Origin of the sequence: Superficieibacter electus (assembly GCF_002915575.1) — a bacterium.
Classification (GTDB): Bacteria; Pseudomonadota; Gammaproteobacteria; order Enterobacterales; family Enterobacteriaceae; genus Superficieibacter; species Superficieibacter electus.
In genome coordinates this window covers 1-57,127 of record NZ_PQGD01000004.1, presented here as the reverse complement: position 1 = coordinate 57,127, position 57,127 = coordinate 1, and the positions used below count along the sequence as shown (strand labels likewise).

Below are 57,127 nucleotides of genomic sequence, written 5' to 3'. Positions count from 1 at the left end.
ACATGTTTGATGAACTGCTCAAATACAATATTGAACCGGTGATCACCCTCTCCCACTTTGAGATGCCCTTGCACCTGGTGCAACAGTACGGTGGCTGGACCAGCCGTCGCGTGGTGGATTTCTTTGTTCGCTTCGCGGAAGTGGTTTTCGAGCGCTACAAAAATAAGGTCAAATACTGGATGACCTTTAATGAAATTAATAACCAGCGCAACTGGCGTGTGCCGCTATTTGGCTACTGCTGCTCTGGCGTGGTATTTACCGACCACGACAATCCGCAAGAGACGATGTACCAGGTATTACATCACCAGTTTGTTGCCAGCGCTCTGGCAGTAAAAGCTGCACGGCGTATTAATCCAGAAATGCAGGTGGGCTGTATGCTGGCGATGTCCCCTGTTTATCCGTTTTCCTGTAAGCCGGAAGATGTAATGTCTGCGCAGGAAGTTATGCGTGAACGCTATCTGTTCACCGACGTTCAAATGCGCGGCTATTATCCCTCATATGTGCTCAAGGAATGGGAACATCACGGATTTACGATCAATATGGAAGCGGGCGACGAGCAACTTCTGCGCGAAGGAACCTGCGCTTATCTTGGCTTCAGTTATTACATGTCCAACGCAGTGAAAGCCGAAGAGGGAAAAATTGCTAACCCACATGTTAAGGCTTCCGATTGGGGCTGGCAGATTGACCCGGTTGGTTTGCGCTACGCTTTATGTGAGCTTTATGAGCGCTATCAGAAGCCGTTATTCATCGTTGAGAATGGTTTTGGCGCGTACGACAAGGTTGAAGATGATGGCAGTATCAACGATGACTATCGCATCGACTACTTGCGTGCGCATATAAAAGAAATGATTAAAGCCGTTACCGTGGATGGCGTGGATCTGATGGGTTATACGCCATGGGGCTGTATCGACTGTGTATCTTTCACGACGGGGCAGTACAGCAAGCGCTACGGCTTTATTTATGTGAATAAACATGACGACGGCACCGGCGACATGTCCCGTTCACGCAAGAAAAGCTTTGCGTGGTATCAGGGTGTGATCGCCAGTAACGGCGAGAGTCTCTGAGTCGCAATTGCCCTCACCCTAACCCTCTCCCTCAGGGAGAGGGAACGTGCGGTGGAAGACACGATGCTGAGAGGGAACGTTCGGTCGATAACTCAGGGCGTTTCGACATTCACTGCACAAGATGACAACGCCGCTCGGCTCCCTCTTCACGCAAGAAAAGCTTTGCGTGGTATCAGGGTGTGATCGCCAGTAACGGCGAGAGTCTCTAAGTCGCAATTGCCCTCACCCTAACCCTCTCCCTCAGGGAGAGGGAACGTGCGGTGGACGATACGATGCTGAGAGGGAACGTGCGGTGGACGATACGATGCTGGGAGGGAACGTGCGGTGGACGACACGATGCTGAGAGGGAACGTTCGGTGGATAACTCAGGGCGTTTCGACATTCACTGCACAAGATGACAACGCCGATCGGCTCCCTCTCCCTCAGGGAGAGGGCTGGGGTGAGGGGCAAGAGCGGCAACACGGGTCTCGTAACGCTATAGTCACTTACTTCCCGCCCGCCAGTTCGATGAAACTTCCCGTCACGTAGGAGGCTTTCTCACTCAGTAGCCAGGCGATCGCCTGCGCCACCTCCTCCGGCTGGCCGCCACGTTGCATTGGCAAAAGCGATTTTACCCGATCCACGCGCCCTGGCTCACCGCCTGAAGCGTGCATCTGCGTATAAATAAATCCTGGCCGCACGCCATTTACACGTATTCCCTGCGCGGCAACTTCCAGCGCCAGCCCTGCGGTAAGCGTATCCACCGCGCCTTTTGAGGCGGCGTAATCCACATATTCGCCAGGTGCACCGAGTCGCGCAGCCGCGGAAGAGACATTAACGATGGCTCCCCCTTGCCCACCGTGCCGGTGCGACATGCGTTTCACCGCTTCACGGCAGCAAAGAAAGTACCCGGTGACATTGGTGGTCAATACGTGGTTAATCCGTTCCGCGGTTAAATTCTCAATCGTGCTTTGTTCAAATAAAATTCCCGCATTGTTCACCAGCGCGGTAAGCGGTTCGCCCGTACGATCGATAGCATCAAACATCGCTATCACCTGCGACTCATCACTGATATCAGCACGTAACGAGAACGCACGACCGCCGCTTTCAGAAATGGTATCAATAACCTCGGTTGCCGCCTGAATATTGTGGTGAAAATTAACCGCCACCGTATAGCCTTCATCCGCGAGTTGTAAGGCGCTTGCCCGTCCAATGCCCCGGCTGGCTCCGGTTATCAGTGCTATGGCCATTTCCCCTCCTGCTGATAAAAAAAACCGGGTAGCGCGAACGCTGACCCGGCTTATCATACTGTAGCCTTTATTATTGATATTCGCTCAACGGTACGCAGGAGCAGAATAAATTACGATCGCCATAAACATCATCAAGGCGTTTAACCGTCGGCCAATATTTATTCACCGATCCAGCCGGGAAAACGGCCTCTTCACGACTATAGCAATGCTGCCACTCCGCGACCAGCTCCCGCTGCGTATGAGGGGCGTTAACCAGCGGATTATCGTCCAGCGTCCATTCGCCATTCTGCACGCGAGCGATTTCGGCACGGATCGCCAGCATCGCGTCAATAAAGCGATCCAGCTCCATCTGGCTTTCTGATTCCGTTGGTTCCACCATCAGCGTTCCCGCCACCGGGAAGGACATCGTTGGCGCATGGAAACCATAGTCAATCAGGCGCTTGGCAATATCCAGCTCGCTAATGCCGGTAGCTTCTTTAAGCGGGCGAATATCAAGAATGCACTCATGCGCCACGCGGCCGTCACGGCCAGTGTACAGCACCGGGAAAGCCTCTTTCAGACGGCTGGCGATATAGTTGGCATTGAGGATTGCTACCTGGCTTGCCTGCTTTAACCCTTCTGCGCCCATCATGCGGATGTACATCCAGCTGATCGGCAAAATGGATGCGCTGCCAAACGGTGCGGCGGAAACCGCGCCCTGACGGGTCAGCATACCTTCAATTTGTACCACGCTATGTCCCGGCACGAACGGTGCCAGATGCGCTTTGACGCCAATCGGTCCCATCCCCGGGCCGCCACCGCCGTGCGGGATGCAGAACGTTTTATGCAGGTTGAGGTGGGAAACATCGGCACCAATAAAGCCCGGCGAGGTAATGCCGACCTGGGCGTTCATGTTCGCGCCATCGAGGTATACCTGACCGCCAAAGTGATGCACGATTTCGCAGACTTCGCGGATGGTTTCTTCATACACGCCATGAGTGGACGGGTAGGTCACCATGATGCAGGAAAGATTTTCGCTCGACTGTTCGGCTTTGGCACGCAGATCGCTAAGGTCAATGTTACCGTTTTTATCGCAGGCAACCACCACCACACGCATCCCCGCCATCTGGGCTGACGCCGGGTTAGTCCCGTGGGCAGAGCTGGGGATCAGGCAGATATCACGATGGCCTTCGTTACGGCTTTCATGATAATGGCGGATCGCCAGCAGGCCCGCGTATTCACCCTGTGCGCCGGAGTTCGGCTGCATACATAGCGCATCATAGCCCGTCAGTTTTACCAGCCAGTCGGAAAGCTGATTGATCATCTGATGATAGCCTTCGGCCTGATCTGCCGGGCAGAATGGATGCAGTTCAGCAAATTCCGGCCAGGTGATGGGGATCATCTCTGCGGCAGCGTTCAACTTCATGGTACAGGAGCCGAGCGGGATCATCGCCTGGTTCAGCGCCAGATCTTTACGCTCCAGGGAGTGCATGTAGCGCATCATCTCGGTTTCGCTGTGGTAGCGATTGAACACCGGATGGGTCAGGATCGCGTCATCACGCAGCATGGCGTCAGGAATGGCGCGGCTGTCGTGGGCGACGTCTTTGTCGAGCGCATGAATGTCCAGCCCGTGATCGTCGCCAAGGAGTACGGTAAACAGCGCCAGCACGTTGTCGCGGGTGGTCGTTTCATCGAGCGTAATGCCTACCGCGTTGTGAATATCGCTGCGCAGGTTAATCTCCGCCGCTTCAGCACGCGCCAGCACGGCGGCTTTATCGGCCACTTCTACGCAAAGCGTATCGAAATAATGAGCGTGACGGAGTTTCAATCCTTTCTGCTGCAGGCCGGTCGCCAGAATATCAGTAAGACGATGGATGCGATTGGCAATGCGTTTCAGCCCTGCCGGTCCGTGGTACACGGCATACAGGCTAGCAATGTTGGCCAGCAGCACCTGTGAAGTACAGATATTGGAGTTAGCTTTCTCGCGGCGGATGTGCTGCTCACGGGTCTGCATTGCCATACGCAGCGCCGTGTTGCCTGCGGCATCTTTCGACACGCCAATAATACGCCCCGGCATGGAACGTTTAAATTCGTCTTTTGCGGCAAAGAAAGCGGCATGCGGACCGCCGTAACCCATCGGTACGCCGAAACGTTGGGCAGAGCCAAAGACGATATCCGCCCCCTGCTTGCCAGGTGCGGTCAGTAGCACCAGCGCCATAAAATCAGCGGCGACGCTGACGACGATTTTACGCGACTTCAGCTCGCTGATGAGGACGCTGTAGTCGTGGATTTCACCGGTCGTGCCGACCTGCTGCAACAGCACGCCGAAGACATCCTGGTGATCCAGCACTTTATCTGCATCATCAACGATGATGTCAAAACCGAAGGTTTCCGCGCGGGTGCGCACCACGTCGAGAGTCTGTGGATGGACATCAACGGCCACGAAGAAACGGTTAGCATTTTTCAGCTTGCTGATGCGTTTTGCCATCGCCATCGCTTCGGCGGCGGCGGTCGCTTCATCCAGCAGTGAGGCGGAGGCCATATCCAGCCCGGTCAGGTCGAGCGTGACCTGCTGGAAGTTAAGCAGTGCTTCCAGACGCCCCTGGGACACTTCCGGCTGATACGGCGTATAGGCCGTGTACCAGCCCGGGTTTTCCAGCATATTACGCAGGATCACGGGCGGCAACTGGACGTTGGTGTATCCCATGCCGATGAACGAGGTAAAGCGCTTATTGCGGCGGGCAATGGTCTTCAGTTCCGCCAGCGCGGCGTATTCCGTGGCGGCGTCACCTGTCTGCGGTGGCGTGGCAAGCTGGATGTCTTTTGGCACAATCTGGCCGATCAGCGCATCCAGTGACGTGGCACCAACGGCGTTGAGCATTGCCTGCTGCTGCCCGGCATCGGGTCCGATATGGCGTTCAATGAAAGCGCCGCTGTTTTCAAGCTGACTTAACGTCTGGGTCATGAGCGAGGGTTCCTGAAACATTCGGTGAATCGTGATCTTCGTAGGCCGGATGCCCGGTGGCGCTGCGCTTACCGGGCCTACAAATGGGTATTTATTCCGGCGTCATCATTGTGCCAACCGGATGCCCGGCGGCACTGCGCTTACCGGGCCTACAAATTAGTGTTTATTCCGGCGTCATCGTTGTGCCAACCGGATGCCCGGTGGCGCTGCGCTTACCGGGCCTACAAATGGGTGTTTATTCCGGCGTCATCATTGTGCCAACCGGATGCCCGGTGGCGCTGCGCTTACCGGGCCTACAAATGGGTGTTTATTCCGGCGTCATCATTGTGCCAACCGGATGCCCGGTGGCGCTGCGCTTACCGGGCCTACAAATGGGTGTTTATTCCGGCGTCATCATTGTGCCAACCGGATGCCCGGTGGCACTGTTGAGGCCGGACAGGCGCAGCCATCCGGCATGGGATTTACTCGTCTTCCAGCAGCGCGTCGTAGGCGGTGGCGTCCAGCAGGGCGTCAATTTCAGACTCATCGCTGGCTTTGATTTTGAAAATCCAACCGCCTGCATACGGCTCGCTGTTGACCAGTTCCGGTGAGTCACCCAGCGCGTCGTTGACCGCCACGATTTCGCCGCTAATTGGCGCATAAATGTCGGAGGCCGCTTTTACGGACTCCGCCACCGCGCAGTCATCGCCCGCACTAACGGTCGCGCCAACATCTGGCAGGTCAACAAACACCATATCGCCCAGCAGTTCCTGTGCGTGTTCAGTAATGCCGACGGTATAAGTACCGTCCGCCTCTTTACGCAGCCATTCGTGTTCTTTACTGTATTTCAGTTCCGCAGGTACATTGCTCATCGCTCATTCTCCAAAAGGTACATTACGCAACGGTTTTACCATTGCGAACAAAAACAGGTTTTGTCACTTTCACCGGCATTTCACGGTTGCGAATTTGCACAATCGCCGTGTCGCCAATGCCGGCTGGTACACGCGCCAGCGCAATGCTGTAGCCCAGCGTCGGCGAGAACGTACCGCTGGTAATAATGCCCTCCTGCGGGTTGCCTGCCGCGTCGGTGAAACGGACCGGCAGTTCGTTACGCAGCACGCCTTTTTCGGTCATCACCAGTCCAACCAGCTGTTCTGTGCCCTTCGAACGCTGGGACTCAAGTGCTTCACGGCCAATAAAATCGCGATCGGCAGGCTCCCATGCAATGGTCCAGCCCATATTTGCCGCCAGCGGAGAGACGCCTTCATCCATCTCTTGCCCGTACAGGTTCATACCCGCTTCAAGACGCAGCGTATCGCGCGCACCCAGCCCGCAGGGTTTTACCCCCGCCGCAACCAGCGCCCGCCAGAAATCCGCCGCCTGCTCATTGGGTAACGCAATTTCGTAGCCCGCTTCACCGGTATAGCCGGTAGTGGCGATAAACAAATCACCTGCCTGAACGCCAAAAAACGGCTTCATGCCCGTCACCGCCTGACGCTGCTGTTCAGTAAACAGCGCAGTCGCCTTCGCCTGTGCATTCGGCCCCTGCACGGCAATCAGCGAGAGGTCATCACGCACGGTGATATCGATGGCGTAAGATTCAGCATGCTGGGTTATCCAGGCGAGGTCTTTTTCACGGGTGGCGGAGTTGACGACCAGACGGAAGAAATCTTCGCTAAAGAAGTAGACGATAAGATCGTCAATCACTCCACCAGACGCGTTAAGCATGCCGGAGTAGAGCGCCTTGCCTGGCGTCTTCAGTTTTGCCACGTCGTTAGCCAACAGGTAGCGCAAAAATTCCCGGGTGCGGCTGCCACGCAGATCGACAATAGTCATATGCGAGACGTCAAACATACCGGCATCAGTCCGGACCGCGTGGTGCTCATCAATTTGAGAACCGTAATGCAGCGGCATCATCCAGCCGTGAAAATCCACCATTCGCGCGCCGCACTGCGTGTGTTGTTCATACAACGGAGTCTGTTGAGCCATCTTTTCCTCGTTGATTAAGCCGGGCAAATCTGCGTTTTTCACCCGTAAAACGGTGGCTACGCAAACGTTCTCTTGGTCCTGAACTTACCACCGAAACCAACGCTAAACCATAAGTTAAAGAAGGTCATCACATTAGCTTATGACCAAAACAGCATAAAAGTGCCGCAGAGTTTTTAACTACAAAGAGAGAGATATGCGAAATCAACACACAACTCCACCGTTTTAATTCCCTATAAGACGGTATAAAAAAGCGTATAGACGCAAAAAAATTCGTCACGCGAAAATGATGAGATTACAAAAAGTAATGCGAAAAGAAGCGTAAAATTAGAATTTCTCAAACGAGGAAAAGCATCCCGGCACCAAGGCCGGGAGAGAAACTGTGACGCAGTTAACGTAACCAGTCAGGGAGGTCATTAAGGCCCATCGCCTGGCGGATCAACTGAGGTTTAACGCCGGGCAACGTATCCGCCATTTTCAGCCCAATGTCGCGCAACAGCTTTTTCGCCGGATTATGACCGGCAAACAGTTCGCGGAACCCCTGCATGCCCGCCAGCATCAGTGCCGCACTGTGTTTACGGCTGCGCTCAAAGCGGCGCAGATACATATGCTGTCCGATATCTTTCCCCTGCTGATGCAACCGGCGTAGTTCGCTAATCAGCTCAGCCGCATCCATAAAGCCGAGATTGACGCCCTGCCCTGCCAGCGGATGAATGGTGTGCGCAGCATCGCCGACCAGCGCCAGACGGTGCGCGGCAAACTGGCGCGCATAACGGCCGGTTAATGGAAACACCTGGCGCTCGCTCTCCAGGTTGCACAGCCCCAGACGGTGATCGAAAGCTACCGTTAATGCCTGATTAAATGCGCTATTGTCAGCCTGTTGCATCCGCGCGGCCTCCTCCGGCGCCAGCGACCAGACGATAGAGCACAAGTGCGGATCGCTAAGCGGCAAAAACGCCAGAATACCTTCGCCGTGGAACACCTGCCGCGCCACGCCCTGATGCGGCTCGGCAGTACGAATGGTTGCCACCAGCGCATGATGGTTATAATCCCAGAAGGTCAGCGGAATATCGGCTTTGTCACGCAGCCACGAGTTAGCGCCATCCGCGCCCACCACCAGCCGGGCGGTCAGCATGGTGCCATCTTTCAGATTCAGAAAGACCTCATTTTCTCCCCATGCAACCTGCTGGAGTTCAGCCGGAGCCATTAGAGTAACATCCTGACACTGCTGTGCTTTTTGCCAAAGCGCGTAGTGGATCACGTCATTTTCAATAATGTGCCCAAGATGGGTATGGCCCATGCTTTGATCGTCAAAGGTGATATGACCAAAGCTGTCCTTCTCCCACACTTCCATGCCGTGATAGCGGCTGGCGCGTAGTTCGATGATGGAAGACCATACGCCCAGATGCGTGAGCAGTTTTTCACTGGCGGCGTTAATGGCCGATACGCGTAGCGCATAGGGTGCACTGGCCTGCGGCTGTTGTACTGTTTTTTGCTCCAGTACCGCCACACGCAAGCCACTCCCCTGAAGCCCGCAGGCAATCGCCAGGCCCACCATTCCCCCGCCTACAATCGCGACGTCAACACTTTGCACTGTTCTACTCCTGAAGCCTGATTGGGCAGGCGTGATGGTTTGAATAAGATAGCTTAGCGCGTTACCCAGCCGAGGGTCCGCCTTGCCAGCACGTCACGGGCCGGAGCGCACCATTCCATTGCCATTAACCCCGCATTACGACCCACAATCAGTGGCAACCAGCGGTTAGCAAATAAATGTACCAGCCCATCAGTCACGCCGATGGTGGCGGCTTTGTCCACGCGGCGGCGGTCGCGATAGCGGCACAGCGTGGCATAGCTGCCTGGGTCATCGGCCAGCGCCAGCGCTTCCGCCAGACTCATCACATCGCGCAGGCCAAGGTTAAAGCCCTGTCCGGCAATCGGATGCAGCGTCTGGGCTGCATTACCTACCAGCGCCAGCCGGTGGGCGATGCACGACGACGCCGTGGAGAGCGCAAGCGGATAGGCCGCCCGCTGTCCGGCGTGCGTGATGCGTCCCAGTCGCCAGCCAAATGCGCGCTGTAACGCATCGCAAAATTGATTATTGGACCACGACATCACCTCGTCCCGGCGCTCAAGAGGATGGCACCAGACCAGCGAGCTGCGCCCGGTGGACATTGGCAGCATGGCGAGAGGACCATCCGGGGTAAAACGTTCAAAAGCACGCCCCTGGTGAGCGATGCTGGTAGTGACATTGGCGATTACCGCCAGTTGCTGATACGGCTGCTGCTGCCACTGAATGCCGCATTGCGCCGCAAGCGCCGAACGTGAACCATCGGCAGCGACCAGCAGGCGACCTTTCAGCGTTTCACCGTTATCCAGGGTAACGCTAACGTCACCCTGATGGCGCGCCACACTGGCCACACTGGCGGGACAATGCAGCGTCACGCCGGGTGCTTTACGCAGTAGCGCAAACAGATGCAGGCCAACGTCATGCAGTTCTACTACCTGGCCAAGCGCCGGAATGGCGTAATCCTTTGCCGCCAGTGTGACCGCCCCGGCATGACCACGATCGCTGACGTGGACGGTGTTGATCGCCGTTGCGCTGCCGGAGATAGCCTGCCAGACGCCAATCCGCGCCAGTTGCTCACAGGTGCCGGCAGCCAGCGCGATGGCTCGCGCGTCAAACCCTGGATGTGCCGCTGAGTCAGGGGCAACGGCTTCAATCAGATGAACCGCCAGCGCGCCCCGGGTCAGTTGTGATATCGCCAGCGCCAGCGTTGCGCCGGTCATACCTCCACCTACAATAATCACGCTCATTGTTTGCGCGCCGCCGCCATCAGTGCTTCGATATCATCGGCTTTTTTTACCACCCGGTCGGTGAGATTTTCATTGCCAGATTCCGTAATCACGATGTCATCTTCAATACGAATGCCAATACCACGGTACTGCGCCGGCACATCGGCATCCGGCGCGATATATAATCCCGGCTCCACGGTCAGCACCATGCCCGGCTCCAGCACCCGCGAGCGGTCAACGCCATACGCGCCGACATCGTGGACGTCCAGCCCAAGCCAGTGACTCAGGCCGTGCATGAAGAAGGTGCGATGAGCGTTGCTGGCGATGAGTTCTTCAACCTCGCCCTGCAAAATGCCGAGTTTTACCAGTCCGGTTATCATGATGCGCACCACTTCGGTAGTCACATCCTGGATGGTGGTCCCCGGGCGATACAGGCTGAGGGCGGTTTCCAGCGAGTCGAGCACAATGTCGTAAATGTCCCGCTGCGCCGGGGAAAATTGACCGTTGACCGGGAAAGTGCGCGTGATATCACCTGCATAGCCGCGATATTCACAGCCCGCGTCGATCAGTACCAGATCGCCATCGCGCAGCTCACTTTCGTTTTCTGTGTAGTGCAGGATGCAGCCATTCTCTCCGCCGCCAACGATGGTGTTGTAGGAAGGATAGCGCGCGCCGTGGCGGGTAAACTCGTGATGGATTTCGCCTTCCAGCTGGTATTCGAACATTCCCGGCCGGCACTGCTGCATGGCCCGGGTATGCGCCAGGGCGGTGATTTCCCCGGCGCGGCGCAGCACGTCAATTTCTTCTGCCGATTTGAACAGGCGCATCTCATGCACCAGCGGACGCCAGTCGGCAAGGTTGCCGGGCGCGGAGAGGTTCTGTCGGGAGCCTTTGCGCAGTTTTTCCAGCGCATTAAACACGATTTGGTCAGCATACGCATATTCGCCCTGCGCGTGCCAGACGGTGTCCAGTCCGTTAAGCAGTTGATAAAGCTGCGTATTAATTTCGCTGAATGCCAGCGCCCGGTCAACGCCCAGCGTCTGTGGCGCGGCATCCTGGCCAAGGCGACGGCCAAACCAGATCTCCGCCGTCAGATCGCGCAGGCGATTAAACAGCACGCTGTGGTTGTGGGTATCATCACTTTTGATCAGCACCAGCACGGCTTCCGGTTCATTGAAACCGGTGAAGTACCAGAAGTCGCTATTCTGGCGATACGGATATTCCGTATCCGCGCTGCGTGTCGCTTCCGGCGCAGCAAAAATCAACGCCGCGCTACCCGGCTGCATTTGCGCCAGGAGCGCCTGACGACGACGGTGAAACTCCTGCTGAGTCATGATACCTCCTTGAATATTTTCTTAATGTAAGGTCGGTTTACGCACTTCCGGCGCGGTCGGCTGCTGACGCGTGAAGGTATCGTGGCAGAGCAGCGCCGCAACGCGAACGTATTCAATGATCTCTTCGAGCGACATTTCCAGCTCTTCCTGATCCTCTTCCAGATCGTAGCCAAGCTGAGCAATATTGCGCAGATCGTCAATCGCTTCGCCGGTTTCACCGGGCACTTTATCCAGCTTCGGCTGCGTGACGCCCAACCCCAGCAGAAAATGATTTACCCAGCCTGCCAGCGCATCTGCGCGGTCAAAAACGCTGACGTCATCGCCTTCCGGCATGTAAAGCTGGAACAAAAAGCCGTCATCTTCCAGCGAGTCAATGGTCGCGGAATGCATACTGCGTAACGCCTGAGCCAAATCGTGGCTGAAAGCCAACCCTTCGTTAGTGAGATCGTGTACCAGCGGCTGCCACGAGGCATCGGTGGTGCCGCCGCAGAGAATACCGCTGATTAAACCGTGCATTTCAGCGGGGGTTAATCCTGCTCCCTGTTGGTTCAGTAACTGGTCCACATCGTTGTAGCCAGGCATTTCGTTTTTCATAGACATGCGCATTCGTCATCGTTAGGGGAAGATTCATGTTATGCTACCACTTTGGACCCTGGTGATACCAGAAAAGGGCTTGTATCTGCACGCCAGGGTAGCTATAGTGTCGCCCCTTCGCCAGCCCCGGATTCGGGCACGAAGGCCGCGCAGTCAATTCAGCAGGAAGGTGGCATGTCTGCACAACCCGTCGATATCCATATTTTTGGCCGTTCACTGCGAGTGAATTGCCCGCCTGAACAAAGGGAAGCCCTGAATCAGGCTGCGGACGATCTGAATCAGCGGTTGCAAGATCTGAAAGAACGCACTAGAGTCACAAATACTGAGCAGCTGGTTTTCATCGCCGCGTTGAACATCAGCTATGAGTTAACTCAGGAAAAGGCAAAAACCCGCGACTACGCTGCCAGCATGGAGCAACGTATTCGGATGCTGCAACAGACCATTGAACAGGCATTACTTGAGCAAGGTCGCATATCCGAAAGATCGGGGCCAAAGTTTGAATAACACTTTGCGATTAGCTATGGTACAGTTATCGTGAAGACAAAATTTCTCTGAGATGTTCGCAAGCGGGCCAGTCCCCTGAGCCGATATTTCATACCAACAGAATGTGGCGCTCCATGGTTGGTGAGCATGCTCGGTTCGTCCGAGAAGCCTTAAAACTGTGACGACACATTCACCTTGAACCAAGGGTTCAAGGGTTACAGCCTGCGGCGGCATCTCGGAGATTCCCCTTCTTTGTACTGCATTTCTGCTTTCGTAAATAGCTGCGCGGAATAGTAGATCACTGAAAGGGAACTCAGCCCGGATTGTGCGATCTGATCAATCGCCAAACCAACCAAAATCACCAACCGGACTGAGCGATGCCGATCATAGTACCAATACCCCGTGGCGAACGACGCCTGATGCAGAAAGCTATTCATAAAACGCGCGATAAAAATCATGCCCGCAGACTCACGGCCATGCTGATGCTTCATCGGGGTGAACGGGTCAGCGATGTTGCCAGAACTCTCTGTTGTGCCCGTTCATCCGTTGGTCGCTGGATTAACTGGTTTACGCACTCAGGTATTGAAGGCCTGAAATCCTTACCCGCAGGGCGCTCCCGACGCTGGCCTTTTGAACATATCTGCACCCTGTTACGTGAGCTGATAAAGCATTCTCCCGGCGATTTTGGTTATCAACGTTCACGCTGGAGCACCGAATTACTGGCATTAAAAATCAATGAGATAACCGGTTGCCAGTTACATGCAGGAACCGTTCGCCGCTGGTTGCCATCTGCGGGGCTTGTATGGCGCAGGGCCGCGCCAACTCTGCGTATCCGTGACCCACATAAAGATGAAAAGATGGCGGTAATCCACAAAGCGCTGGATGAATGCAGCGCAGAGCATCCGGTATTTTATGAAGATGAAGTGGATATCCACCTTAATCCTAAAATCGGTGCGGACTGGCAGTTGCGCGGACAGCAGAAACGGGTAGTGACGCCGGGGCAGAACGAAAAATACTATCTGGCCGGCGCACTGCACAGTGGCACGGGTAAAGTCAGCTACGTGGGCGGCAACAGCAAAAGTTCAGCGCTGTTTATCGCTCTGCTGAAGCACCTGAAAGCCACTTACCGGCGGACGAAAACAATCACGCTGATCGTTGATAACTACATTATCCATAAAAGCCGCGAAACACAGCGCTGGTTGAAAGCAAATCCCAAGTTCAGGGTAATTTACCAGCCGGTTTACTCGCCGTGGGTGAATCATGTGGAACGGCTATGGCAGGCACTTCATGACACGATAACCCGTAATCATCAGTGCCGCTCAATGTGGCAGTTACTGAAAAAGGTCCGCCATTTTATGGAAACCGCCAGCCCATTCCCCGGAGGAAAACATGGTCAGGCAAAAGTGTAGCGGTATTAGGCGCAGCTATTTACTTCACTAACCCTGCCGCGATCCTTTACGATGCTCTCTCAGAGGGTAAAAAGGATTGTCCGCTATGTTATCTGCACAACTCAACGAATGGCACCAGGCAGGTCAAAATCGTCATATCTGCGAAGCAATTGAAGCACTCCCTGCCGAAGAGCGCAGCGATGAACTCATTTGTTTGCAGGCGCGAGCGCTCAATAACCTTAGCCAGCATCGTGAAGCGCTGGCGACGCTGGAAAGCATCCGCACAACTTACGCAGACAACCCCTGGTTTTGTCTGCGCTATGGCATCGCCCTCTTTGAGCTTAACCGTGAAGATGAATCTATCGCGTGGTTTGTCCGCGCCCAGGAAGGCGGTCTGGAAGAAATAGATGAAACGCCCGGACCGTATGCGCCTAAAACCCTGAGCAAGTGGCTGACGTTTGCCCGGCGTCGCGGTCCACAACGGCTGGAAAAAAACGCGTTTGAAGCACAGCTTCGGGCGCAAACCCGGGTCACCACACCTGCTGATGCCGACTATTCACACTTCGATTTCACCGATTTCTGGGATGATTGCGAGTATTCGCAGCAATCTTATATCGGCGCAACGCCCACGGATGAAGAGATTGCAGAGGTAGAAACAGAGCTGGGCTACCGGCTGCCAGAAGCCTATAAGGCGCTAATTAAGATTCATAATGGTGGCCTGCTCACTCGTAACGGCTTTGAAAACCCGCTTCAGCGAGACTGGGCATCGCCGGGTTTTGCTGTTGAAAGCCTCTACGGCGTTGACAGGACCCGGCATTACTCGCTCTGTGGCGAAATGGGCAGCCAGTTCTGGCTGGATGAGTGGGGCTATCCTGCTATTGGCGTCGCCATTGCCGACGGCATCAGCGGAGGCCATGATATGATTTTTCTTGATTATTCAGACTGCGGGCCGCAGGGAGAGCCTTGCGTGGTGCATATAGCGCAGGAGAGCGGCTATGAGATAACCTGGCTTGCCGGCAACTTCCGTGATTTTATCAATGGCTTATTGCCACCAGAAGAGATGGAAGAGATATGACCCTAATCCAGCCATCCGATACCCCTCTCTCCCGACAGCAGATCCGCCAGCAGGTGCGTCAGCGTCGCCGTACTCTTACGCCTGATGCGCAAACTCAACTGGCGCAGCAAGCCGCTGCCCGCATGATGGCTTATCCGCCCGTGGTATTAGCACATACCATCGCACTCTTTCTCTCTTTTGATGGTGAACTGGATACCCGCCCGCTGATTGAGCAACTCTGGCGCGCGGGCAAGCGGGTTTATCTCCCGGTTTTGCACCCGTTTAGCTCCGGCAATCTGCTGTTTTTGCACTATCATCCACAAAGCGAACTGGTGGTGAATCGTCTGAAAATCCATGAACCGAAGCTGGACGTGCGCGATGTGTTGCCGCTGGCACAGCTTGACGTCCTGGTGACGCCGCTGGTGGCATTTGACGGCCAGGGCCAAAGGCTGGGGATGGGCGGCGGCTTTTACGATCGGACGTTGCAGAACTGGCAGCAGTACCGTATGCAGCCGGTGGGCTACGCGCATGATTGTCAGTACGTGGATGCGCTGCCGGTGGAAGAGTGGGATATTCCGCTGCCTGCGGTGGTGACGCCGTCGACGCTGTGGCAGTGGTAAACCACCCTCACCCCAGCCCTCTCCCTGAGGGAGAGGGAGCAGATCGGCGTGCGTCTTTCCCCCTCAGGACTGAGGGAGAGATCGGCGGGCATCGTCCTCCCTGAGGGAAAGCGGGAGATCGGCGTGCCCTTCTCCCTCTCCCCTGGGGAGAGGGCCGGGGTGAGGGGGAAAACGACTCAGTACAGCAAACGGGCGCGAATGGTTCCCGGAATTGCCTTCATACTTTGCAGCGCGCGCTGCGCCACGTCCTCTTCCGCTTCGATATCAATCACCACATACCCCATCATTGGCGAGGTCTGTAAGAACTGGGCGGCAATGTTGATGCCCTGCGCGGCGAAGATCTGGTTAATGGCGGTCAGCACGCCCGGACGGTTTTCGTGAATGTGCAACAGACGACGACCGCCGTGCAACGGCAGCGATACTTCCGGGAAATTGACGGCGGAAAGCGTCGAACCGTTGTCAGAGTATTTGACCAGCTTGCCCGCCACTTCAAGGCCGATATTTTCCTGCGCTTCCTGGGTGGAACCGCCGATGTGTGGTGTCAGCAGCACGTTGTCAAACTCGCACAGCGGCGAGGTGAACGGATCGGTGTTAGTGGCAGGCTCGGTCGGGAAAACATCAATCGCAGCACCGGCCAGGTGTTTACGCGACAGCGCATCGCACAGCGCCGGGATATCCACGACTGTGCCACGTGCGGCGTTGATCAACAGTGAGCCCGGCTTCATTAAGGCCAGCTCTTCCGGCCCCATCATATTTTTGGTCGAGGCATTTTCCGGCACGTGCAGGCTGACCACATCGCTCATATTGAGCAGGTCAGAAAGATGCTGCACCTGAGTGGCATTGCCCAGCGGCAGTTTATTTTCGATATCGTAGAAGTAAACGTACATCCCCAGCGACTCTGCGAGGATGCCAAGCTGGGTGCCAATGTGGCCGTAACCGATAATCCCCAGTTTTTTACCGCGCGCTTCATACGAGCCTGCGGCCAGTTTGTTCCAGATCCCGCGGTGCGCTTTGGCGTTGGCCTCCGGAATACCACGCAGTAAAAGTAGCAGCTCACCAATCACCAGTTCGGCTACCGAACGGGTATTGGAGAACGGCGCGTTAAATACCGGCACGCCACGTTTTGCCGCCGCATTAAGATCGACCTGATTGGTACCGATGCAGAAACACCCTACCGCCACCAGTTTCTCCGCGGCGGCCAGCACTTCTTCGGTTAAATTTGTACGGGAACGTAAGCCGATGAAATGGGCGTCACGGATCGACTCCTTCAGCTGTTCGGTGCTCAGCGCGCCTTTGTGATATTCAATGTTGGTATACCCTGCCGCACGCAGGCTATCCAGCGCTTTCTGGTGCACACCTTCAACCAGCAGAAACTTAATTTTGTCTTTTTCCAGTGATACCTTTGCCATTTCCCGACCCTGTTTTGTCATAACTGATGTTGAGCTAAATGCAATTTCCTCCTAGCAACATATCAAAAAAAACTATCGCGGCAATATGAACGTTTGCGTCAGCAAACTGAAGGAATGTCACGCAGTGGTAAATGACAGCATAAAATGCTGACCATGAGAGATTATGCGGAGAGAATTGTTAGCACTGGCGTAAAAACGTGACAGATGTCACCAAATTTGCCGATCGGATTTTTTTAAACGGGGGAGCGGTTCCCCCGTCAGATCATTTGACGATGGTTTTAACGCCATCCGCGGTACCAATAAGCGCGACATCCGCGCCACGGTTGGCAAACAGCCCCACCGTCACCACGCCAGGAATACCGTTAATGGCATTTTCGGTGGCGATCGGGTCAAGGATTTCCATACCGTGAACATCGAGGATGACATTGCCGTTGTCGGTTAACACGCCCTGACGATATTCCGGGCGGCCGCCCAGTTTGACCAGCGCACGTGCCACAGCGCTACGCGCCATCGGGATCACTTCCACCGGCAGTGGAAATGCGCCGAGGATAGCGACCTGCTTTGACGCATCCGCAATGCAGATAAACTTATCCGCCACCGAGGCAATAATTTTCTCCCTCGTCAGCGCCGCGCCGCCGCCTTTGATCATCTGCATTTGATCGTTGATCTCATCGGCTCCATCAACATAGATGCCCAGTCGATCGACTTCATTAAGATCGAATACCGTGATGCCAAGGCTTTTCAGTTTAGCGGTTGAGGCATCGGAGCTGGACACCGCGCCGTCAATTTGTCCTTTCATAGTGCCAAGGGCGTCAATAAAATGCGCGGCGGTAGACCCCGTCCCGACCCCAACAATGGTGCCCGGTACGACATACTGAAGGGCGGCCCAGCCTACTGCTTTTTTCAGTTCATCCTGCGTCATAATGTTTTGCCTGTGGAGTGATTATCCTGCGCGCATTATAGAACATAAGGGGCAGGAATGTCCCTGTGACCCTCGTCACAGAAGCATGCACATAATTTCGTCTGTATCTACGTTAAATTTATGTCATAGTGCTGTATAGAAAACCATTAGGGAGCCATTCAATTTCATGAAACGTCCGGACTACAGAACGTTACAGGCACTGGATGCCGTCATTCGTGAACGCGGCTTTGAACGCGCTGCGCAGAAGCTATGCATTACCCAGTCCGCCGTCTCTCAGCGTATAAAACAGCTGGAAAATATGTTTGGGCAGCCGCTGCTGGTGCGCACTGTGCCGCCACGGCCAACTGAACAAGGGCAAAAATTGCTGGCGTTACTGCGTCAGGTTGAAATGCTGGAAGAGGAATGGCTGGGCGATGAGCAGACCGGCTCTACGCCACTCCTGCTGTCGCTGGCGGTCAACGCCGACAGCCTGGCGACCTGGCTGCTGCCCGCACTGGCTCCGGTACTGGTAGACTCCCCTATTCGGCTGAATTTACAGGTGGAAGATGAAACCCGTACTCAAGAACGCTTGCGCCGTGGCGAAGTGGTTGGAGCGGTGAGTATTCAGCCACAGGCGCTGCCAAGCTGCCTGGTAGACCCGCTTGGCGCGCTGGATTACCTGTTCGTGGCTTCTAAAGAATTTGCCGCACGGTATTTTCCTAACGGCGTGACTCGTTCAGCGCTGCTGAAGGCTCCTGCGGTTGCGTTCGATCATCTCGACGATATGCACCAGGCGTTCTTGCAGCAGAATTTCGATTTACCGCCGGGTAGCGTGCCCTGCCATATCGTTAACTCTTCGGAAGCGTTCGTACAGCTGGCGCGTCAGGGGACAACCTGCTGTATGATCCCCCACCTGCAAATTGAGAAAGAGCTGGAAAGCGGCGAACTGATTGACCTGACGCCGGGGCTGTATCAACGGCGAATGCTGTTCTGGCACCGCTTTGCACCGGAAAGCCGAATGATGCGTAAAGTGACCGACGCGCTGCTGGAGCACGGACATCGGGTATTACGTCAGGTATAAAAATGCCCCTCTTGCAGGCAGGAGGGGCACAGTGGATGTTACTGTGTTTTTTCTGGCGTCTCAGCCGTAGCCGTCGTTTGCGTCTGTCCCTGCGCAGGTTCCAGTTCAAAGACCACGTCAACCTGATCGTCAAACTGGATCGTCGCCTGTTCGTAGCTTTCCTGCGCCGTCGCTGACGCGGCATCCGCCTTCATCATCCGTACCATCGGGCTCGGCTGATAGTTGGAAACGTGATAACGCACGCTGTAAACAGGGCCCAGCGTGCCTTTGAAGCCGGACGCCAGTTGTTGAGCCTGACGTACCGCATCATCAATCGCCGCTTTACGGGCCTGATCTTTATAGGCTTCAGGTTTTGCAACCCCCAGCGACACCGAACGGATTTCATTTAATCCGGCTTTCAGTGCGCCATCCAGCAACGCATTCAGTTTATCCAGCTCGCGCAGCGTAACTTCAACTGTTCTTACCGCCTGATACCCTTTCAGGATGCTTTTCCCGTTCTGATAGTCATAATCAGGCTGGGTACGCAAATTAGCTGAACGAATATCCTTTTTCGCCACTCCATTCTGTTCGAGGAAGGTGAGATATTGCGCTACTCGCTCATCAGCTTGTTTCTTCGCCGATGCCGCATCTTTAGCCGCGATATTCACTTCGATCGCCAGGGTCGCGATATCCGGCACGGCATCCACGCTGGCTGTACCAGAAGTAACAATATGCGGGCCGTTTGGCAGTTCATTTGCCGAGACCGACATTGCGCCTAAACTTACCAGTGCCGCCAGGGCCATCACTTTAAACTTCACTGTCGAACCTCCATTTGCGTTAAGCACCCAACAAGAGAGCACATGCCAGCAAGCTTAGCCGGTAGCGACAGAAAGTCCATCAGACAACGCTTAGTTAAAGAGTGCCTGAAAATGCGCAACCCCTTCTTTCGCCAGTTGAAAGGCGATAAACCACATGACGGCACCTACCACGACATTGATGATGCGCTGCGCTTTAGCGGTACGCAGGCGAGGAGCAAGCCATGCCGCCAGCAGGGCCAGACCAAAAAACCAGAGGAACGACGCACTGATGGTTCCTGCCGCAAACCAGCGGCGAGGAATACTTTCCAGCTGTCCACCGAGGCTGCCAAGCACCACAAAGGTGTCGAGGTAAACGTGCGGGTTAAGCCAGGTCACTGCCAGCATGGTGGCGATGATCTTCCACCGCCCCTGTTTCATCACTTCGGCACTGGCAAGTTCAAGGTTGCTGCTCATGGCTGTTTTTAATGCGCCAAATCCGTACCACAGTAAGAACGCCACGCCGCCCCAGGTGACGATCGCCAGTAGCCATGGCGATTGCATTAACAACGCGCTGCCGCCAAATACCCCGGCGCAGATTAACGCCATGTCGCTCAACGCACAGAGGAAGGCGATCATGATGTGATACTGCCGACGAATACCCTGATTCATCACAAAAGCATTCTGTGGACCGAGCGGCAGGATCATTGCTGAACCCAGGATAAGCCCCTGAAAATAATAAGATAACACGCTGATATTCCTGTACTGATGGCTAATGGCGCAGACTATATCGCAGTGTTTTTATTAGAGGAAATTGAAAATTTTAATCGTGCATAAATTTCGCTAATAATTCATGCCAGTTCGGCTTATTTTCAGAATTTATAAAGATATCTTTCCGCGTCTGCGTTGATAGCAGGCGTACACTATCCTCCCCCCCCTCGCTCCCTGCAAAGGATTGAATATGCTTCCCCCTTTTTCTCGCTACGCATTACTTGGGGTGCTCTTTCTCACTCTGCCCGCCATGGCAGCACAAAGAGTACTGCGCTACACCGACCATGAACCCTACGGCGGTATGCGCACCACGCTTATCAACGATGTTTTCTTTCCCGCGATAGAAAAAGAGTCGCAGGGACGCCTGAAAGTAGAAGCACACTGGAATGGTGAAACGGCTATCAGCTATGACGCGCTGGCCACCATTAGCGATGGCAGCAAGGCCGATATGGGCATTGTGGTTCCAGAGTACACAGCGAAACAGCTGCCGCTGCATCAGATTTTCAAAAGCTTTGCCGTCGGTCCGGATCGCGGCGTTCAGCAAGTCGAGTTCTTCCGCCGCGTTTACCGTGAACTCCCTGAATTTTCTGCCGAACTTGAGCGCAATAATCTGGTTAACCTGCAATTTTTCCTTGGTTATCCGGTAGGTTTCTTTACCACTAAGCCGCTGACGTCGTTAACGAATTTGCAGAATACTACCTGGCGGACAGCCAGCTTCTGGCATCAGGCGTATTTAACGAACACCGGCGCTAAAACGGTCTCTCTGCCGTGGAATAACGATATCTCTACCGCATTACAGGACGGTAGACTGGACGGGCTGATGGTCAATCTGGATAGTGGTTACGATATTCATGCCGAACGCGCCGCGCCGAATATTTTGCTCTCCCCTTCCCTGTGGCTGGGCCACGTTTACCTGCTGACGATGAATAAAAAGACGTGGGAAAGTCTGGACGAACAGGATCGTCAGGCCATTCAACGTGCCGCCGCTACCACCCAAAAGGCGCTGGGTGCGACGCTGGATAACAACCTGACGACGATGGTCAAAACCCTGGAACAGGAAGGCGCGCACGTTCGTTATCTGGACAAAGCAGAACTTGCTGCCTGGCAAAAAGCCATTAACTCCCCTCAGGTGCAGGCGCAATGGGTTGAAAAACAGAAAGGCGAAGGCGTGAATAATGCCGGAGAAATGATGCAAAAAGTGGAGGCGTTGTTGGAAGAAACACGCCGTTAAAGCCATTGTTGCCCCCATCGCTGATGACGGGGGCAACACACGCGGCTTAGTGCTTCACTAAGTCGACTTCTTTTTCCTGCTTCACCCGCTTGAGGTTCACATCCATCTGCTGATACGGGAACTCAATGCCCTGCGCATCAAACTCACGTTTAATGCGCTCCAGCACATCCCAGTAAACGCTTTGCAGATCGCTGCTCTGACTCCAGATGCGAATCACAAAGTTCACCTGGGAAGCCGCAAGCTCGTTCATACGTACCGTCATTTCACGATCTTTCAGGATACGCTCATCGGATTCGATAATATCGGTCAGGATCTTTCTCACCTGATCGATATCCGCATCGTAAGAAACGCCAATCACCAGCTCATTACGACGTACTGGTTCGCGAGAGAAGTTAATGATATTGCCAGAGATGATTTTCCCGTTAGGGATCACCACATAGCGCCCATCCGCCGAGCGTAACGTGGTGGAGAAAATCTGCACGTGCAATACCGTACCGGCCACGCCGCCTAAATCCACATATTCACCGGTGCGGAAATGGCGGAAAATAACCAGCAACACGCCTGCGGCGAGGTTAGACAGCGAGCCTTGTAAGGCAAGACCGATGGCCAGACCGGCGGCACCCAGTACTGCGATCACTGAGGCAGTCTGCACCCCCACGCGTCCCAGCGCAGCAATTAACGTAAAACCGATAATGCCATAGCGTACCAGTGCAGAAAGAAAGTCCGCTACGGTGGCGTCGATGTGACGGGCGATCATCAGGCGATCGACGGCTTTTGAGACAATGCGCGCAACGATCACCCCGACGATGATAATCGCAATCGCCGCGACGATGTTCACCACATAAGTAAGCAGCAAAGCCTGGTTGGTTACCAGCCAGGAGCCAGCGTTGTTAATGCTGTCCACGACATTCAAATCTTCCATTCAGCCATCCTTATAGTTACCCAAAAAGAAAAAAGTCAGTCATCCCCAAAGGAGAAAGCAAGTTAATAAAGGGTAAACACAAAGCGGAGAAAATGCCAAACTGATCACAAAAACCCTGTAGTTACTGCGTTGAATATGCAGCGGAAAGCGGTAGCTGAGGCAAAAAAAGACCCGCTTGCGCGGGCCTTTGAACGCCATGAATTGTCAGGCGTGATTACAGTACGTCTACCGCGTTCAGCTCTTTGAACGCTTGTTCCAGACGAGTAATCATGGTTGCCTGAGCGGCACGCAGCCACGCACGCGGATCGTAGTATTTTTTGTTCGGCTGGTCAGCGCCTTTCGGGTTACCCAGCTGGCCCTGCAGGTAGTCTTCGTTAGTTTTGTAGTAGTTCAGAACACCTTCCCAGGTTGCCCATTGGGTGTCGGTATCGATGTTCATTTTCACTACGCCATAGCTGACGGAGTCTTTGATTTCCTGAGCAGTAGAACCGGAACCGCCGTGGAATACGAAGTTCAGGGTGTTGTGCGGCAGGTTGTGTTTCTTGGAAACATATTCCTGAGAGTCGCGCAGGATAGTCGGGGTCAGTTTAACGTTACCCGGCTTGTACACGCCGTGTACGTTACCGAAGGAGGCCGCAATGGTGAAGCGCGGGCTGATTTTGCTCAGCTCGGTGTACGCGTAGTCAACGTCTTCCGGCTGGGTGTACAGTGCAGAAGCGTCCATGTGGCTGTTGTCCACACCGTCTTCTTCACCGCCGGTGCAGCCCAGTTCCAGCTCCAGCGTCATGTCGATTTTAGCCATGCGGGTCAGGTATTTGGAGCACAGCTCGATGTTTTCTTCCAGAGACTCTTCAGACAGGTCGATCATATGGGAAGAGAACAGCGGTTTGCCGGTAGCGGCAAAGTGTTTTTCACCCGCGTCCAGCAGACCGTCGATCCACGGCAGCAGTTTCTTCGCACAGTGGTCAGTGTGCAGGATAACAGGCACACCGTAGTGTTCAGCCATCTGGTGAACGTGATGCGCGCCAGAGATCGCACCGAGGATGGCAGCGCCCTGCGGAACGTCAGTTTTTACGCCTTTACCAGCGATGAATGCCGCACCACCGTTGGAGAACTGAACGATGACCGGTGCTTTAACTTTAGCAGCGGCTTCCAGAACGGCGTTGATGGAGTCTGTACCTACACAGTTAACGGCTGGCAGAGCAAAATGGTTCTCTTTTGCTACCTGGAAGACTTTCTGTACGTCATCACCAGTAATTACGCCTGGTTTTACGAAATCAAAAATTTTAGACATGTTACGTAGTCCTGTATCGTCGGGCCTGGGGAAATATCTGCCGCGCTGCGTTTCAGCGCGGCCAGAAAACAGCGGGCAGGAAACCCTGCCCGTCGTAACGATTACTGCTTCGCACGCTCTTCGAGCATGGCGACTGCTGGCAGCACTTTGCCTTCCACGAATTCGAGGAACGCGCCGCCGCCAGTAGAGATGTAGGAGATTTTGTCAGCAATACCGAACAGATCGATAGCGGCCAGGGTGTCACCGCCACCGGCGATAGAGAATGCGTCGCTGTCGGCAATAGCGTTAGCGATGATTTCAGTGCCTTTACGGAAGTTAGCGAATTCGAATACGCCAACCGGGCCGTTCCACAGGATAGTTTTGGCATTTTTCAGAATTTCAGCCAGTTTCTCTGCGGAAGCGTCGCCAAGGTCAAGGATCTGCTCTTCATCTTTGATATCGTTCACTGATTTCAGCGTAGCGGTCGCAGTTTCAGAGAACTCAGTCGCAACACGAACATCTGTCGGAACCGGAATATCGCACGTACCCAGCAGACGTTTAGCTTCATCAACCAGGTCTGCTTCATACAGGGATTTACCCACGTTGTGACCCTGAGCGGCAACAAAGGTGTTGGCAATACCGCCACCAACAATCAGCTGGTCAGCGATTTTTGACAGGGAATCCAGAACGGTCAGTTTGGTAGAGACTTTAGAACCACCGACGATTGCCACCATCGGACGAGCCGGTTCTTTCAGCGCTTTACCCAGCGCGTCCAGTTCGTCAGCCAGCAGCGGACCTGCACAGGCAACATCAGCAAATTTGCCGATACCGTGCGTGGAAGCCTGCGCGCGGTGAGCGGTACCGAAGGCATCCATAACAAACACGTCGCACAGCGCCGCATATTTTTTGGACAGTGCTTCGTCGTCTTTCTTCTCGCCTTTGTTAAAGCGCACGTTTTCCAGAACAACCAGCTCACCTTCAGCCACTTCAACACCGTCAAGGTAATCTTTTACCAGACGAACCGGGCTGGAGAGTTTGTCTTTCAGATAGTTAACAACCGGAAGCAGAGAGAATTCTTCATTGTACTCGCCTTCGGTAGGACGACCCAGGTGAGAAGTAACCATCACTTTTGCACCCTGTTTCAGGGCCAGTTCGATGGTTGGCAGGGAAGCACGGATACGCGCGTCGCTGGTTACTTTCCCTTCTTTAACTGGTACGTTGAGATCCGCACGGATAAAAACACGTTTACCAGCAAGATCCAGATCGGTCATCTTAATTACAGACATGGTGAATCCTCTCGTTGATTCTTAAAGTTTTGCAGGCGCAACAAGCGCCTTACCTGAAACCAATAGCTGCCATGGCTAACGTCGTGTCGAGCATTCGGTTAGCAAAGCCCCATTCATTATCGCACCAGACGAGCGTCTTGATCAGGTGCGCTCCACTCACGCGCGTTTGTGTGCCGTCAACAATGGCACTGTGCGGATCGTGGTTAAAATCAGTTGAGACCAACGGTAATTCCGTATAGTCAACTATACCATGAAATGCTCCCCGCGCTGCTTTTTGCAGCAACAGGTTGACTTCACTCGCTTTTACCGGCTGCCTGACGGTGACACTAAGGTCGATAGCTGTCACATTGATGGTCGGCACGCGCACGGCAATGGCTTCGAAACAGTCATCAAATTGCGGCAGGATACGTGCAATGCCAGCGGCCAGTTTGGTATCTACCGGAATAATGGACTGACTGGCCGCGCGCGTACGACGCAAGTCTGGATGGTACGCGTCAATCACCTGCTGATCGTGCATCGCAGAGTGGATAGTCGTCACCGTACCCGACTCGATGGCAAAGGCATCATCCAGCAATTTAATGACGGGAATTATACAGTTTGTGGTACAGGAAGCGTTGGAAACGATGCGGTGATCGGCCTGTAGCGTGTCATGGTTCACACCATAGACCACCGTAGCGTCGAGATCGTTACTGCCGGGATGAGAAAAGAGTACTTTCTTTGCGCCAGCGGCAAGATGGGCGTTGCCGTCTTCACGTGTGCCATAAACGCCAGTACAGTCGAGTACGACGTCCACGCCCAGTTCACGCCACGGGAGCGCATCAAGGGTACGTTCATGGAGAAGGCGGATGGCATCATCACCGACGAAAAGTTGCTCACGCTCCTGACGAACATCCCAGGCAAAGCGGCCGTGGCTGGTGTCGTATTTCAATAAATGCGCGATGCCTGCGGCATCCGCCAGCTCATTGATTGCCACCACGGTAATTTCCGCCCGACGCCCGGATTCATACAAAGCACGAACCACATTACGCCCAATGCGACCGAAGCCATTAATCGCTACGCGTACGGTCATAGATCTCCTGCAAAACATCCCGATTCCGTGAGGCTGACAGAGTAATGCAGCAGCCCGCTGAGGGAAACCTTGCCTGTCACAAACTGCGACTGATTGATTAATTGTCGAACGTTTAATCGACTGAAACGGTTCAGCTAGAATAAGTGAATTGTGGAATAAAAGGAATCTATGCCGCTGGCGTTAGCACATTTATCTGATCTGCGTCACATTTCAGCCCGCCCGTTATTTCCTCTGCGGAATTATGCAAAAGCATAGCGGGATTTTTTGTTTGCACACGTCACATTTCCTGATTTAAATCAGTGAATGAGCCTGTTCACACGCATAAGATCCGCCGCACGTCCGGGTCCCGGAGTCATCTCATATTATGGAACATTCACTCTCTCCTGACGGCGCGCGTTTTTACGCCCTCCGCCTTATTCCTGGCCAGGAAGTATTCGCACATCTGCATGCTTTCATTGAGAAAAATCATATTCGCGCAGGCTGGATTGCGGGTTGTACCGGTAGTCTGAGCAATGTGGCGTTACGCTACGCAGGCCGGGAAGGAACAACCCATCTCACCGGTACGTTCGAAGTGATCGCACTTAATGGCACGCTGGAATTGACCGGCGAACATTTGCATCTTGCCATTGCCGATCCTGACGGTGCCATGCTGGGCGGTCATATGATGCCCGGCTGTACCGTGCGCACTACCCTTGAACTGGTGATTGGTGAGCTGACGTCGGTGACGTTTAGCCGCCAGCCCTGCCCGGTTTCCGGCTATGACGAACTGGTCGTCACGCCACGTCACTAAAATACGAACACGAGGTTTTCATGGCGCAGCGCCGTTTTTCCAGTCTCTCTCTGGTATTAATCGTTATCTGTATCGCCATCAATATGATTGGCGGTCAACTGGTCAGTATGTTGAAGCTGCCCATTTTCCTTGATTCTATCGGTACGCTGATCGCTGCCGTATTGCTTGGGCCGTGGGTTGGTATGCTTACCGGGCTGCTGACCAACCTGCTGTGGGGGCTATTGACCGACCCCATCGCCGCCGCGTTTGCACCTGTGGCAATGGTTATCGGCCTGGTCGCTGGTTTGCTGGCGCGGGCGGGCTGGTTCCGGACCCTGCCAAAAGTCATTGTCAGCGGCGTTATCATTACCCTCGCCGTCACGGTGGTGGCGGTGCCGCTACGCACCGGGCTGTTTGGCGGCGTGACCGGCAGCGGCGCGGATCTCTTCGTCGCGTGGATGCATTCGATGGGGCAGAATCTGGTCGAATCCGTGGCGGTCACCGTGCTGGGTGCAAACCTGATAGATAAGATCCTCACCGCAATCATCGTCTGGGTGCTGCTGCGCCAACTTCCGCTACGCACTATGCGTCATTTCCCGGGTACGGCGGCTGTTCGCTAAATGCATCCGTTTACCTCGCTGACCCTGTGGGCACTGGCCGCCTGTACAACGCTGCTGATGCCGGCAGGGATTATGCTCACGGGCTACAGCATGGCGACTTTTCTCGGACTTCTGCTGTTTCGCGCTACCCGGCGTCGTTTTGGCTACGTTGCGTGGCTGATGATCTCATTAGGTGCAGGGTTGTGGCTGGTTCATGGTGGCTGGTTCACCGCCTGGCTTAGTGGTCAGCCACGCGATCCCAGCCGCTGGACGTATGCCATCACGCTGTGGCTACGCATTATGGCGATCGTTTCCACCGCCCAGTACTGGATACACTACGTTCCGGTTCGTCAGTTTATTCGTGCGCTTTTTGCATCGCGCTTACCGCCCGGCCTGGCGTATCTGTTTGCCGGGCCCCTGCTGGTGATTGAGCAGCTAAAGCAACAATTAGCCACTATTCATGAAGCACAACGGGCGCGAGGAGTTCCTCTGGATGGACGCTGGTATCAGCGCCTGCGGGCTATGCCAGCGCTGGTTATTCCTTTGACGCATAGCGCGCTGAATAATTTAGCCGTGCGCGGCACCGCACTGGACATGCGTGCATTTCGCCTGCATTCCCGGCGGACAACACTATGGGCACCTAAAGACAGCCGCCGCCAAAAAGGGTTGCGCTACGCGATGGTCGCGCTGATGGTGGCAGAAGCAGGAGTCAAGTTTTGGACTTTTTTACGCTAGAAAACTTTTATTTTGCCCCTCTGCATGGTCCGTGGACGACGAGCATGCTCAGCAGCACGCGCCTGCTTAACTGGCGTTATGACCAGCCGGGAATGGTGCTGATCACCGGCGGCAACGGCAGCGGTAAAAGTTCGCTGGCTCAGTTGCTGGCAGGATGCTGGTTTCCCGAGTTTATGACGCCTGATTATTACGGAGAAGGCCGCGCCTTTTTACTCGGTATTGAGGTGGGGAAAATGTTGCTGGCTGAGCGTGCACAGCATATTCAGCTCGTCCAGCAATCTCCTTATCTGCAATTTTCTGGATGCACCTTCAGCGTTGAAGAGGAAGTGGCCTTTGGTCCGGAAAATCTTTGCCTCAGCGAAAAAGACATTCTGGCGCGCGTTGATGCGGCGCTCACGCTCACGGACTGCCAGCCACTACGTTACCGGCATCCGGTGGCGCTTTCTGGCGGAGAAGCACAGCGCGTGGTAATTGCCTGCGCGCTGGCCATGCAACCACGCCTTCTGCTGCTGGACGAAGCCTTTAGTCGGCTGACCGCGCAGGCCACGCGAACGCTACTTGCGCGCCTGCAGGCCTGGGCAACAGAACAGCAGGCGCTGGTGATTATTCTGGAGCGCAAAAGCGAACCGTTCAGGGATTATTGCCAGCATGGCTGGCGACTTCATGCCGGAGAACTGCTGTCTGTATGTTAACGCTTACTAACGTGTTTTATCGCTGGCCAGGTGCCAGTGAGGATTGCCTGCGTGGGCTGTCGCTGCAGATCAACCAGGGGGAGTGGCTGGCGCTGACGGGTGATAATGGAGCCGGAAAATCAACGCTGCTGCGGCTGATGGCAGGACTTCTTTCCCCCGGCGCGGGCCACATAACGTTTCAGGGCATCCCGCTGAGCGAAATGAAAAATCAACAGCGCGCCGCCGCGATTGGCGTGCTATTTCAGGAAGCCGAAAACCAGATTTTTCACAGTCAGGTGGCAAAGGAGGTCGCATTTGGCCTGCACCTGCAAAAGCGGCCCGCTCAGGAGCTCGAACAGCGCACTGCCGACGCGCTGGCGCTGTGTGGCTTAGAGGACGTGGCGCTAGCGCACCCGCTGGATTTATATATCGCCCAGCGGCGTATGGTGGCGGTGGCCTCACTGGAGGCGCTGGCCCCGCCACTCATTCTGCTCGACGAGCCGAGCCGCGATTTCGATGAACACTGGCTGGGCATTTTTGAGGGCTGGCTTGCCGCTTGTCGCCAACGGGGAACGACCGTACTGGCCATTAGCCATGATGCAGAATTCACCCACCGCCACTTTCCACGCGTCGTGCGTCTGCAACAAGGCTTACTGGTTAATAGCGATAACCCCCTTCAGGCGTCATCTCCAGCGTAAGATCGGCAGGAAGACTGCCGGTCAGTACGCGCTCAACATTCGGGCCATCGGTACGCAGGTAAAACGCCTGCGCCTCTTGGGCCGATAATCCACCAGCGATTTTACGGTGAATGAGCCGCTGACGAAGCACATCCGGCGGCGCTTTAATAAAAATAGAGAAGTCACAGAACTCACGCAGTGCATGCCAGCGTTCGTCGTCCAGTAGCAGCCAGTTACCCTCAACGATGACGATGGGCGCAGTAACCTGAATCGCCGCTTCCTCGGGATCGTGTTTCTGGCGGTCGTATTGCGGCCAGCATCCCTCACCTTCGCGGATCTGCCGCAGATTCTGCGCCAGTTTTTCCACATCAAAGGTTTCCGGCGCACCTTTGAACGGCCGCAAGCCTGTTTCATCCAGCCAGCGATTGTAGTGATGGAAGCCATCCATCGGCAGCGTCTGAAGCGCCAGGAGCGTCGGGTCCTCGCGGGACAGCGTTTCCCAGAAAGTCGTTAAGGTGGATTTTCCCGTCCCCGGCGGGGCACTGAGAAAAATAATGGTACGGGGATAAGGCGAGGTAGAGCGTATATTTTCCAGGCGGCGCAGCAGCGGTTTATGGACGGTCTCAATATCGCTTTCTGCGTAATCAACTTCAGTTTGCAGCCCGTTCACCCTCAGGGATATTTTCACGGCGTTAATTCCTTTACTATCGTCGTCACCGCCAGCACCAGCGCCGTTTTGAGCATCGCAATGTAACGCGTTTCTGAATAGACGGCGAAATCGGCAAATTTCATCGCTTTTAGCGCGTCATATAACATCGCATTGTCGGTAATACTGTTGATGTTGCTGATAAAATCCCAGGTAAGCTCATCTGCATAGCCTGGCACCTGGTCCTGCGTTGCCAGATAATGGCCGAACTGCGAGAAATGGGTGATATCGGCATACAGCCACTTATCCATTTTTCCGAGGGCAAATATCAGGCGTAGCGCCACATCAATATCATCCAGCGGTCCACTCTGCGCCAGCAGCGGTTTGACGGCATATTCGACGATCTCTTCGTCATTGTTAACGAATAACGACGGCAGAAACTGCCTGATGGCCCGCAGCAAAATAGCATTCGCAGTTTCCATAAAGGAGCGTAAATCGTCCTGATTGTTTAGCTGCTCAAGCACATCATCTTCTGTCAGCGTCGTCATTCGTCTCTCGATAGATCACCTGAAATGTAAGGAGTCTATTATATTACACGTTCGGTCAGCGCCATTGATAAGCAATGTTTGCGTACTCACCTTGCCGTTGTACTGATGAATGCCTTTCAGTAGATCGCCATCCGTAACACCAGTGGCGCAGAAAAGAACATCGTCACTTTTCACCAGTTCCTGCAACGGGTAGATCCGGTTCACTTCAACGCCCATTGCCGCACAGCGGCGACGTTCATCCTCGGCAATTTGACAATGCGCCTGCGCCTCCCCTTTCGCCTGGCGGAAATCGATTAATTCAGCCTGCATATCCCCGTCAAGCGCTTTGACTGCACAGGCGGAAATAACGCCTTCCGGCGCGCCACCGACGGTGTACATGACGTCAAAAGGATTATCATGCTGGCAGGTCATCACGCTGGCGGCGACGTCACCATCCGCCAGAGCAAATACTTTCACCCCTAAGCGGGTTGCAGCCTGAATTGCCGGTTGAAGCCGTGGTTTGTCCAGCGTCACCATGCGCAGCGACTCAAGCGGCTTGTCCAGAGCGGTAGCCACATTACGCAGGTTTTCCTCAAGCGATAATGCCAGGTTGATCGCACCACGCGCACGCTGGTTTACCACCAGTTTTTTCATGTACATATCCGGCGCGTGCAGCAAACTTCCCTGCGGCGCAAATGCCATCACCGCCAGCGCATTACTTTGTCCCATCGCCACCATTCGCGTGCCTTCGATGGGATCGACGGCAATATCAACCGCCGGGCCGCAGCCCGTGCCGACGTCCTCACCTATATAAAGCATCGGCGCGTGGTCGATTTCCCCCTCGCCAATGACAATACGCCCTCGCATGGCGATATCGTTTAATGCCCGCCGCATCGCTGCCACTGCCAGACCATCAATTTTATTCTTGTCGCCACATCCGGTTTGCGGCCAGGCGGCAAGTGCCGCCTGTTCCGTAATACGAAAGAGCGGCCACGCCAGTGACATCATTCCGCCGCCTCCCCAATATCCACACCGAAGTGCGCCAGCAAATATTTCTCCGCCTGCTCGTTCCAGATGCCATGGGTTTGTGCAACCAGTTCCGCCAGCGCGTTAAACAGGGGATCGGTTTTGCCCTTTTCAGCAAAATCCGCAATCGCCGTCAGCGGCATGGTGACCCCGTTGTAGATAAGCTTCTTGCCGCCAGGAATATCCGGCAGATTAAGCACCGTTTCCGGTACCGCATCCAGCCCGCCGATGTGAGTGACCATAAAGGAAGGCTGGAGCTGGCCTGAGGCGCTCAGGGCAATTGCCTCTTTCATATCCTCCGTCGAGCCACCAGACGTGCCCACCACATGGGTACTGTTGTAATGCACGTTGTAGAAGTTAAACGGCACCTTGAAGTTTTTATCCGTCGGGCCGGCAAAGAAATTCAGACAACCATCTTCCGCCAGCAGATCGTCGGCCATCTCCACCACCGCCGGGACTGCCGCATAAACAAAGATATCGTCAAAGCCCGCATCATTGGTCAGCGCACGTAACGCCTGTACTGGATCGTTGATGCCAGAGGTATTGACATACACCAGCTCAATACCCTTACTGGCCGCCAGCGCTACCGGCAGTAATTTTTGTACCTGCGCCAGCCGCTTCTCATCAATGTCCACCACCACCACTTTGGCTGGTTTGATATTACCGTTGATCGCATAGTCAATCGCGCCAATACCCATTGGCCCGGCGCAGGCCAGCAGGGCAATATTCCCCCCAGGCTTCACGCCCATCCGATGCTCATAAACATATTGCGTGGTGTGATAATTGGCGTGATACGCACCAATAATACAGCACAGCGGTTCCGCCAGTGAAGCCGCCGCAAAATAAGAACCGTGATACGGTAATACGCAGCCGAGACTAATCGCGACTTCAGGAATAATCATATAGGTGGCGTTACCGCCAAAATATTCATAACTGTAGCCAGCAGAATAGCCGCTCGGTAATCCCATCGCCGGTTGCAGAACAAAGCGCTGGCCTTTTTTATATTTACCTGTCAAATTCTTACCGACTTCAACAATAATTCCTGCGCATTCATGGCCAGTAATGGCAGGATGATTCTCCAGATCGTCCGGTACTCGTTTATGATCGCTTGCGAGTAATGCCGCTTTCCATGTTGATAAACAAACGCTGTCTGAAATAACGCTGACCAGCAGTTCATTGTCGGTAATTTCCGGTAATTCAAACTCGCGGATACGGACATCCCGCTTGCCATAAATAGCAGCAACTTTGGTTTTCATATTGACCTCTGCGTTTAGTTTTTATGTTCAGCGGTTAACTGATTAAATAAGGTGTCAAGTTGGGGGTCACCAATATAATTATTAATTAACACCAGTGGCTTATTCGTAACGCGTTTCACTCGACCTTCAAGGCTGGCGTGGGTGACCACAATATCCGCTGCATCCGGTGTGTTTTCGATGGAGAAATGTTTAACCTCTATCGTAAGCCCGGCTTTCTCAAGACGTTTACGGAAGGTGGTTGCACCCATCGCGCTGGACCCCATTCCGGCATCGCAGACAAAAGCAATAAACTTCACCCGACTCAGAGAGAATGCGCCTTCCTGCTTCATGGCTTTCACTGCGCTGGCTGACTGAGCGAATTCATCCTCAGACTCCGTTTCCGCGGTTTTTTCCATCTTCAGAATTAATGAGGTTATGATGAATGAAACGAGAGCGCCTGCCGTTACGCCTGCAATAGTGGCCAGGAAAGATCCTTTCGGCGTCAATGCCAGATAAGCGAAGATAGAACCCGGACTTGGACCTGCGACCAGGCCGCCATCCAGTAAATTAAAGATCCACGTGCCCGACATTCCACCGGCAATCATGGCGATAATGGTCAGCGGTTTCATCAGTACATACGGGAAATAAAGTTCGTGAATACCGCCGAGGAAATGAATGATCATCGCCCCTGGCGCGGAACGTTTACTCATCCCTTTACCGAAGAACGTGAACGCCAGCAGTAAGCCCAGCCCCGGACCGGGATTAGAGGCCACCATAAAGAAGATGGATTTACCGTTCACCGACGCCTGCTGCATTCCCAGCGGATAATACACCCCCTGATCGATGGCGTTATTCAAAAAGAGGATTTTCGCCGGTTCATTGATAACCGACAGCAGCGGCAAATAGCCCGCATGCACCAGCGCTTCAATGCACTCTTTGACAAAATTATTCGCCACGATCACCGCCGGGCCGATGATTTCAAATCCCAGCAGGCACAGCATCATACCGGCGATGCCCAACGAGAAGTTATTGATCACCATTTCGAAGCCAGCGGGAATACGTTTCTCCAGCGCTTTATCGATATACTTAATGACCAGACCGCCCAGCGGCCCCATGATCATTGAGCCAAGGAACATCGGAATTTCAGCACCGACGATAACGCCGACAGTGCCAATACCGCCCATTACCGCGCCGCGCTTACCACCAATCAGACTGCCGCCAGTGGAGCCAATCATAACCGGCAGCAGATAGGTGATCATCGGACCGACGATTTTGGCAAAATGCTCATTGGGCATCCAGCCGGTCGGAATAAATAATGCAGTGATAAACCCCCAGGCAATAAAGGCCCCAATATTCGGGATGACCATTGCGGTCAAAAAGCCCCCAAAAGCCTGGACCTTTGCACGAGCAGACTTATTTTCCATGATAATATCCTGTAAAGGAGAATAGAATTACGCGAGAGCGATAATATCCTTGAGCTGTATTGCATTATTTGCGCTTAACAAAGACTCCAGTATTTCATTCTCACACAGTAATTCACTGAGCGCCTGAATAGCGCCAATATGAGAATCGGCATGAGCTGCAGCCAGGCCAATCAACAATTTGACCGGTTCATCCGTGTTATCAAAATGTACTGGTTGCTGAAGCAGAATTAATGACAGTCCCGTTTGGTAAGCCCCACATTCTGGCCTGGCATGCGGCATGGCCACGCCCGGAGCCAGAATATAATAAGGCCCATTACTGAGCGTTGAATCTTTTATTGCCTGAATATATTCAGGGTTAATATATTTATGTTTAAGTAGTGCATCCATTGAAAAATCGATGGCTTCCTGCCAGTCTTTTGCTGCTTCTTTTACCTCAACAGCCCCATCGGGGAAATAATCCCTTAGCCGCATAATGCGCCCCTTAATTTATTAAATACCGGTTTACGGTAAAAATAAAATACTCGTTGAAAGCAGTGAAATCAATGAGGCCACTTAGCCGGAAACATAAAAAACCCTGGTAATTAAGATAAATAAATTCAATTGGTTATAAAATTTCAACCGAATAAATGTGATTTATATTGCAAATACACAACAAATCTAAAAATAACATTTGCAATGCAGATCACATTTATAGTCTTGCCTTAGCTTATTTTAGTGATCGTACGCATAAAAAAACGGGCCGCTTACGCGACCCGTTACTGATGGCATTAAGATTAAAGCAGAGCTTTTGCTTTCGCCAGCACGTTATCAACGGTGAAGCCAAACTCTTCAAACAGCAGCTCAGCCGGCGCAGACTCACCAAAGGTGGTCATACCGACGATAGCGCCGTTCAGGCCGACGTATTTGTACCAGTAGTCTGCGATACCCGCTTCCACGGCAACGCGTGCGGAGACCGCTTTCGGCAGTACAGATTCACGGTAAGCGGCATCCTGCTTGTCGAAAGCATCGGTAGACGGCATGGAAACCACGCGCGCCTTCACGCCTTGGGCAGTCAGTTTTTCCCATGCGGCAACCGCCAGTTCAACTTCAGAACCCGTCGCGATGAAGATCAGTTCCGGCTGGCCCGCGCAGTCTTTCAGCACGTAACCACCGCGCGCGATGTTCGCCAGTTGCTCTTCGGTACGTTCCTGCTGCGCCAGGTTCTGGCGGGAGAGGATCAGCGCGGTCGGGCCGTCCTGACGCTCAACGCCATATTTCCATGCCACCGCAGACTCTACCTGATCACACGGACGCCAGGTGGACATGTTCGGGGTCACACGCAGGGAAGCCACCTGCTCTACTGGCTGGTGAGTCGGGCCATCTTCGCCCAGACCAATGGAGTCGTGGGTGTAGACCATCACCTGACGCTGTTTCATCAGCGCCGCCATACGCACTGCGTTACGGGCATATTCCACAAACATCAGGAAGGTGGAGGTGTACGGCAGGAAACCACCGTGCAGGGCGATACCGTTGGCAATCGCGGTCATGCCGAACTCGCGCACGCCGTAATGGATGTAGTTGCCCGCGGTATCTTCGTTGATCGCTTTAGAACCAGACCAAAGGGTCAGGTTAGAAGGTGCGAGGTCAGCGGAGCCGCCGAGGAATTCCGGCAACAGCGGGCCGAACGCTTCAATCGCATTCTGAGAGGCTTTACGGCTGGCGATTTTGGACGGATTCGCCTGCAATTTGGCGATGAATTTGCTGGCTTTGGCATCGAAATCTGCCGGCATATCACCTTTCATACGGCGGGTGAACTCAGCGGCTTCCTGCGGGAAGGCTTTGGCATAGGCGGCGAATTTTTCATTCCAGGCGGATTCTTTCGCCTGACCCATTTCTTTCGCATCCCACTGCGCATAGATGTCAGAGGGGATTTCGAACGGCGCGTGTTTCCAGCCCAGTTGTTCGCGGGTCAGTACAATTTCCGCGTCGCCCAGTGGCGCACCGTGGGAGTCGTGGGTACCCGCTTTGTTTGGCGAACCGAAACCAATGATGGTTTTGCACAGCAGCAAGGACGGTTTGTCGGTCACCGCACGCGCTTCTTCTACTGCGCGCTTAATGGATTCAGCATCGTGACCGTCAACACCACGAACCACGTGCCAGCCGTAAGCTTCAAAACGCTTCGCGGTATCATCAGTGAACCAGCCCTCAATGTGACCGTCGATGGAGATACCATTGTCGTCGTAGAAGGCAACCAGTTTACCCAGTTTCAGGGTACCGGCCAGGGAACATACCTCGTGAGAGATACCTTCCATCATGCAGCCATCACCCATAAAGGCGTAAGTGAAGTGGTCAACAATATCGTGGCCCGGACGGTTAAACTGCGCCGCCAGCGTTTTTTCAGCGATAGCCATACCGACTGCGTTAGCAATACCCTGCCCCAACGGTCCGGTCGTGGTTTCAACCCCTGCGGTATAACCAACTTCCGGGTGGCCAGGCGTTTTAGAGTGCAGCTGGCGGAAGTTTTTCAGTTCATCAATCGGCAGATCATAACCGGTGAGGTGCAGCAGGCTATAGATCAGCATGGAGCCGTGGCCGTTGGACAGAACGAAGCGGTCGCGATCGGCCCAGGACGGGTTCTGCGGGTTATGGTTCAGGAAATCGCGCCACAGGACTTCGGCAATGTCAGCCATGCCCATAGGGGCTCCGGGGTGGCCGGATTTGGCTTTCTGTACAGCATCCATGCTCAGCGCACGAATAGCATTGGCAAGCTCTTTACGTGAGGACATTTTGACTCCAGATCGGATAAATGAAGGCTATGCCCGCAACGACTTGACGACAGCGCGTTTTGGGCTACGCCGGAAAAAAGTGCCAACAATGTAACCCAAGCGACAAGCCATGTACATGGAGCATCCTTTTATGAATTCAGAAATCTCCGGATCGTGCTCGCAGGTTGCGCAATCTTCTCGCTCGCGTGTTGTTCTTTTCTTTATACTTATGCCGAACGCTGGTTCGTTTGAAACCAGTACATCATCAAAATAAATATTTCACGCGTGCGGAAGGGAATACATGAAAATTCGTTCAGCTTTGCTTGCCTTTGGGATCGCGGCCACCCTGACGGGTTGTCAGAATATGGACTCTAATGGTTTTTTAAGCTCTGGCGCGGAAGCGTTCCAGGCGTACACCCTCAGCGACGCCCAGGTAAAAGAGCTTAGCGACGAAGCCTGTAAAGAGATGGACGGTAAAGCGTCAATTGCCCCCTCAAGCAGTGACTACAGTAAGCGTCTGGCGAAAATCGCTAACGCCCTGGGCGACAATATTAACGGCCAGCCAGTGAACTATAAGGTTTATCAGACTAAGGATGTGAACGCATTTGCGATGGCTAACGGCTGCATCCGTGTTTACAGCGGTCTGATGGATATGATGAATGATAATGAAGTCGAAGCGGTCATCGGTCATGAGATGGGACACGTTGCGCTTGGGCACGTGAAGAAAGGCATGCAGGTTGCACTGGGCACTAATGCCGTACGCGGTGCGGCAGCTTCAGCCGGTGGGGTGGTCGGCAGCCTGTCTCAGTCGCAGTTAGGGGATTTAGGTGAAAAACTGGTGAACTCACAGTTCTCACAGCGTCAGGAGTCGGAAGCGGACGATTATTCATACGATCTGCTGCGCAAACGCGGCATTAGCCCGGCAGGTCTGGCTACCAGCTTCGAGAAACTGGCAAAACTGGAAGCGGGTCGTCAAAGCTCAATGTTTGACGATCACCCGGCCTCAGAGGCTCGCGCCCAGCACATTCGCGATCGCATGGCGGCGGACGGGATTAAGTAAGGCCGAGCGGGATTTTGTTGGATCTGCGCAATAATGCCGGGTAAGCGATGCTACCCGGCATTACCCTTTACTCGCCTTTCTTCGCCGCCTGAATATAAAGCATTTCCAGCGCCAGGGTCGCCGCCGCCAGGGCGGTGATTTCCGACTGGTCGTAGGCCGGAGCCACTTCCACCAGATCCATCCCCACGATGTTCAAATCTTTCAGGCCACGAACCAGTTTAATGGCGCGATCTGTCGTCAGGCCACCGATGACCGGCGTACCGGTTCCTGGCGCAAACGCCGGGTCCAGGCAGTCGATATCAAAGGTCAGATACACCGGCATGTCGCCAACAATCTGTTTTACCTGAGCAATGATGTCATCAACGGTACGGTCGTTCACCTGGCAGGCATCCAGCACAGTAAAGCCGTTATCTTTGTCGAACTCGGTGCGAATACCTATCTGCACCGAATGGTTCGGGTCGATCAGCCCTTCTTTCGGCGCGGTATAGAACATGGTGCCGTGGTCGAATTCACAGCCGTTAGAATAGGTATCGGTATGCGCATCAAAATGCACCAGCGCCATTTTGCCAAAGTGCTTCGCATGCGCACGCAGCAGCGGCAACGTAACGAAGTGGTCACCACCGAAGGAGAGCATACGCTTACCGGCCGCCAGCAATTGCTCAGCATGAGCCTGAAGCTTTTCGCTCATTTCACGCGCATCGCCGAAGGCATAAACCAGATCGCCGCAGTCAACCACGTTCAGACGCTCGCGCATGTCGAAGTTCCACGGGAAACGATGATGCTCCCAGGCCAGGTTGGTGGAAACCTGACGAATCGCTCCCGGACCATGACGGCTGCCTGCGCGGCCAGAGGTTGCCATATCAAACGGCACGCCGGTGATAACCCAGTCCGCATCGCTGTCGTACGGCTGGAAGTTCAGCGGCAGGCGCAGAAAGCCAAAGGCGTTGGATACCAGGGAGTTATCGTATTGATGACCTAAAGTGCTCATGTTCTGACCTCATGCAGAGTCGATACAGTAAAAATAAAAAAAATCCCCTCCGCGTCGTTAAACCCGACGAGGAAGGGATTGATTCGTATAGCGCTAATTGACGCGAATTATCGCCGTTAATTCATACGGGTTCAAGTCAGTATAGCAAACCCAGCATCGCCACCGGAGGGTAACGGCCTGCTTTCATACGCCCGCAATCCAAAGCAGCCCCCGGCGTTGGGGTTACTCATCTTCCAGATAAGTATACCCGTACAGCCCCGCCTCAAACTCTTCGAGGAACTGCTGCTGTAACGCATCGTCCAGACCGGTCTGTTTGACCTGATCGCGGAAATGGGTCAGCAGCGTATTGGGGTCCAGTTGCACGTATTGCAGCATATCCGCGACGGTATCCCCTTCGTCAGACAGCTCTACTTCTACGCTGCCATCCGGGAAGACAAACACGTCAACCGCTTCGGTATCGCCGAACAGGTTATGCATGTTGCCGAGGATCTCCTGATACGCGCCGACCATAAAGAAGCCCAGCATCGGCGGATTGTCCGCATCGTATTCCGGCATCGGCATGGTGGTAGCAATGCCGTCACCGTCGATGTAGTGATCGATAGCGCCATCGGAGTCGCAGGTGATATCAAGCAGCACCGCACGGCGTTCCGGCACCTGATCCAGCCCTTCCAGCGGCAGCACCGGGAACAGCTGATCAATACCCCATGCATCCGGCATTGACTGGAACAGTGAGAAGTTGACGTACATTTTGTCCGCCATACGTTCCTGCAATTCGTCAATAATCGGACGGTGAGCACGGTTGCTTGGGTCGAGTTGTTTCTGCACTTCGTGGCACATACTCAAATAAAGCTGCTCGGCCCAGGCACGCTCCTGAAGGCTGAAAGTGCCGGACGAGTAACCGATGTGGATATCGTGCAGATCCATCTGGCTGTCGTGCAGCCATTCACGCAGGGAGCGACGGGTGCCCGGCTCGTGCATTTCCTGCCAGGTTTCCCACATGCTTTGCAGCGCGCGCGGTGCATCTTCTGTTGGCGCAGTAGGAACCGTATATTCGTTACGTTCCACACCGATGATGTTGGAGACCAGCACGGTATGATGCGCGGTTACCGCACGCCCGGACTCGGTAATGACCGTTGGGTGCGGCAGGCCATTCTCTTCACAGGCGTCGCCAATCGCCCAGATAATGTTGTTAGCATATTCATTCAGGCCGTAGTTCACCGAGCAGTCGGACTGTGAACGTGTGCCTTCATAGTCCACGCCTAACCCGCCACCAACGTCAAAGCACTGGATATTCACGCCCAGCTTATGCAGTTCAACGTAGAAGCGCGCCGATTCACGTACGCCGGTGGCAATATCGCGAATGTTGGCCATCTGCGATCCGAGATGGAAGTGCAGCAATTGCAGACTGTCCAGACGTCCGGCTTCACGCAGTGTCTCCACCAGTTGCAGGACCTGGGTTGCCGCGAGGCCAAACTTGGATTTTTCCCCGCCGGAGGACTGCCATTTACCGGAGCCCTGCGATGCCAGACGCGCACGCACGCCGAGACGTGGAATGACATTCAGACGTTCAGCTTCGTCCAGCACGATAGCGATTTCAGACATCTTCTCGATGACTAAATAGACCTTATGGCCCATCTTCTCACCAATCAGCGCCAGACGGATATATTCGCGGTCTTTATAGCCGTTACAGACGATGACGCTGCGGGTCATGCCAGCGTGTGCCAGTACCGCCATCAGTTCCGCTTTAGAACCTGCTTCCAGTCCCAGCGGTTCGCCGGAGTGAATGAGCGACTCAATCACGCGGCGATGCTGGTTGACCTTAATCGGATAAACGAGGAAGTAGTCGCCGTTGTAACCGTAAGATTCCCGTGCACGCTTAAAGGCGGCGTTAATTGAACGCAGACGATGTTGCAGGATCTGCGGGAAGCAGAACAGTGCAGGCAAACGCTGCCCCTGCGCTTCACGTGCTTTCACCAGTTTGGCGAGGTCAACGCGCGCTTGCGGAACGTCAGGGTCCGGGCACACGCTGATGTGTCCCAGCTCATTCACGTCGTAGTAGTTATTGCCCCACCAGGCAATATTGTATGTACGCAGCATCTTGCTGGCTTCCTGGGAGCTCATCGCTACCTCCTGCATGGAACGTAGTACACCTTGTTCGCCCGCTGACGAAGGCGAAAATGAAGAAATGTCGTCAGACATAGCGAACCTCAAATTGTGTCGAAAGTGTAAAACAGCAAACTACTATCGCAGCCCAAAGGTGCGATAACAACCCATAAACAGTCTGATTCTTCAGCATAAAATACTGAAGCACCGACTGAGCGACCGGTTTCTTGTTCATATCATTGTAAAACACGTACCCGAACTTCGGTATGAAGGTTCGGAGAAACCACGAGAAAACTCTTGTTTAACAAGAGCGCCCTTGTTCAGTTTTCAGAGGCGATAACCCGCTCTTGAATCCTGAGAAGCGCCGAGATGGGTAGAACATCGGCAGGTTTGCATAAGTGAGATGCGGATAGCGGAAAAGAAGCGCACACCAGAGTGGTGCGGCTGCGCGAGCGGCGTCCAATGGTTCATTGTTTCGTATCACCTCCACGCCAACCTGTTCAGTCAGCGACAAGCCAAAGCTAAAGTTTTAACCCGGCTGGAAGTGGCGACACGAACAGATTCGTCGTGCGCTTTTATATGAGCCGCGCGCGGCGTTTTATACCTGGATTATCCCTGAAAAGCAAAACATAAATGAACGTTATGCCAGCAGCACCGCACAAAATTTTCATTGTGTTTGCCCGATAATGCGACGCGACTCAAAAAAAACTGGCAATCGGGCGAAGAAGTGACCTAAAATAGCCGTCCAGATGTTAATCCATCTATACAGATTAACACTCAGACTGCCAGTGCCATAAACCTGCAAGTCCTGGTAGGATCTTCTGCCTTGACTATTCTGCACAGCAGTTCGAGCTAACCGACTTCTCCTTGGGTGAAATTAAAAATGGCAAAACACCTTTTTACGTCTGAGTCCGTTTCAGAAGGGCATCCTGACAAAATCGCTGACCAAATCTCTGATGCCGTGCTTGATGCAATCCTCGAACAGGACCCGAAAGCGCGTGTCGCCTGCGAAACCTATGTAAAAACTGGCATGGTTTTAGTGGGCGGTGAAATCACTACCAGCGCCTGGGTAGATATCGAAGAGATCACCCGTAACACGGTACGCGAAATTGGCTATGTGCATTCCGACATGGGCTTTGACGCCAACTCCTGCGCGGTACTGAGCGCGATTGGCAAACAGTCTCCGGACATCAATCAGGGCGTTGACCGTGCCGACCCGCTGGAACAGGGTGCTGGCGATCAGGGTCTGATGTTTGGCTATGCAACCAATGAAACCGACGTGCTGATGCCAGCACCAATCACTTACGCACACCGTCTGGTACAGCGTCAGGCTGAGGTGCGTAAAAACGGCACCCTGCCGTGGCTGCGTCCGGATGCAAAAAGCCAGGTCACCTTCCAGTATGATGCCGGTAAAATCGTTGGCATCGATGCCGTCGTGCTTTCTACACAGCATGCGGAAGATATCGACCAAAAATCGCTGCAAGAAGCGGTGATGGAAGAGATCATCAAGCCGGTGCTGCCGACCGAATGGCTGAACAGTGCGACCAAATTCTTCATCAACCCGACCGGCCGGTTTGTGATCGGCGGGCCGATGGGCGACTGCGGTCTGACCGGGCGTAAAATTATCGTTGATACCTACGGTGGTATGGCGCGTCACGGCGGCGGCGCATTCTCCGGTAAAGATCCGTCTAAAGTGGACCGTTCTGCGGCCTACGCAGCGCGTTATGTGGCGAAAAACATCGTCGCGGCGGGCCTGGCAGATCGCTGTGAAATTCAGGTGTCCTACGCAATTGGTGTGGCAGAACCGACCTCTATCATGGTGGAAACCTTCGGTACGGAAAAAATTGCGACCGAACAATTAACGCTGCTGGTACGTGAGTTCTTCGACCTGCGCCCGTATGGTCTGATCCAGATGCTGGATCTGCTGCACCCAATCTACAAAGAGACTGCGGCTTACGGTCACTTTGGGCGTGAGCATTTCCCGTGGGAAAAAACCGACAAAGCTCAGTTGCTGCGTGATGCGGCCGGTCTGAAGTAATCTTCCCCACTGCTTTCCCTCAAGCCAGCCTCGCGCTGGCTTTTTTATTTTCCGCGCTGACCTGGCGACTCTCGTGTTGCTGTCTATACTTAACACACTTTTATCTGTCACAATGAAAACGATTACACGTTTATTCGTCTGTTTAAAAAGGCAATAACCGCGGTGATGTCATCATCAATTGCCACACGTTACATTTCATTTCAGCTTTATCTTAAATCACCTTTTTACCCGCTACAAAACCTCATATAAAAGCTATAGTTTCAATCTGTTATGAATTTACTATTCTTGACACTTATGTAACCGATTACACTGGTGTGATTTAACTCACATCTTTTAGCGGCACACTGACCTACTATCTACATCGATAAATTGAATACAACTACTGGAGGGCAGTATGCCTGACACTAAAAAACAAGGGCGCTCTAACAAGACAATGACGTTCTTTGTCTGTTTCCTTGCCGCACTGGCCGGACTGCTTTTTGGCCTTGATATTGGGGTGATTGCCGGGGCATTGCCTTTCATCACGCATGAATTCCAGATCAGTTCACATACACAGGAATGGGTGGTTAGCTCGATGATGTTCGGTGCCGCAGTCGGTGCCGTCGGCAGTGGTTGGCTCTCCTTCAAACTCGGGCGTAAAAAGAGCCTGATGATTGGGGCAATCCTGTTCGTACTCGGCTCACTGTTTTCAGCAGCTGCGCCGAACGTAGAAGTGCTGATTATCTCTCGCGTACTGCTGGGCCTGGCGGTAGGGGTTGCCTCCTACACCGCACCGCTGTATCTGTCAGAAATCGCGCCGGAGAAAATTCGCGGCAGCATGATTTCCATGTATCAGTTAATGATCACTATCGGGATTTTGGGCGCATATCTCTCTGATACTGCGTTCAGCTATAGCGGCGCATGGCGCTGGATGCTGGGCGTGATTATTATTCCGGCGGTCCTGCTCCTGATCGGCGTCTTCTTCCTGCCGGACAGCCCGCGCTGGTTTGCCGCTAAGCGCCGCTTCCACGATGCAGAACGCGTGTTGCTGCGTCTGCGCGACACCAGCGCAGAGGCAAAAAACGAACTCGAAGAGATCCGCGAAAGCCTGAAGGTAAAACAGAGCGGCTGGGCGCTGTTTAAAGAGAACAGCAACTTCCGCCGCGCGGTGTTCCTCGGCGTCCTGCTTCAGGTGATGCAGCAGTTCACTGGCATGAACGTCATCATGTATTACGCGCCGAAAATCTTTGAACTGGCAGGGTATACCAATACCACCGAGCAGATGTGGGGTACCGTCATTGTTGGCCTGACCAACGTGCTGGCTACCTTCATTGCTATCGGTCTGGTGGACCGCTGGGGACGTAAACCAACGCTGACGCTGGGCTTCCTGGTGATGGCAGTAGGTATGGGCATCCTGGGTACGATGATGCACATTGGTATCCATTCGCCGTCCGCACAATACTTCGCGATTGCAATGCTGCTGATGTTTATCATTGGCTTTGCCATGAGCGCCGGTCCGCTGATTTGGGTACTGTGTTCTGAAATCCAGCCGCTGAAAGGCCGCGATTTTGGTATCACCTGCTCTACGGCGACCAACTGGATCGCCAACATGATCGTCGGTGCAACCTTCCTGACCATGCTCAATACGTTGGGCAACGCTAACACCTTCTGGGTGTATGCGGGTCTGAACGTGCTGTTTATTCTGCTGACGCTGTGGCTGGTGCCGGAAACCAAACACGTCTCGCTGGAGCATATCGAACGTAACCTGATGAAAGGCCGCAAACTGCGCGACATTGGTTCGCACAACTAAGCCTTAATGCTTCCTCCCCCCGGGAGGAAGCTTCTTATTGCACTCCCTTTGCCGCCGTTTTATCCTCTGCCGTTATGAAAACCTCTCGTCTTCCCATCGCCATCCAGCAAGCCGTTATGCGCAGCCTGCGGGATAAACTTGCCCTTGCGAACCAAAAACTGGATCGTCATTATCCGGAGCCGAAGCTGGTGTATCAACAGCGCGGTACCACGGCGGGTACCGCCTGGCTCGACCGCTATGAAATTCGTCTGAATCCGGTGCTGCTTCAGGAAAATCAGCAGGCATTTATTGATGAAGTGGTGCCGCACGAACTGGCGCATTTACTGACCTGGAAATATTTTGGCCGCGTCGCGCCACACGGCAAAGAGTGGAAATGGATGATGGAAAACGTGCTTGGCGTTCCTGCCCGACGAACTCACCAGTTCGAACTGGAATCGGTACGCCGCAATACGTTCCCCTACCGTTGCAAATGTCAGCAGCATCAACTCACCGTGCGCCGTCATAATCGGGTGATGCGCGGTGAAGCGACCTACCGCTGCGTTCACTGCGGCGAAGAGCTGGTAGCCGGGACGTAATTTAAGCGCGATCCGGAAATTTTCTGATCTGCCTGATTGCATCTGACAACGGCTTTGGTTACGTTGCGTGCTCCTTCTGAAACGGAGTTCGCGATGTACCGTAAATCTTCTTTTACCCTGATCCTGCTGCTTCCCATGCTGATAAATCCTTTGTACGCCAAAGGCATCACCAGCTTTGCCCAGGCCAAAGCGGCAGGCGTGAAAATTAATGCAGACGTTCCTGGTGATTTTTACTGTGGCTGTAAAATCAACTGGCAGGGCAAAAAAGGCGTTATCGATCTGGCATCCTGCGGCTATAAAGTGCGTAAAAATGCCAACCGCGCCAGCCGCGTGGAATGGGAGCACGTAGTCCCGGCATGGCAGTTTGGCCATCAGCGTCAATGCTGGCAGGACGGCGGGCGGAAAAACTGCACCAAAGATCCGGTTTATCGCCAGATGGAAAGCGATATGCACAACCTGCAACCGGCGGTGGGCGAGGTTAACGGCGATCGCGGCAACTTTATGTACAGCCAGTGGAACGGCGGCGAGGGTCAGTACGGCCAGTGCGCGATGAAGGTTGATTTCAAAGAGAAACTGGCTGAGCCGCCCGCTCGTGCTCGCGGAGCCATCGCCCGCATCACCTTTTATATGCGCGACCAGTACCATATCAGCCTGTCACGTCAGCAAACCCAGCTTTTTACGGCCTGGGATAAACTCTATCCGGTCACGAAATGGGAATGCGAACGTGATAATCGTATAGCGAAGGTACAGGGGAATCATAATCCCTACGTGCAGCGCGCTTGCCAGGCGCAAAAGAGCTAACCTACACTAGCGGGTATTATCATTAATGGACAGTTAGCTTTATGCGTAAACCCCGCATTTATCACCCTTCCCTGCTGACCGTGGGCCAGGACGTCGCGCTTTGTGACGACGCCGCTAATCACGTGGGCCGCGTATTGCGCATGACCACGGGCCAGCCGGTTCAGCTTTTTGACGGTAGTAACCAGGTCTTCGACGCCGAAATCACCCGCGCGGATAAGAAAAGCGTCATCGTTAACGTACAACATGGCGAAACCGACGATCGTGAATCGCCGCTGCATATTCATCTGGGCCAGGTGATGTCGCGCGGCGAAAAAATGGAATTTACTATCCAGAAATCGATTGAACTGGGTGTAAGCCTCATTACGCCACTTTTTTCTGAGCGCTGTGGCGTTAAACTGGATGCTGAACGTCTGAACAAGAAAATTCAGCAGTGGCAGAAAATCGCTATTGCTGCCTGTGAACAGTGCGGTCGTAACCGAATTCCGGAAATTCGCCCGGCAATGGATCTTGAAGCCTGGTGTGCCGAGGCGGACGCGGGGCTGAAATTAAATCTGCATCCGCGCGCCAGCGCCAGTATCAATACGCTGCCGCTACCGGTTGAGCGCGTGCGCCTGCTTATTGGTCCGGAAGGTGGATTATCCGCCGACGAAATTGCCATGACCGCACGCTATCAGTTTACTGATATTCTGCTGGGACCTCGCGTTCTGCGCACTGAGACAACTGCACTCACCGCCATTACCGCCTTACAGGTGCGGTTTGGCGATCTGGGCTAACGGAGAACAACAATGATCAAGCTCGGCATCGTGATGGACCCCATCGCAAATATTAACATCAAAAAAGACTCCAGCTTCGCTATGCTGCTGGAAGCGCAGCGTCGCGGCTATGAACTTCATTATATGGAGATGGCCGATCTCTATCTGATCAACGGCGAAGCCCGCGCACGCACGCGCCTGCTCAGCGTCGAGCAGAACTATGACAAATGGTATGAATTTCGCGGTGAGCAGGACATTCAGCTTGCCGATCTTGATGTCATCCTGATGCGCAAAGACCCGCCGTTTGATACCGAGTTTATCTACTCCACCTACATCCTGGAGCGTGCAGAAGAACAAGGCACGCTGATCGTCAATAAGCCGCAGAGCCTGCGCGACTGCAACGAAAAGCTTTACACCGCCTGGTTCTCCGACCTGACCCCGGACACTCTGGTGACCCGCAGCAAGGCGCAGCTTAAAGCATTCTGGCAAAAACACAGCGATATTATCTTAAAGCCGCTGGACGGCATGGGCGGCGCGTCCATCTTCCGCGTCAAAGAAGGCGATCCTAACCTTGGCGTCATTACCGAAACGCTGACCGAGCACGGCACCCGCTACTGCATGGCGCAGAATTATATTCCGGCGATTGTTGACGGCGACAAGCGTGTACTGGTGGTCGATGGTGAGCCGGTACCTTACTGCCTGGCACGGATTCCGCAGGGTGGTGAAACGCGTGGCAACCTCGCCGCCGGAGGCCGTGGAGAACCGCGCCCGCTGACCGACAGTGACTGGGAAATTGCCCGTCGTGTTGGTCCGCTGCTGAAAGCCAAAGGTCTCATTTTTGTCGGTCTCGATATCATTGGCGATCGTCTGACGGAAGTGAACGTTACCAGCCCGACCTGCATTCGTGAAATCGAGGCGCAGTTCCCGGTATCAATCACCGGTATGCTGATGGACGCCATTGAAAAACGGCTGACGAAGTAATTTACGTTGCCATCGACGGGGTAAAATATCCCGTCTGCAATAGCTTATCGCGGGAGGGAACCCGCGGATCGTCCCTGACTGGCTAGTGACAGCGTTGCACTTTCCCCGCATACTGAACGTTGTTGCTTTTTTGAACCAGGAAACAGAACCTCTGACAATGAATTTACAGCATCACTTTCTGATTGCCATGCCTGCGCTCCAGGACCCACTCTTTCGTCGTTCTGTCGTCTATGTTTGCGAGTATAACGATGACGGTGCGATGGGCATCATTATTAATAAACCCCTGGAAAACTTACAGGTTGACGGCGTTCTGGAGAAATTAAAGATTACGCCTGAACCGCGCGATCCGGCCATTCGGCTTGATAAACCGGTGTTACTCGGCGGCCCGCTGGCGGAAGATCGCGGTTTTATCCTGCATACACCACCGGCATCCTTCTCCTCCAGTATTCGCATCTCCGATAATACCGTTATCACTACGTCGCGGGATGTGCTGGAAACCCTGGGCACCCACGATCAGCCCGTCGATGTACTGGTCGCCCTGGGCTACTCCTCCTGGGAAAAAGGCCAGCTTGAGCAGGAATTGCTGGATAACGCCTGGCTCACCGCTCCTGCCGATCTCAATATCCTGTTTAAAACGCCGATTGCCGACCGCTGGCGCGAAGCGGCAAAACTGATTGGTATTGATATTCACACCATGCCTGGCGTGGCAGGGCATGCCTGATGAGTGGAACCTTACTCGCTTTTGATTTTGGTACCAAAAGTATTGGCGTCGCCATTGGTCAGAGTATTACCGGCACCGCCCGTCCTCTTAGCGCCATTAAAGCGCAAGATGGCACCCCCGACTGGACGCTTATCGAACGTCTGCTTAAAGAGTGGCAACCCGATGCGGTGATTGTCGGCCTGCCGCTCAACATGGATGGTACTGAACAACCGCTGACGGCCAGGGCTCGCAAATTTGCCAACAGGCTCCATGGTCGGTTCGGTGTTGCGGTGACGCTTCATGATGAGCGACTGAGTACCGTGGAAGCGCGCGCTGGCCTGTTCGAGCACGGCGGCTTTCGCGCGCTGAATAAAGGCAGCGTCGATTCTGCCTCAGCGGTGATTATCCTGGAGAGTTATTTCGAACAGGGTTTTTAGTTATACACTCCTGTTACCGCACGAACAGGCTGGTCACGCAGGGAAGCATTCGTCCAGCTGACAGCCTGCGTCCTGTTTTTGACGTTAAGCTTGCGAAAAATATTGTATAAATGCGTGCGTACCGTATTTTCGCTGATAAAAAGGGCGCGGGCGATATCGACATTGGATGCGCCATAACGTAACTCATTAAGGATTTCATATTCGCGTTCGGTCAATGGAATATTCTCCATATGCGCGCCGTCACGCTCTTCTGTATAGCTCTGAAGCGTGCTGAGAAGTTCAGACGACTCGCCTTTCAATATCGCTTTGATGCCATCAAGAATACGCTCCTGACTCTCCTCACAGCTAAATACCCCACAAAGCGTCGGCCAGCGTGCCATTTCAAAGAGCGCGTGCTGTTGGGCGCTATTGAAAATAATAAGCCGTAAATCATCGGTCTGTGTCTGTAAAATATCGCACCAGATACCGTTTAGTTTTTTATTTGATACAGCAAGATCGAATAAGACGACGGAACCGTCCGTCAGCCGTTGCGCTAACGGTTTGGCAATATTCTGCAAATGAACGGGAACAGAAAGCGTTTCAGCCAGATAGCTGGCAAAAGACCGGGACTGCACGGAGGGACATGTAATAATAACCATCTGCTGCGGTAGGCTTAACCCGTTGTCCTGCTGGAACATCCTGACTCTCCTTCAAGTATATGTTGTCCTGTCGCTTACCTCAGAAGTACGCACTCCAGACAGAGTGGTAATCTCATGATTTAAGCGAATTCCTGGGGCAATCCTATCACCGGGTCTGAAGGGGGATAAGCCAGCCTGATGGATGAGGGCTAATCGGCAGCCTCGTCGGAACGCCAGAGGCTTTGCCGTTAAAGCTGCCCTGCCGCGACCCGCTGCTGGTAACTCTGCATAAAGGTTTGCATCCCTGCTGACTGCCCGGTCTGCATGACGCCGGGCAACTGGTGGGTTTTTCCCTCGCGAATGAGATTAGCAACCGCGGGCGTGTTGACCAGCAGCTCAAACAACGCCACGCGCGTATTTTGTGCGCTGAGCTGAAGCTTCTGCGCCAGGACGGCACACAGGCTTCCGGCAAGCTGGCTGCGCACCTGCTCTTTCTCCTGTGCCGGGAAGACATCAACCAGCCGCTCCACCGCCTGCGCTGCCCCGCGGGTATGTAGTGTCGCCAGCACCAGATGCCCGGTTTCTGCGGCGGTCAATGCCAGACGAATCGTTTCACTGTCGCGCAGTTCCCCGAGCAGAATGACATCAGGATCTTCACGTAGCGCCGCACGCAGCCCTGCGGCAAAAGAGGCGGTGTGACGCCTCACTTCCCGCTGCTGGATCAGGCAGCGCTCGCTACGATGAATAAACTCAATTGGATCTTCCAGCGTCATAATATGCCCGTCCAGATGATGATTAAGATGATCGACCATTGCAGCCAGGGTCGTGGATTTCCCGCTGCCGGTCGCTCCGGTGACCAGAATTAACCCGCTTTCTTCATTGAGTAATTCAGGCAGCGCGGCGGGGACACCAGCGTCAGTAAGGTGCGGCGTGGTGGCGGGCAGCAGACGAAGCGCAAGGGATGCTCCCTGTCGGTGAATAAAAGCGCTGGCACGTAGCCGTTGCCGGGCGGATAACGTCATGGCGAAATCAACCTGCCCTTGCGCAAACTGCGCCATCTGTTCTTCATCCAGGTAATCATTAAGTAATTTTTCAACGTCAACAGGCGCGAAAGGCGCAGGTTCCAGCTTACCCAACCGTCGCCAGCGTGGTGCCCAGGCATTGCACAGGTGTAGATCCGAGACGTTATGCTTTACACTAAGGGCCACAATTTCTTCCATATCCATACCATCATCCTCTGAAAATGAACGACATTGCGCATAACCTGGCACAGGTCAGGGAGAAAATCTCCGCCGCTGCATCGCGTTGCGGCCGTGCTTCAGAAGAAGTGACGCTGCTTGCAGTCAGCAAAACCAAGCCTGCGAGCGCCGTCGCAGAAGCTATCAATGCCGGGCAGCGCGCCTTTGGCGAAAACTATGTGCAGGAAGGCGTGGAAAAAGTACGCCACTTTCGTGAGGCCGGCACGGAAGGATTAACGTGGCATTTTATTGGTCCCCTGCAATCAAATAAAAGCCGCCTGGTCGCTGAGCATTTCGACTGGTGTCATACGGTGGACAGGCTGCGCATCGCCACACGGTTAAGCGAACAGCGTCCGCCACACCTGCCGCCGCTTAACGTGCTGATTCAGGTAAACATTAGTGATGAAGCCAGTAAATCGGGCGTTTCACTTGCTGAAGTCGATGCGCTTGCCGATGCGATAGTCGAGCTTAAGGGCGTGACGCTGCGCGGATTAATGGCGATCCCCGCGCCAGAGTCAGATTATGTAAGGCAGTTTGCGGTAGCAGGCCAAATGGCTGTAGCATTTACGCGGCTAAAAGCACGCTATCCCACGGTAGATACCCTGTCGCTGGGCATGTCAGATGATATGGACGCTGCCATTGCGGCAGGTAGCACAATGGTACGCATCGGCACCGCCATTTTTGGCGTGCGCGACTACACAAAAAAATAAGGAAAACTGAGGAACGCCATGAAGACGTTGACTTTCCTACTCTCAACAGTCATTGAACTGTATACGATGGTACTGCTGCTCCGCGTCTGGATGCAGTGGGCGCGCTGCGATTTTTATAATCCCTTTTCGCAGTTTATCGTTAAGATTACCCAGCCGGTGGTCGGACCGCTGCGCCGGTTTATTCCGGCAATGGGGCCGATAGACAGCGCATCGTTGCTGCTGGCTTTTATTTTAAGCGTTATCAAAGCCATCGTGCTGTTTATGGTCGTCACCTTCCAGCCGATCATCTGGATTGCTGCCGTGCTTATTCTGCTGAAAACCATCGGGCTGATGATTTTCTGGGTGCTGCTACTGATGGCGATTATGAGCTGGGTGAGCCAGGGCCGGAGTCCGGTAGAATTTGTCCTGATGCAACTTGCCGATCCGCTGCTGCGCCCTATTCGCAAGTTGCTGCCGTCAATGGGCGGGATCGATTTCTCGCCGATGATCCTCGTCCTGGTGTTGTACATGATTAATATGGGCATCGCCGAGCTGTTACAAAGTACAGGTAACATGCTGTTGCCAGGATTGTGGATGGCGCTATGAGTGCCGTTGACACTCTCCCGGACGGTCTGGTTTTGCGGCTCTATATCCAGCCGAAAGCCAGCCGCGACAGCATTGTGGGTCTGCATGGCGACGAAGTTAAAGTCGCCATCACCGCCCCACCGGTTGACGGTCAGGCCAATGCCCATCTGGTGAAGTTCCTTGCCAAACAGTTTCGCGTGGCGAAAAGCCAGGTGGTGATTGAAAAAGGCGAGCTTGGCCGCCATAAACAGGTAAAGATTATTCATCCGCAACAGATCCCGACACAAGTCGCGGCGCTAACAGAGTAAATGTCCTATGCAAAAAGTTGTCCTCGCGACCGGTAATCCCGGTAAAGTGCGTGAGCTCGCCTCGCTGCTGAGCGATTTTGGCCTTGATATTGTGGCCCAGACCGATCTCGGCGTGGATTCCGCGGAAGAAACCGGCCTGACGTTTATTGAGAATGCCATTTTGAAAGCGCGTCATGCGGCACAAATTACTGGCCTGCCCGCCATCGCCGACGATTCCGGGCTGGCGGTAGATGCGCTGGGCGGCGCACCGGGAATTTATTCCGCACGCTACTCCGGTGAAGATGCCAGCGACCAGCAGAATCTGCAAAAGCTACTGGAAACCCTGAAAGATGTCCCGGACGGCCAGCGTCAGGCACAATTCCACTGCGTGCTGGTTTATCTGCGCCATGCCGACGATCCCACTCCGCTGGTATGTCACGGCAGCTGGTCCGGCGTTATTACCCGCCAGCCAGCAGGCAGCGGCGGCTTTGGCTACGATCCGATTTTCTTTGTCCTTTCAGACGGCAAGACGGCCGCCGAACTGACCCGTGAAGAAAAGAGCGCCATTTCCCATCGTGGGCAGGCGCTGAAACTGTTACTGGAAGCCCTGCGTGATCGCTAATTTACCGCCCCTGAGCCTGTATATTCATATTCCGTGGTGCGTGCAGAAATGCCCGTACTGCGATTTTAACTCGCACGCGCTAAAGGGCGAGGTGCCGCACGACGATTACGTTCAGCATCTGTTGAGCGATCTGGATGGCGACGTGACGTACGCGCAGGGCCGTGAGATCGCAACCATTTTCATTGGCGGCGGCACGCCGAGCCTGCTGTCTGGCCCTGCAATGCAGGCGCTGCTGGACGGCGTACGCGCCCGTCTGCCGCTGGCAAGGGATGCGGAAATCACTATGGAAGCGAATCCGGGCACGGTGGAAGCAGATCGTTTCGTGGAGTACCAGCGTGCGGGGATTAACCGTATCTCCATTGGGGTGCAGAGTTTTAGTGAGCCGAAGTTACAGCGCTTAGGGCGCATCCACGGCCCGGAAGAGGCCAAACGTGCCGCACGGCTGGCCGCGGGTCTCGGACTGCGCAGTTTTAACCTCGACCTGATGCACGGCCTGCCGGATCAATCGCTGGAAGAAGCGCTGGACGATTTGCGCCAGGCCATTGCGCTGAATCCGCCGCATTTGTCGTGGTATCAGCTTACTATCGAACCGAATACCCTGTTTGGCTCGCGACCGCCGGTACTGCCGGATGACGATGCGCTGTGGGATATTTTTGAGCAAGGCCACCGGTTGTTGAGTGCTGCCGGTTATCAGCAGTATGAAACCTCCGCCTACGCAAAGCCGGGCTATCAGTGCCAGCATAACCTCAACTACTGGCGTTTTGGCGACTACCTTGGCATCGGCTGCGGCGCGCACGGGAAAATTACCTTCCCGGACGGGCGCATTTTACGCACCACCAAAACGCGCCACCCGCGCGGCTATATGCAGGGGCGCTATCTGGAAAGCCAGCGCGATGTGGAACAGGCGGATAAACCGTTTGAGTTCTTTATGAACCGCTTCCGCCTGCTGGAGCCAGCGCCACGCGCCGAATTTACGCGTTATACCGGTCTGACGGAAGATGCCGTCCGGGCGCAAATTGACGCCGCACTGGCGCAGGGTTATCTCACCGAGAACGCGCATGACTGGCAGATTACCGAACATGGTAAGCTGTTCCTCAACTCGCTGCTGGAGCTATTCCTGGCTGATTAAGCGTTTTATTGTCCTTACGCCTGCGCGGATTATTTAATTACACCGCGCCGGCGCAAGTCAGTAATATCCTGCTGCCAGCGTTTATAGCTGCTCTCCAGCTCGCTTCTGCTGGTGTCAAGCTTCATCAATTGCGTGCGCAGTTCACCCTGTTTCTCATAGAGCGGTTTAATTTTGTTGTCCCGGGCAGCCATTTCCTCTTTGATGTTTTCACTCATCAGTTTGTGCTGGCGATAATAATTGCGTTTCTGCTCTTCCAGCGCGACGTCACGCGCCTTACGTAACGGTTCAGCGTCGCAGTCTGGCTTTTGCTGGCACGTGGCGAGCGCGGGTTCGTAGACAGTCTTGTAATAGTTATTTTCAAACTTCAGCGGATCGTTTTGCCGATCAACCTCGTACATTTTTTCCAGCATTGCCTGCTGTACCGCATGACGACCAAGCGGTTTGCCTCCGGCGTCCATTCCCCAGGATTGAGTTATTTGAGTGTCGAGATCTGCAATCGCTTTTTCCAGCGCATTTTGCTTACTTTTCATCTCCTGTAACGTCTTATTTTGCTGATTATAGCCAGCTTCGATTTTTGCCAGACGCGCATAAAAATCGCTGTCATTAATCACCAGATACTTCGTTTTATCATCGACGTCATCCAGCGGCAGGCCTGCGTTTTTCGCAGCCGTCTGCATGGAAAAAAATTCCGTCGTCCATCCGGAATCTTTGGTCCCTGTCGCGGTGATCATGGCCGAAAATTTTACCGGTTTACCTTTGGTCCAGGTTTTTTCTACCAGCCTGTAATCTGCCGCCATCCCAACGGTAGCGTACAGATCTTCCGCCGATGAGAGGTCGCCTTCTGCCGCCCAGGTGCTCTGATTACCGTTACTATTAAGTGGGCGCAGCGAGACGCTGTCGAGATGGATCAGCCCCTGATACTGCTCGTTAAACTGCTTTTTTAGCGTTTCATCAGAGGGAGGCGTGGTATCGGCCAGCGCATAGCCAGCAGTGAGAAACAGCAGAGCCAGGCCGGTAGCCAGGTGTATCTTCATAGCAAAGTCCTTTTCGATATTTAATTTCAATGGTTATTATAAATATCGTTATCATTAATATCATTAATTATTTGCGAAACTCCTTCCATATTTTTACATTCGTTCTGGCGCGGACATTTTGTGCAACCAAAATAGCGCAATGGACAATGTGAAATCATTAAGGATAAACGCCACGCCGGAAGAGATGCGCCTTTGGTATCTTTTACGCGGACGACGTTTTTATGGTTTTAAGTTTCGTCGGCAGGTGCCCGTCGGACCTTATGTTGTTGACTTTGCGTGTTATGAAACGCGTCTCATTGTGGAGCTGGACGGGGGACAGCATGCCGATCAGGTTAAATATGATGTATTGAGAACTGCTTTTTTGCAGAAAAAGGGATGGCACGTTTTGCGCTTCTGGAATAATGAATTGCGCGAGTTTGAAGAAGGCGTGCTGATGACTATTTTGGCGCATTTACAAGCACGCTCTGTTTGCACTGGCGAGCTGAAGCGTTGATTATCAGAAAAACCGCCCTCACCCCTGCCCTCTCCCTGAGGGAGAGGGAGCTGCCCGGTATTTGTGGCGGAGCAGGTGGACAGGCTTTAGCCAACCGGGTGGAATGGCTGATGACATATGCGGGCTGTCCCCTCTCCCTGAGGAAGAGGGTTAGGGTGAGGGGGAGAAACGCATACCCTGCCCTCATAAAACCGCCCTCACCCCAGCCCTCTCCCTCAGGTAGAGGGAGCTGCCCGGTATTCGTGGCGGAGCAGGTGGACAGGCTTTAGCCAACCGGGGGAAATGGCTGATGACATATGCGGGCTGTCCCCTCTCCCTGAGGAAGAGGGTTAGGGTGAGGGGGAGAAACGCATACCCTGCCCTCATAAAACCGCCCTCACCCCAGCCCTCTCCCTCAGGTAGAGGGAGCTGCCCGGTATTCGTGGCGGAGCAGGTGGACAGGCTTTAGCCAACCGGGGGGAATGGCTGATGACACATGCGGGCTGTCCCCTCTCCCTCAGGGAGAGGGTTAGGGTGAGGGGGAGAAACGCATACCCTGCCCTCATAAAACCACCCTCACCCCTGCCCTCTCCCTGAGGGAGAGGGAGCTGTCCGGTATTTGTGGCGGAGCAGGTGAACAGGCTTTAGCCAACCGGGTGGAATGGCTGATGACACATGCGGGCTGTCCCCTCTCCCTGAGGGAGAAGGTTAGGGTGAGGGGGAGAAACGCATACCCTGCCCTCATAAAACCGCCCTCACCCCAGCCCTCTCCCTCAGGGAGAGGGAGCTGTCCGGTATTCGTGGCGGAGCAGGTGGACAGGCTTTAGCCAACCGGGGGGAATGGCTGATGACACATGCGGGCTGTCCCCTCTCCCTCAGGGAGAGGGTTAGGGTGAGGGGGAGAAACGCATACCCTGCCCTCATAAAACCACCCTCACCCCTGCCCTCTCCCTGAGGGAGAGGGAGCTGTCCGGTATTTGTGGCGGAGCAGGT

Annotated in this window: 57 protein-coding genes and 1 other RNA gene (1 of these 58 cut by a window edge); 28 read left to right on the top strand and 30 right to left on the bottom strand. The window is 54.1% G+C overall.

Annotation, left to right across the window (positions count from 1 at the left end):
- Positions 1-1,064 carry the 3' portion of a 6-phospho-beta-glucosidase gene (locus tag CHU32_RS05680; protein ID WP_103675115.1) on the top strand. Its footprint begins 340 nt before the window's first position, so 1,064 of the gene's 1,404 nt are visible here — the last part of the coding sequence; its start codon lies off the left edge, out of view; its stop codon occupies positions 1,062-1,064.
- A 485-nt stretch (positions 1,065-1,549) separates the two neighbouring features.
- Here the strand turns inward: CHU32_RS05680 and CHU32_RS05675 are convergent, their stop codons facing one another.
- The 8 genes from CHU32_RS05675 to CHU32_RS05640 form a co-directional block, all read right to left on the bottom strand.
- Positions 1,550-2,293 carry an SDR family oxidoreductase gene (locus tag CHU32_RS05675; RefSeq protein WP_103675114.1) on the bottom strand — a complete coding sequence of 248 codons (744 nt, stop codon included), beginning with the start codon at positions 2,291-2,293 and terminating at the stop codon, positions 1,550-1,552.
- 70 nt (positions 2,294-2,363) lie between these two features.
- On the bottom strand, positions 2,364-5,237 hold the full coding sequence (gcvP, locus tag CHU32_RS05670) for an aminomethyl-transferring glycine dehydrogenase (protein ID WP_103675113.1): 2,874 nt from the start codon (positions 5,235-5,237) through the stop codon (positions 2,364-2,366).
- Between the two features lie 461 nt (positions 5,238-5,698).
- Entirely contained in the window at positions 5,699-6,088 is a 390-nt protein-coding gene (gene gcvH, locus CHU32_RS05665) for a glycine cleavage system protein GcvH (RefSeq protein WP_103675112.1), read from the bottom strand.
- A 22-nt stretch (positions 6,089-6,110) separates the two neighbouring features.
- Positions 6,111-7,205 (bottom strand): glycine cleavage system aminomethyltransferase GcvT, encoded by a 1,095-nt coding sequence (gene gcvT / locus CHU32_RS05660; protein WP_103675320.1) that lies wholly within the window; start codon positions 7,203-7,205, stop codon positions 6,111-6,113.
- 388 nt (positions 7,206-7,593) lie between these two features.
- Positions 7,594-8,796: an FAD-dependent 2-octaprenylphenol hydroxylase gene (gene ubiI, locus CHU32_RS05655; RefSeq protein ID WP_103675111.1), complete on the bottom strand. Its 1,203-nt coding sequence runs from the start codon at positions 8,794-8,796 to the stop codon at positions 7,594-7,596.
- Between the two features lie 53 nt (positions 8,797-8,849).
- The gene (gene ubiH / locus CHU32_RS05650) at positions 8,850-10,016 is read right to left on the bottom strand and encodes a 2-octaprenyl-6-methoxyphenyl hydroxylase (RefSeq protein WP_103675110.1); all 1,167 of its coding nucleotides are present in this window, start codon (positions 10,014-10,016) and stop codon (positions 8,850-8,852) included.
- Positions 10,013-11,329, bottom strand: a complete 1,317-nt coding sequence (gene pepP / locus CHU32_RS05645) for a Xaa-Pro aminopeptidase (RefSeq protein ID WP_103675109.1) — start codon at positions 11,327-11,329, stop codon at positions 10,013-10,015. Before pepP ends, ubiH begins: the two co-directional genes overlap by 4 nt.
- A 21-nt stretch (positions 11,330-11,350) precedes the next feature.
- Positions 11,351-11,929, bottom strand: coding sequence for a YecA/YgfB family protein (locus CHU32_RS05640; protein ID WP_133159233.1), 579 nt, complete (start codon positions 11,927-11,929; stop codon positions 11,351-11,353).
- 168 nt (positions 11,930-12,097) lie between these two features.
- On the opposite strand from CHU32_RS05640, the gene zapA reads away from it, so the two are divergent.
- The 5 genes from zapA to CHU32_RS05610 all read left to right on the top strand — a co-directional run bounded on the left by zapA (position 12,098) and on the right by CHU32_RS05610 (position 15,468).
- Positions 12,098-12,427, top strand: coding sequence for a cell division protein ZapA (zapA, locus tag CHU32_RS05630; RefSeq protein ID WP_103675107.1), 330 nt, complete (start codon positions 12,098-12,100; stop codon positions 12,425-12,427).
- A 41-nt stretch (positions 12,428-12,468) separates the two neighbouring features.
- A non-coding RNA gene (gene ssrS, locus CHU32_RS05625) (6S RNA) lies at positions 12,469-12,652 on the top strand.
- A 131-nt stretch (positions 12,653-12,783) separates the two neighbouring features.
- Positions 12,784-13,815, top strand: coding sequence for an IS630-like element ISEc33 family transposase (locus tag CHU32_RS05620; RefSeq protein ID WP_103675106.1), 1,032 nt, complete (start codon positions 12,784-12,786; stop codon positions 13,813-13,815).
- Positions 13,816-13,900: 85 nt separating this feature from the next.
- Positions 13,901-14,869, top strand: a complete 969-nt coding sequence (locus CHU32_RS05615; RefSeq protein ID WP_103675105.1) for an SMI1/KNR4 family protein — start codon at positions 13,901-13,903, stop codon at positions 14,867-14,869.
- Positions 14,866-15,468, top strand: coding sequence for a 5-formyltetrahydrofolate cyclo-ligase (locus CHU32_RS05610; RefSeq protein WP_103675104.1), 603 nt, complete (start codon positions 14,866-14,868; stop codon positions 15,466-15,468). Before CHU32_RS05615 ends, CHU32_RS05610 begins: the two co-directional genes overlap by 4 nt.
- 176 nt (positions 15,469-15,644) lie before the next feature.
- Here the strand turns inward: CHU32_RS05610 and serA are convergent, their stop codons facing one another.
- Positions 15,645-16,877 carry a phosphoglycerate dehydrogenase gene (gene serA, locus CHU32_RS05605; RefSeq protein WP_103675103.1) on the bottom strand — a complete coding sequence of 411 codons (1,233 nt, stop codon included), beginning with the start codon at positions 16,875-16,877 and terminating at the stop codon, positions 15,645-15,647.
- 262 nt (positions 16,878-17,139) lie between these two features.
- Positions 17,140-17,799, bottom strand: a complete 660-nt coding sequence (rpiA, locus tag CHU32_RS05600) for a ribose-5-phosphate isomerase RpiA (protein WP_103675102.1) — start codon at positions 17,797-17,799, stop codon at positions 17,140-17,142.
- Between the two features lie 166 nt (positions 17,800-17,965).
- On the opposite strand from rpiA, the gene argP reads away from it, so the two are divergent.
- Positions 17,966-18,859, top strand: coding sequence for a DNA-binding transcriptional regulator ArgP (gene argP, locus CHU32_RS05595; protein WP_103675101.1), 894 nt, complete (start codon positions 17,966-17,968; stop codon positions 18,857-18,859).
- Positions 18,860-18,897: 38 nt separating this feature from the next.
- On the opposite strand, the gene CHU32_RS05590 is transcribed toward argP, so the two are convergent.
- Positions 18,898-19,656, bottom strand: coding sequence for an oxidative stress defense protein (locus CHU32_RS05590; protein WP_103675100.1), 759 nt, complete (start codon positions 19,654-19,656; stop codon positions 18,898-18,900).
- A gap of 90 nt (positions 19,657-19,746) precedes the next feature.
- Positions 19,747-20,382 (bottom strand): arginine exporter ArgO, encoded by a 636-nt coding sequence (gene argO / locus CHU32_RS05585; protein WP_103675099.1) that lies wholly within the window; start codon positions 20,380-20,382, stop codon positions 19,747-19,749.
- 271 nt (positions 20,383-20,653) lie between these two features.
- Between argO and dctP the strand changes: the two genes are divergently transcribed.
- Positions 20,654-21,634: a TRAP transporter substrate-binding protein DctP gene (gene dctP / locus CHU32_RS05580; protein WP_425444881.1), complete on the top strand. Its 981-nt coding sequence runs from the start codon at positions 20,654-20,656 to the stop codon at positions 21,632-21,634.
- A 46-nt stretch (positions 21,635-21,680) separates the two neighbouring features.
- On the opposite strand, the gene mscS is transcribed toward dctP, so the two are convergent.
- The 4 genes from mscS to epd all read right to left on the bottom strand — a co-directional run bounded on the left by mscS (position 21,681) and on the right by epd (position 26,184).
- Positions 21,681-22,556 (bottom strand): small-conductance mechanosensitive channel MscS, encoded by an 876-nt coding sequence (gene mscS, locus CHU32_RS05575; protein WP_103675097.1) that lies wholly within the window; start codon positions 22,554-22,556, stop codon positions 21,681-21,683.
- A 214-nt stretch (positions 22,557-22,770) separates the two neighbouring features.
- The gene (fbaA, locus tag CHU32_RS05570) at positions 22,771-23,850 is read right to left on the bottom strand and encodes a class II fructose-bisphosphate aldolase (protein ID WP_103675096.1); all 1,080 of its coding nucleotides are present in this window, start codon (positions 23,848-23,850) and stop codon (positions 22,771-22,773) included.
- 101 nt (positions 23,851-23,951) lie between these two features.
- Positions 23,952-25,115, bottom strand: a complete 1,164-nt coding sequence (gene pgk / locus CHU32_RS05565) for a phosphoglycerate kinase (RefSeq protein WP_103675095.1) — start codon at positions 25,113-25,115, stop codon at positions 23,952-23,954.
- Between the two features lie 49 nt (positions 25,116-25,164).
- The gene (epd, locus tag CHU32_RS05560; RefSeq protein WP_103675094.1) at positions 25,165-26,184 is read right to left on the bottom strand and encodes an erythrose-4-phosphate dehydrogenase; all 1,020 of its coding nucleotides are present in this window, start codon (positions 26,182-26,184) and stop codon (positions 25,165-25,167) included.
- A 364-nt stretch (positions 26,185-26,548) separates the two neighbouring features.
- Between epd and CHU32_RS05555 the strand changes: the two genes are divergently transcribed.
- Genes CHU32_RS05555 through CHU32_RS05535 form a run of 5 tightly spaced genes read left to right on the top strand, consistent with a single transcriptional unit; the run spans position 26,549 to position 29,656 of the window.
- Entirely contained in the window at positions 26,549-26,974 is a 426-nt protein-coding gene (locus CHU32_RS05555) for a PPC domain-containing DNA-binding protein (protein ID WP_103675093.1), read from the top strand.
- 20 nt (positions 26,975-26,994) lie between these two features.
- Complete coding sequence (locus CHU32_RS05550; RefSeq protein ID WP_103675092.1) at positions 26,995-27,573, top strand: ECF transporter S component; 579 nt, start codon at positions 26,995-26,997, stop codon at positions 27,571-27,573.
- Positions 27,574-28,287 carry an energy-coupling factor transporter transmembrane component T gene (locus tag CHU32_RS05545; RefSeq protein WP_103675091.1) on the top strand — a complete coding sequence of 238 codons (714 nt, stop codon included), beginning with the start codon at positions 27,574-27,576 and terminating at the stop codon, positions 28,285-28,287.
- A 44-nt stretch (positions 28,288-28,331) separates the two neighbouring features.
- On the top strand, positions 28,332-28,979 hold the full coding sequence (locus CHU32_RS05540; protein ID WP_103675319.1) for an ABC transporter ATP-binding protein: 648 nt from the start codon (positions 28,332-28,334) through the stop codon (positions 28,977-28,979).
- Complete coding sequence (locus CHU32_RS05535) at positions 28,973-29,656, top strand: energy-coupling factor ABC transporter ATP-binding protein (protein ID WP_103675090.1); 684 nt, start codon at positions 28,973-28,975, stop codon at positions 29,654-29,656. The genes CHU32_RS05540 and CHU32_RS05535 overlap by 7 nt, the downstream gene beginning before the upstream one ends.
- Here CHU32_RS05535 and CHU32_RS05530 read toward each other — a convergent pair.
- The 7 genes from CHU32_RS05530 to tkt all read right to left on the bottom strand — a co-directional run bounded on the left by CHU32_RS05530 (position 29,616) and on the right by tkt (position 37,258).
- Positions 29,616-30,323, bottom strand: a complete 708-nt coding sequence (locus tag CHU32_RS05530; protein WP_103675089.1) for a nucleoside/nucleotide kinase family protein — start codon at positions 30,321-30,323, stop codon at positions 29,616-29,618. The genes CHU32_RS05535 and CHU32_RS05530 overlap by 41 nt on opposite strands.
- Positions 30,320-30,829 carry an MltR family transcriptional regulator gene (locus CHU32_RS05525; protein ID WP_103675088.1) on the bottom strand — a complete coding sequence of 170 codons (510 nt, stop codon included), beginning with the start codon at positions 30,827-30,829 and terminating at the stop codon, positions 30,320-30,322. The genes CHU32_RS05530 and CHU32_RS05525 overlap by 4 nt, the downstream gene beginning before the upstream one ends.
- Before the next feature lie 15 nt (positions 30,830-30,844).
- Positions 30,845-31,816, bottom strand: a complete 972-nt coding sequence (glpX, locus tag CHU32_RS05520) for a class II fructose-bisphosphatase (protein WP_103675087.1) — start codon at positions 31,814-31,816, stop codon at positions 30,845-30,847.
- Positions 31,813-33,090, bottom strand: coding sequence for a zinc-binding dehydrogenase (locus tag CHU32_RS05515; protein ID WP_103675086.1), 1,278 nt, complete (start codon positions 33,088-33,090; stop codon positions 31,813-31,815). The genes glpX and CHU32_RS05515 overlap by 4 nt, the downstream gene beginning before the upstream one ends.
- A 14-nt stretch (positions 33,091-33,104) precedes the next feature.
- The gene (locus CHU32_RS05510) at positions 33,105-34,493 is read right to left on the bottom strand and encodes a PTS mannitol transporter subunit IIBC (protein WP_103675085.1); all 1,389 of its coding nucleotides are present in this window, start codon (positions 34,491-34,493) and stop codon (positions 33,105-33,107) included.
- 27 nt (positions 34,494-34,520) lie between these two features.
- Positions 34,521-34,964, bottom strand: coding sequence for a PTS mannitol transporter subunit IIA (gene cmtB / locus CHU32_RS05505; RefSeq protein WP_103675084.1), 444 nt, complete (start codon positions 34,962-34,964; stop codon positions 34,521-34,523).
- 302 nt (positions 34,965-35,266) lie between these two features.
- Positions 35,267-37,258, bottom strand: coding sequence for a transketolase (tkt, locus tag CHU32_RS05500; RefSeq protein WP_103675083.1), 1,992 nt, complete (start codon positions 37,256-37,258; stop codon positions 35,267-35,269).
- 280 nt (positions 37,259-37,538) lie between these two features.
- Between tkt and loiP the strand changes: the two genes are divergently transcribed.
- Positions 37,539-38,297 (top strand): metalloprotease LoiP, encoded by a 759-nt coding sequence (gene loiP / locus CHU32_RS05495; RefSeq protein ID WP_103675082.1) that lies wholly within the window; start codon positions 37,539-37,541, stop codon positions 38,295-38,297.
- Positions 38,298-38,364: 67 nt separating this feature from the next.
- On the opposite strand, the gene speB is transcribed toward loiP, so the two are convergent.
- The 4 genes from speB to CHU32_RS28895 all read right to left on the bottom strand — a co-directional run bounded on the left by speB (position 38,365) and on the right by CHU32_RS28895 (position 41,859).
- Entirely contained in the window at positions 38,365-39,285 is a 921-nt protein-coding gene (gene speB / locus CHU32_RS05490) for an agmatinase (protein WP_103675081.1), read from the bottom strand.
- A gap of 222 nt (positions 39,286-39,507) precedes the next feature.
- Complete coding sequence (gene speA / locus CHU32_RS05485) at positions 39,508-41,484, bottom strand: biosynthetic arginine decarboxylase (protein WP_103675080.1); 1,977 nt, start codon at positions 41,482-41,484, stop codon at positions 39,508-39,510.
- Positions 41,477-41,623: an acid stress response protein YqgB gene (yqgB, locus tag CHU32_RS05480; RefSeq protein WP_133159232.1), complete on the bottom strand. Its 147-nt coding sequence runs from the start codon at positions 41,621-41,623 to the stop codon at positions 41,477-41,479. The genes speA and yqgB overlap by 8 nt, the downstream gene beginning before the upstream one ends.
- 92 nt (positions 41,624-41,715) lie before the next feature.
- On the bottom strand, positions 41,716-41,859 hold the full coding sequence (locus CHU32_RS28895) for a hypothetical protein (protein ID WP_425444880.1): 144 nt from the start codon (positions 41,857-41,859) through the stop codon (positions 41,716-41,718).
- 412 nt (positions 41,860-42,271) lie between these two features.
- Between CHU32_RS28895 and metK the strand changes: the two genes are divergently transcribed.
- The 8 genes from metK (at position 42,272) to ruvX (ending at position 49,461) form a co-directional block, all read left to right on the top strand.
- Positions 42,272-43,426, top strand: a complete 1,155-nt coding sequence (metK, locus tag CHU32_RS05470; protein ID WP_103675078.1) for a methionine adenosyltransferase — start codon at positions 42,272-42,274, stop codon at positions 43,424-43,426.
- 394 nt (positions 43,427-43,820) lie between these two features.
- Positions 43,821-45,215, top strand: coding sequence for a galactose/proton symporter (gene galP / locus CHU32_RS05465; RefSeq protein ID WP_103675077.1), 1,395 nt, complete (start codon positions 43,821-43,823; stop codon positions 45,213-45,215).
- A 74-nt stretch (positions 45,216-45,289) separates the two neighbouring features.
- On the top strand, positions 45,290-45,790 hold the full coding sequence (locus tag CHU32_RS05460; protein ID WP_103675076.1) for a SprT family zinc-dependent metalloprotease: 501 nt from the start codon (positions 45,290-45,292) through the stop codon (positions 45,788-45,790).
- A gap of 93 nt (positions 45,791-45,883) precedes the next feature.
- Complete coding sequence (endA, locus tag CHU32_RS05455) at positions 45,884-46,591, top strand: deoxyribonuclease I (protein WP_103750802.1); 708 nt, start codon at positions 45,884-45,886, stop codon at positions 46,589-46,591.
- Between the two features lie 41 nt (positions 46,592-46,632).
- Positions 46,633-47,364, top strand: coding sequence for a 16S rRNA (uracil(1498)-N(3))-methyltransferase (gene rsmE / locus CHU32_RS05450; RefSeq protein WP_103675074.1), 732 nt, complete (start codon positions 46,633-46,635; stop codon positions 47,362-47,364).
- Positions 47,365-47,376: 12 nt separating this feature from the next.
- Positions 47,377-48,324, top strand: coding sequence for a glutathione synthase (gene gshB, locus CHU32_RS05445; protein WP_103675073.1), 948 nt, complete (start codon positions 47,377-47,379; stop codon positions 48,322-48,324).
- Between the two features lie 157 nt (positions 48,325-48,481).
- The gene (locus CHU32_RS05440) at positions 48,482-49,045 is read left to right on the top strand and encodes a YqgE/AlgH family protein (RefSeq protein WP_103675072.1); all 564 of its coding nucleotides are present in this window, start codon (positions 48,482-48,484) and stop codon (positions 49,043-49,045) included.
- Entirely contained in the window at positions 49,045-49,461 is a 417-nt protein-coding gene (gene ruvX, locus CHU32_RS05435) for a Holliday junction resolvase RuvX (protein WP_103675071.1), read from the top strand. Before CHU32_RS05440 ends, ruvX begins: the two co-directional genes overlap by 1 nt.
- Here the strand turns inward: ruvX and CHU32_RS05430 are convergent.
- Both CHU32_RS05430 and CHU32_RS05425 read right to left on the bottom strand, forming a co-directional pair.
- Positions 49,458-50,138, bottom strand: coding sequence for a LuxR C-terminal-related transcriptional regulator (locus CHU32_RS05430; protein WP_103675070.1), 681 nt, complete (start codon positions 50,136-50,138; stop codon positions 49,458-49,460). The two genes, ruvX and CHU32_RS05430, sit on opposite strands and share 4 nt — an antisense overlap.
- A gap of 188 nt (positions 50,139-50,326) precedes the next feature.
- Positions 50,327-51,304, bottom strand: coding sequence for a type IV pilus twitching motility protein PilT (locus CHU32_RS05425; RefSeq protein ID WP_103675069.1), 978 nt, complete (start codon positions 51,302-51,304; stop codon positions 50,327-50,329).
- A gap of 17 nt (positions 51,305-51,321) precedes the next feature.
- Between CHU32_RS05425 and CHU32_RS05420 the strand changes: the two genes are divergently transcribed.
- From CHU32_RS05420 to hemW, 5 genes are read left to right on the top strand one after another with little or no spacing between them, the layout of a single operon-like run.
- Positions 51,322-52,026 carry a YggS family pyridoxal phosphate-dependent enzyme gene (locus tag CHU32_RS05420; protein ID WP_103675068.1) on the top strand — a complete coding sequence of 235 codons (705 nt, stop codon included), beginning with the start codon at positions 51,322-51,324 and terminating at the stop codon, positions 52,024-52,026.
- Between the two features lie 18 nt (positions 52,027-52,044).
- The gene (locus tag CHU32_RS05415; RefSeq protein WP_103675067.1) at positions 52,045-52,611 is read left to right on the top strand and encodes a YggT family protein; all 567 of its coding nucleotides are present in this window, start codon (positions 52,045-52,047) and stop codon (positions 52,609-52,611) included.
- Positions 52,608-52,898 (top strand): DUF167 family protein YggU, encoded by a 291-nt coding sequence (gene yggU, locus CHU32_RS05410; protein ID WP_103675066.1) that lies wholly within the window; start codon positions 52,608-52,610, stop codon positions 52,896-52,898. Before CHU32_RS05415 ends, yggU begins: the two co-directional genes overlap by 4 nt.
- A gap of 7 nt (positions 52,899-52,905) precedes the next feature.
- A complete protein-coding gene (locus tag CHU32_RS05405; RefSeq protein ID WP_103750801.1) occupies positions 52,906-53,499 on the top strand; it encodes an XTP/dITP diphosphatase in 594 nt (197 codons plus the stop codon).
- A complete protein-coding gene (hemW, locus tag CHU32_RS05400; RefSeq protein ID WP_103675318.1) occupies positions 53,492-54,628 on the top strand; it encodes a radical SAM family heme chaperone HemW in 1,137 nt (378 codons plus the stop codon). The genes CHU32_RS05405 and hemW overlap by 8 nt, the downstream gene beginning before the upstream one ends.
- 29 nt (positions 54,629-54,657) lie before the next feature.
- Here hemW and CHU32_RS05395 read toward each other — a convergent pair whose 3' ends face one another.
- Complete coding sequence (locus CHU32_RS05395) at positions 54,658-55,662, bottom strand: DUF1202 family protein (RefSeq protein ID WP_103675064.1); 1,005 nt, start codon at positions 55,660-55,662, stop codon at positions 54,658-54,660.
- A 139-nt stretch (positions 55,663-55,801) separates the two neighbouring features.
- Here CHU32_RS05395 and CHU32_RS05390 point away from each other — a divergent pair, with 139 nt between their 5' ends.
- On the top strand, positions 55,802-56,155 hold the full coding sequence (locus tag CHU32_RS05390) for an endonuclease domain-containing protein (protein ID WP_103675063.1): 354 nt from the start codon (positions 55,802-55,804) through the stop codon (positions 56,153-56,155).
- The last annotated feature ends 972 nt before the right edge of the window (positions 56,156-57,127 follow it).

Coding starts and splice junctions, on each gene's coding strand:
- epd (WP_103675094.1), bottom strand. CDS start 26,184: ATGACCGTACGCGTAGCGATTAATGGCTTCGGTCGCATTGGGCGTAAT.
- gcvH (WP_103675112.1), bottom strand. CDS start 6,088: ATGAGCAATGTACCTGCGGAACTGAAATACAGTAAAGAACACGAATGG.
- loiP (WP_103675082.1), top strand. CDS start 37,539: ATGAAAATTCGTTCAGCTTTGCTTGCCTTTGGGATCGCGGCCACCCTG.
- CHU32_RS05550 (WP_103675092.1), top strand. CDS start 26,995: ATGGCGCAGCGCCGTTTTTCCAGTCTCTCTCTGGTATTAATCGTTATC.
- CHU32_RS05420 (WP_103675068.1), top strand. CDS start 51,322: ATGAACGACATTGCGCATAACCTGGCACAGGTCAGGGAGAAAATCTCC.
- metK (WP_103675078.1), top strand. CDS start 42,272: ATGGCAAAACACCTTTTTACGTCTGAGTCCGTTTCAGAAGGGCATCCT.
- CHU32_RS05535 (WP_103675090.1), top strand. CDS start 28,973: ATGTTAACGCTTACTAACGTGTTTTATCGCTGGCCAGGTGCCAGTGAG.
- glpX (WP_103675087.1), bottom strand. CDS start 31,816: ATGATGTCACTGGCGTGGCCGCTCTTTCGTATTACGGAACAGGCGGCA.
- fbaA (WP_103675096.1), bottom strand. CDS start 23,850: ATGTCTAAAATTTTTGATTTCGTAAAACCAGGCGTAATTACTGGTGAT.
- CHU32_RS05515 (WP_103675086.1), bottom strand. CDS start 33,090: ATGAAAACCAAAGTTGCTGCTATTTATGGCAAGCGGGATGTCCGTATC.
- CHU32_RS05615 (WP_103675105.1), top strand. CDS start 13,901: ATGTTATCTGCACAACTCAACGAATGGCACCAGGCAGGTCAAAATCGT.
- endA (WP_103750802.1), top strand. CDS start 45,884: ATGTACCGTAAATCTTCTTTTACCCTGATCCTGCTGCTTCCCATGCTG.
- CHU32_RS05555 (WP_103675093.1), top strand. CDS start 26,549: ATGGAACATTCACTCTCTCCTGACGGCGCGCGTTTTTACGCCCTCCGC.
- CHU32_RS28895 (WP_425444880.1), bottom strand. CDS start 41,859: ATGAACCATTGGACGCCGCTCGCGCAGCCGCACCACTCTGGTGTGCGC.
- CHU32_RS05395 (WP_103675064.1), bottom strand. CDS start 55,662: ATGAAGATACACCTGGCTACCGGCCTGGCTCTGCTGTTTCTCACTGCT.
- zapA (WP_103675107.1), top strand. CDS start 12,098: ATGTCTGCACAACCCGTCGATATCCATATTTTTGGCCGTTCACTGCGA.
- CHU32_RS05525 (WP_103675088.1), bottom strand. CDS start 30,829: ATGACGACGCTGACAGAAGATGATGTGCTTGAGCAGCTAAACAATCAG.
- CHU32_RS05405 (WP_103750801.1), top strand. CDS start 52,906: ATGCAAAAAGTTGTCCTCGCGACCGGTAATCCCGGTAAAGTGCGTGAG.
- CHU32_RS05675 (WP_103675114.1), bottom strand. CDS start 2,293: ATGGCCATAGCACTGATAACCGGAGCCAGCCGGGGCATTGGACGGGCA.
- CHU32_RS05620 (WP_103675106.1), top strand. CDS start 12,784: ATGCCGATCATAGTACCAATACCCCGTGGCGAACGACGCCTGATGCAG.
- CHU32_RS05440 (WP_103675072.1), top strand. CDS start 48,482: ATGAATTTACAGCATCACTTTCTGATTGCCATGCCTGCGCTCCAGGAC.
- gcvT (WP_103675320.1), bottom strand. CDS start 7,205: ATGGCTCAACAGACTCCGTTGTATGAACAACACACGCAGTGCGGCGCG.
- gcvP (WP_103675113.1), bottom strand. CDS start 5,237: ATGACCCAGACGTTAAGTCAGCTTGAAAACAGCGGCGCTTTCATTGAA.
- mscS (WP_103675097.1), bottom strand. CDS start 22,556: ATGGAAGATTTGAATGTCGTGGACAGCATTAACAACGCTGGCTCCTGG.
- rsmE (WP_103675074.1), top strand. CDS start 46,633: ATGCGTAAACCCCGCATTTATCACCCTTCCCTGCTGACCGTGGGCCAG.
- CHU32_RS05510 (WP_103675085.1), bottom strand. CDS start 34,493: ATGGAAAATAAGTCTGCTCGTGCAAAGGTCCAGGCTTTTGGGGGCTTT.
- speA (WP_103675080.1), bottom strand. CDS start 41,484: ATGTCTGACGACATTTCTTCATTTTCGCCTTCGTCAGCGGGCGAACAA.
- ruvX (WP_103675071.1), top strand. CDS start 49,045: ATGAGTGGAACCTTACTCGCTTTTGATTTTGGTACCAAAAGTATTGGC.
- ubiH (WP_103675110.1), bottom strand. CDS start 10,016: ATGAGCGTGATTATTGTAGGTGGAGGTATGACCGGCGCAACGCTGGCG.
- pgk (WP_103675095.1), bottom strand. CDS start 25,115: ATGTCTGTAATTAAGATGACCGATCTGGATCTTGCTGGTAAACGTGTT.
- CHU32_RS05640 (WP_133159233.1), bottom strand. CDS start 11,929: ATGTCTATGAAAAACGAAATGCCTGGCTACAACGATGTGGACCAGTTA.
- pepP (WP_103675109.1), bottom strand. CDS start 11,329: ATGACTCAGCAGGAGTTTCACCGTCGTCGTCAGGCGCTCCTGGCGCAA.
- CHU32_RS05430 (WP_103675070.1), bottom strand. CDS start 50,138: ATGTTCCAGCAGGACAACGGGTTAAGCCTACCGCAGCAGATGGTTATT.
- cmtB (WP_103675084.1), bottom strand. CDS start 34,964: ATGCGGCTAAGGGATTATTTCCCCGATGGGGCTGTTGAGGTAAAAGAA.
- argP (WP_103675101.1), top strand. CDS start 17,966: ATGAAACGTCCGGACTACAGAACGTTACAGGCACTGGATGCCGTCATT.
- CHU32_RS05460 (WP_103675076.1), top strand. CDS start 45,290: ATGAAAACCTCTCGTCTTCCCATCGCCATCCAGCAAGCCGTTATGCGC.
- CHU32_RS05415 (WP_103675067.1), top strand. CDS start 52,045: ATGAAGACGTTGACTTTCCTACTCTCAACAGTCATTGAACTGTATACG.
- CHU32_RS05425 (WP_103675069.1), bottom strand. CDS start 51,304: ATGGATATGGAAGAAATTGTGGCCCTTAGTGTAAAGCATAACGTCTCG.
- galP (WP_103675077.1), top strand. CDS start 43,821: ATGCCTGACACTAAAAAACAAGGGCGCTCTAACAAGACAATGACGTTC.
- yqgB (WP_133159232.1), bottom strand. CDS start 41,623: ATGAACAAGAAACCGGTCGCTCAGTCGGTGCTTCAGTATTTTATGCTG.
- CHU32_RS05545 (WP_103675091.1), top strand. CDS start 27,574: ATGCATCCGTTTACCTCGCTGACCCTGTGGGCACTGGCCGCCTGTACA.
- serA (WP_103675103.1), bottom strand. CDS start 16,877: ATGGCAAAGGTATCACTGGAAAAAGACAAAATTAAGTTTCTGCTGGTT.
- CHU32_RS05610 (WP_103675104.1), top strand. CDS start 14,866: ATGACCCTAATCCAGCCATCCGATACCCCTCTCTCCCGACAGCAGATC.
- CHU32_RS05390 (WP_103675063.1), top strand. CDS start 55,802: ATGGACAATGTGAAATCATTAAGGATAAACGCCACGCCGGAAGAGATG.
- rpiA (WP_103675102.1), bottom strand. CDS start 17,799: ATGACGCAGGATGAACTGAAAAAAGCAGTAGGCTGGGCCGCCCTTCAG.
- speB (WP_103675081.1), bottom strand. CDS start 39,285: ATGAGCACTTTAGGTCATCAATACGATAACTCCCTGGTATCCAACGCC.
- tkt (WP_103675083.1), bottom strand. CDS start 37,258: ATGTCCTCACGTAAAGAGCTTGCCAATGCTATTCGTGCGCTGAGCATG.
- gshB (WP_103675073.1), top strand. CDS start 47,377: ATGATCAAGCTCGGCATCGTGATGGACCCCATCGCAAATATTAACATC.
- dctP (WP_425444881.1), top strand. CDS start 20,654: ATGGCAGCACAAAGAGTACTGCGCTACACCGACCATGAACCCTACGGC.
- yggU (WP_103675066.1), top strand. CDS start 52,608: ATGAGTGCCGTTGACACTCTCCCGGACGGTCTGGTTTTGCGGCTCTAT.
- CHU32_RS05540 (WP_103675319.1), top strand. CDS start 28,332: ATGCTCAGCAGCACGCGCCTGCTTAACTGGCGTTATGACCAGCCGGGA.